The sequence below is a fragment of the Sediminibacillus halophilus genome (assembly GCF_900103695.1).
GTDB lineage: Bacteria > Bacillota > Bacilli > Bacillales > Amphibacillaceae > Sediminibacillus > Sediminibacillus halophilus.
Genome location: NZ_FNHF01000003.1, coordinates 230,687 through 288,357, shown reverse-complemented (window position 1 = coordinate 288,357; position 57,671 = coordinate 230,687). Strand labels below are relative to the sequence as shown.

50 protein-coding genes (2 of these 50 running past the window's edge) are annotated in these 57,671 nt (G+C 45.2%); 13 read left to right on the top strand and 37 right to left on the bottom strand.

The features are described 5' to 3' along the window. The 8 genes from BLR82_RS11920 to argC all read right to left on the bottom strand — a co-directional run. Nucleotides 1–967 carry the 5' portion of an NADPH:quinone oxidoreductase family protein gene (locus BLR82_RS11920; protein WP_074599623.1) on the bottom strand. The gene continues 32 nt to the left of window position 1, outside the view, so 967 of the gene's 999 nt are visible here — the first part of the coding sequence; it begins with the start codon at nucleotides 965–967; its stop codon lies off the left edge, out of view. 413 nt (nucleotides 968–1,380) lie between these two features. Further along, nucleotides 1,381–2,142, bottom strand: a complete 762-nt coding sequence (locus BLR82_RS11910; protein WP_083334832.1) for a C40 family peptidase — start codon at nucleotides 2,140–2,142, stop codon at nucleotides 1,381–1,383. A gap of 23 nt (nucleotides 2,143–2,165) precedes the next feature. Beyond that, on the bottom strand, nucleotides 2,166–2,837 hold the full coding sequence (locus BLR82_RS11905; RefSeq protein WP_245693795.1) for a hypothetical protein: 672 nt from the start codon (nucleotides 2,835–2,837) through the stop codon (nucleotides 2,166–2,168). Between the two features lie 184 nt (nucleotides 2,838–3,021). Beyond that, nucleotides 3,022–3,921, bottom strand: coding sequence for a formyltetrahydrofolate deformylase (gene purU / locus BLR82_RS11900; protein ID WP_074599619.1), 900 nt, complete (start codon nucleotides 3,919–3,921; stop codon nucleotides 3,022–3,024). 203 nt (nucleotides 3,922–4,124) lie between these two features. After that, the gene (locus BLR82_RS11895; RefSeq protein ID WP_074599617.1) at nucleotides 4,125–5,312 is read right to left on the bottom strand and encodes an acetylornithine transaminase; all 1,188 of its coding nucleotides are present in this window, start codon (nucleotides 5,310–5,312) and stop codon (nucleotides 4,125–4,127) included. Beyond that, complete coding sequence (gene argB / locus BLR82_RS11890; protein WP_074599615.1) at nucleotides 5,305–6,105, bottom strand: acetylglutamate kinase; 801 nt, start codon at nucleotides 6,103–6,105, stop codon at nucleotides 5,305–5,307. The genes BLR82_RS11895 and argB overlap by 8 nt, the downstream gene beginning before the upstream one ends. Before the next feature lie 13 nt (nucleotides 6,106–6,118). Further along, the gene (gene argJ, locus BLR82_RS11885) at nucleotides 6,119–7,357 is read right to left on the bottom strand and encodes a bifunctional glutamate N-acetyltransferase/amino-acid acetyltransferase ArgJ (protein ID WP_074599613.1); all 1,239 of its coding nucleotides are present in this window, start codon (nucleotides 7,355–7,357) and stop codon (nucleotides 6,119–6,121) included. 15 nt (nucleotides 7,358–7,372) lie between these two features. After that, nucleotides 7,373–8,410: an N-acetyl-gamma-glutamyl-phosphate reductase gene (gene argC, locus BLR82_RS11880; RefSeq protein ID WP_074599611.1), complete on the bottom strand. Its 1,038-nt coding sequence runs from the start codon at nucleotides 8,408–8,410 to the stop codon at nucleotides 7,373–7,375. Between the two features lie 210 nt (nucleotides 8,411–8,620). Between argC and BLR82_RS11875 the strand changes: the two genes are divergently transcribed. Beyond that, entirely contained in the window at nucleotides 8,621–9,628 is a 1,008-nt protein-coding gene (locus tag BLR82_RS11875) for an NADP-dependent oxidoreductase (RefSeq protein WP_074599609.1), read from the top strand. A gap of 573 nt (nucleotides 9,629–10,201) precedes the next feature. Further along, nucleotides 10,202–10,921 (top strand): C39 family peptidase, encoded by a 720-nt coding sequence (locus BLR82_RS11870; RefSeq protein WP_139186969.1) that lies wholly within the window; start codon nucleotides 10,202–10,204, stop codon nucleotides 10,919–10,921. A 223-nt stretch (nucleotides 10,922–11,144) separates the two neighbouring features. On the opposite strand, the gene BLR82_RS11865 is transcribed toward BLR82_RS11870, so the two are convergent. The 7 genes from BLR82_RS11865 to BLR82_RS11835 all read right to left on the bottom strand — a co-directional run bounded on the left by BLR82_RS11865 (nucleotide 11,145) and on the right by BLR82_RS11835 (nucleotide 19,148). Next, nucleotides 11,145–12,068 (bottom strand): fumarylacetoacetate hydrolase family protein, encoded by a 924-nt coding sequence (locus tag BLR82_RS11865; protein WP_074599607.1) that lies wholly within the window; start codon nucleotides 12,066–12,068, stop codon nucleotides 11,145–11,147. Between the two features lie 98 nt (nucleotides 12,069–12,166). Further along, complete coding sequence (locus tag BLR82_RS11860) at nucleotides 12,167–14,089, bottom strand: BglG family transcription antiterminator (RefSeq protein WP_074599605.1); 1,923 nt, start codon at nucleotides 14,087–14,089, stop codon at nucleotides 12,167–12,169. Nucleotides 14,090–14,222: 133 nt separating this feature from the next. Further along, entirely contained in the window at nucleotides 14,223–15,542 is a 1,320-nt protein-coding gene (locus BLR82_RS11855) for a 6-phospho-beta-glucosidase (RefSeq protein WP_074599602.1), read from the bottom strand. A 123-nt stretch (nucleotides 15,543–15,665) separates the two neighbouring features. Beyond that, the gene (locus BLR82_RS11850) at nucleotides 15,666–17,054 is read right to left on the bottom strand and encodes a glycoside hydrolase family 1 protein (RefSeq protein ID WP_074599600.1); all 1,389 of its coding nucleotides are present in this window, start codon (nucleotides 17,052–17,054) and stop codon (nucleotides 15,666–15,668) included. 15 nt (nucleotides 17,055–17,069) lie between these two features. Further along, nucleotides 17,070–17,375, bottom strand: coding sequence for a PTS sugar transporter subunit IIA (locus BLR82_RS11845; protein ID WP_026568767.1), 306 nt, complete (start codon nucleotides 17,373–17,375; stop codon nucleotides 17,070–17,072). A gap of 34 nt (nucleotides 17,376–17,409) precedes the next feature. Then, on the bottom strand, nucleotides 17,410–18,744 hold the full coding sequence (gene celB, locus BLR82_RS11840) for a PTS cellobiose transporter subunit IIC (protein ID WP_074599599.1): 1,335 nt from the start codon (nucleotides 18,742–18,744) through the stop codon (nucleotides 17,410–17,412). Between the two features lie 95 nt (nucleotides 18,745–18,839). Continuing rightward, nucleotides 18,840–19,148 carry a PTS sugar transporter subunit IIB gene (locus BLR82_RS11835; protein ID WP_026568769.1) on the bottom strand — a complete coding sequence of 103 codons (309 nt, stop codon included), beginning with the start codon at nucleotides 19,146–19,148 and terminating at the stop codon, nucleotides 18,840–18,842. A gap of 437 nt (nucleotides 19,149–19,585) precedes the next feature. Here BLR82_RS11835 and BLR82_RS11830 point away from each other — a divergent pair, with 437 nt between their 5' ends. Then, complete coding sequence (locus BLR82_RS11830; protein ID WP_074599596.1) at nucleotides 19,586–19,966, top strand: hypothetical protein; 381 nt, start codon at nucleotides 19,586–19,588, stop codon at nucleotides 19,964–19,966. A gap of 280 nt (nucleotides 19,967–20,246) precedes the next feature. On the opposite strand, the gene BLR82_RS11825 is transcribed toward BLR82_RS11830, so the two are convergent. From BLR82_RS11825 to BLR82_RS11805, 5 genes are all read right to left on the bottom strand, one after another. Further along, the gene (locus tag BLR82_RS11825; RefSeq protein WP_074599595.1) at nucleotides 20,247–21,143 is read right to left on the bottom strand and encodes an NAD(P)/FAD-dependent oxidoreductase; all 897 of its coding nucleotides are present in this window, start codon (nucleotides 21,141–21,143) and stop codon (nucleotides 20,247–20,249) included. 103 nt (nucleotides 21,144–21,246) lie between these two features. Next, nucleotides 21,247–22,149 carry an AEC family transporter gene (locus BLR82_RS11820; protein ID WP_074599592.1) on the bottom strand — a complete coding sequence of 301 codons (903 nt, stop codon included), beginning with the start codon at nucleotides 22,147–22,149 and terminating at the stop codon, nucleotides 21,247–21,249. 52 nt (nucleotides 22,150–22,201) lie between these two features. Beyond that, nucleotides 22,202–23,650: a glycoside hydrolase family 1 protein gene (locus BLR82_RS11815; RefSeq protein ID WP_074599590.1), complete on the bottom strand. Its 1,449-nt coding sequence runs from the start codon at nucleotides 23,648–23,650 to the stop codon at nucleotides 22,202–22,204. A 34-nt stretch (nucleotides 23,651–23,684) separates the two neighbouring features. Then, complete coding sequence (locus tag BLR82_RS11810) at nucleotides 23,685–24,125, bottom strand: threonine/serine exporter family protein (RefSeq protein WP_074599587.1); 441 nt, start codon at nucleotides 24,123–24,125, stop codon at nucleotides 23,685–23,687. An 18-nt stretch (nucleotides 24,126–24,143) separates the two neighbouring features. Next, a complete protein-coding gene (locus BLR82_RS11805) occupies nucleotides 24,144–24,896 on the bottom strand; it encodes a threonine/serine exporter family protein (RefSeq protein WP_074599585.1) in 753 nt (250 codons plus the stop codon). 495 nt (nucleotides 24,897–25,391) lie between these two features. Between BLR82_RS11805 and BLR82_RS11800 the strand changes: the two genes are divergently transcribed. Beyond that, nucleotides 25,392–26,135 (top strand): MerR family transcriptional regulator, encoded by a 744-nt coding sequence (locus BLR82_RS11800; protein ID WP_074599583.1) that lies wholly within the window; start codon nucleotides 25,392–25,394, stop codon nucleotides 26,133–26,135. A gap of 134 nt (nucleotides 26,136–26,269) precedes the next feature. Here the strand turns inward: BLR82_RS11800 and BLR82_RS11795 are convergent, their stop codons facing one another. Beyond that, nucleotides 26,270–26,887, bottom strand: coding sequence for a flavin reductase family protein (locus tag BLR82_RS11795; RefSeq protein ID WP_074599581.1), 618 nt, complete (start codon nucleotides 26,885–26,887; stop codon nucleotides 26,270–26,272). After that, the gene (locus BLR82_RS11790) at nucleotides 26,884–28,251 is read right to left on the bottom strand and encodes an MATE family efflux transporter (protein ID WP_074599579.1); all 1,368 of its coding nucleotides are present in this window, start codon (nucleotides 28,249–28,251) and stop codon (nucleotides 26,884–26,886) included. The genes BLR82_RS11795 and BLR82_RS11790 overlap by 4 nt, the downstream gene beginning before the upstream one ends. A 217-nt stretch (nucleotides 28,252–28,468) precedes the next feature. Between BLR82_RS11790 and BLR82_RS11785 the strand changes: the two genes are divergently transcribed. Further along, complete coding sequence (locus BLR82_RS11785) at nucleotides 28,469–28,684, top strand: Fur-regulated basic protein FbpA (RefSeq protein ID WP_074599578.1); 216 nt, start codon at nucleotides 28,469–28,471, stop codon at nucleotides 28,682–28,684. Beyond that, the gene (locus BLR82_RS21055) at nucleotides 28,677–28,814 is read left to right on the top strand and encodes a hypothetical protein (protein ID WP_175486799.1); all 138 of its coding nucleotides are present in this window, start codon (nucleotides 28,677–28,679) and stop codon (nucleotides 28,812–28,814) included. The genes BLR82_RS11785 and BLR82_RS21055 overlap by 8 nt, the downstream gene beginning before the upstream one ends. 321 nt (nucleotides 28,815–29,135) lie before the next feature. Here the strand turns inward: BLR82_RS21055 and BLR82_RS11780 are convergent, their stop codons facing one another. The 7 genes from BLR82_RS11780 to BLR82_RS11750 all read right to left on the bottom strand — a co-directional run bounded on the left by BLR82_RS11780 (nucleotide 29,136) and on the right by BLR82_RS11750 (nucleotide 38,195). Further along, entirely contained in the window at nucleotides 29,136–30,344 is a 1,209-nt protein-coding gene (locus BLR82_RS11780) for a M20 metallopeptidase family protein (RefSeq protein ID WP_074599576.1), read from the bottom strand. Between the two features lie 17 nt (nucleotides 30,345–30,361). Then, a complete protein-coding gene (locus BLR82_RS11775) occupies nucleotides 30,362–31,561 on the bottom strand; it encodes a cystathionine gamma-synthase family protein (protein WP_074599575.1) in 1,200 nt (399 codons plus the stop codon). 29 nt (nucleotides 31,562–31,590) lie between these two features. Further along, entirely contained in the window at nucleotides 31,591–32,799 is a 1,209-nt protein-coding gene (locus tag BLR82_RS11770; RefSeq protein ID WP_074599574.1) for a M24 family metallopeptidase, read from the bottom strand. Between the two features lie 295 nt (nucleotides 32,800–33,094). Continuing rightward, on the bottom strand, nucleotides 33,095–34,762 hold the full coding sequence (locus BLR82_RS11765; RefSeq protein WP_074599572.1) for a PucR family transcriptional regulator: 1,668 nt from the start codon (nucleotides 34,760–34,762) through the stop codon (nucleotides 33,095–33,097). Nucleotides 34,763–34,863: 101 nt separating this feature from the next. After that, a complete protein-coding gene (locus BLR82_RS11760; protein WP_074599570.1) occupies nucleotides 34,864–35,193 on the bottom strand; it encodes a MerR family transcriptional regulator in 330 nt (109 codons plus the stop codon). 526 nt (nucleotides 35,194–35,719) lie between these two features. Beyond that, on the bottom strand, nucleotides 35,720–37,426 hold the full coding sequence (locus BLR82_RS11755) for an ABC transporter ATP-binding protein (protein ID WP_074600067.1): 1,707 nt from the start codon (nucleotides 37,424–37,426) through the stop codon (nucleotides 35,720–35,722). A 154-nt stretch (nucleotides 37,427–37,580) separates the two neighbouring features. Continuing rightward, a complete protein-coding gene (locus BLR82_RS11750) occupies nucleotides 37,581–38,195 on the bottom strand; it encodes a hypothetical protein (RefSeq protein ID WP_074599568.1) in 615 nt (204 codons plus the stop codon). 296 nt (nucleotides 38,196–38,491) lie between these two features. Here BLR82_RS11750 and BLR82_RS11745 point away from each other — a divergent pair, with 296 nt between their 5' ends. After that, entirely contained in the window at nucleotides 38,492–40,849 is a 2,358-nt protein-coding gene (locus tag BLR82_RS11745; RefSeq protein WP_425440897.1) for an immune inhibitor A domain-containing protein, read from the top strand. Between the two features lie 120 nt (nucleotides 40,850–40,969). After that, nucleotides 40,970–41,281 (top strand): HesB/YadR/YfhF family protein, encoded by a 312-nt coding sequence (locus tag BLR82_RS11740; protein ID WP_074599566.1) that lies wholly within the window; start codon nucleotides 40,970–40,972, stop codon nucleotides 41,279–41,281. 815 nt (nucleotides 41,282–42,096) lie between these two features. On the opposite strand, the gene BLR82_RS11735 is transcribed toward BLR82_RS11740, so the two are convergent. Next, nucleotides 42,097–43,587, bottom strand: coding sequence for an amidase (locus tag BLR82_RS11735; protein WP_074599564.1), 1,491 nt, complete (start codon nucleotides 43,585–43,587; stop codon nucleotides 42,097–42,099). A 154-nt stretch (nucleotides 43,588–43,741) separates the two neighbouring features. On the opposite strand from BLR82_RS11735, the gene BLR82_RS11730 reads away from it, so the two are divergent. Further along, nucleotides 43,742–44,467: a DUF421 domain-containing protein gene (locus BLR82_RS11730; protein ID WP_074599562.1), complete on the top strand. Its 726-nt coding sequence runs from the start codon at nucleotides 43,742–43,744 to the stop codon at nucleotides 44,465–44,467. Here the strand turns inward: BLR82_RS11730 and BLR82_RS11725 are convergent. Then, nucleotides 44,457–45,365, bottom strand: a complete 909-nt coding sequence (locus tag BLR82_RS11725; protein ID WP_074600065.1) for a DMT family transporter — start codon at nucleotides 45,363–45,365, stop codon at nucleotides 44,457–44,459. The genes BLR82_RS11730 and BLR82_RS11725 overlap by 11 nt on opposite strands. Before the next feature lie 171 nt (nucleotides 45,366–45,536). Here BLR82_RS11725 and BLR82_RS20595 point away from each other — a divergent pair, with 171 nt between their 5' ends. From BLR82_RS20595 to BLR82_RS21050, 3 genes are all read left to right on the top strand, one after another. Further along, a complete protein-coding gene (locus BLR82_RS20595; RefSeq protein WP_175486798.1) occupies nucleotides 45,537–47,558 on the top strand; it encodes a methyl-accepting chemotaxis protein in 2,022 nt (673 codons plus the stop codon). A 460-nt stretch (nucleotides 47,559–48,018) separates the two neighbouring features. Further along, nucleotides 48,019–48,420: a hypothetical protein gene (locus BLR82_RS11710; protein ID WP_074599560.1), complete on the top strand. Its 402-nt coding sequence runs from the start codon at nucleotides 48,019–48,021 to the stop codon at nucleotides 48,418–48,420. An 82-nt stretch (nucleotides 48,421–48,502) separates the two neighbouring features. Beyond that, a complete protein-coding gene (locus BLR82_RS21050; RefSeq protein ID WP_175486797.1) occupies nucleotides 48,503–48,664 on the top strand; it encodes a hypothetical protein in 162 nt (53 codons plus the stop codon). Between the two features lie 79 nt (nucleotides 48,665–48,743). Here BLR82_RS21050 and BLR82_RS11705 read toward each other — a convergent pair whose 3' ends face one another. The 5 genes from BLR82_RS11705 to BLR82_RS11685 all read right to left on the bottom strand — a co-directional run bounded on the left by BLR82_RS11705 (nucleotide 48,744) and on the right by BLR82_RS11685 (nucleotide 55,498). Further along, complete coding sequence (locus tag BLR82_RS11705; protein ID WP_074599558.1) at nucleotides 48,744–50,735, bottom strand: PTS fructose transporter subunit IIABC; 1,992 nt, start codon at nucleotides 50,733–50,735, stop codon at nucleotides 48,744–48,746. 391 nt (nucleotides 50,736–51,126) lie between these two features. Next, nucleotides 51,127–53,085: a BglG family transcription antiterminator gene (locus BLR82_RS11700; RefSeq protein ID WP_074599556.1), complete on the bottom strand. Its 1,959-nt coding sequence runs from the start codon at nucleotides 53,083–53,085 to the stop codon at nucleotides 51,127–51,129. A gap of 46 nt (nucleotides 53,086–53,131) precedes the next feature. After that, on the bottom strand, nucleotides 53,132–53,680 hold the full coding sequence (locus BLR82_RS11695) for a 3-dehydroquinate synthase II domain-containing protein (RefSeq protein ID WP_074599554.1): 549 nt from the start codon (nucleotides 53,678–53,680) through the stop codon (nucleotides 53,132–53,134). A gap of 901 nt (nucleotides 53,681–54,581) precedes the next feature. After that, nucleotides 54,582–54,929: a hypothetical protein gene (locus BLR82_RS11690; protein WP_074599552.1), complete on the bottom strand. Its 348-nt coding sequence runs from the start codon at nucleotides 54,927–54,929 to the stop codon at nucleotides 54,582–54,584. Between the two features lie 14 nt (nucleotides 54,930–54,943). After that, complete coding sequence (locus tag BLR82_RS11685; protein ID WP_074599550.1) at nucleotides 54,944–55,498, bottom strand: hypothetical protein; 555 nt, start codon at nucleotides 55,496–55,498, stop codon at nucleotides 54,944–54,946. A gap of 840 nt (nucleotides 55,499–56,338) precedes the next feature. On the opposite strand from BLR82_RS11685, the gene BLR82_RS11680 reads away from it, so the two are divergent. Next, nucleotides 56,339–57,292 carry a DMT family transporter gene (locus tag BLR82_RS11680; RefSeq protein WP_074599548.1) on the top strand — a complete coding sequence of 318 codons (954 nt, stop codon included), beginning with the start codon at nucleotides 56,339–56,341 and terminating at the stop codon, nucleotides 57,290–57,292. Between the two features lie 41 nt (nucleotides 57,293–57,333). On the opposite strand, the gene BLR82_RS11675 is transcribed toward BLR82_RS11680, so the two are convergent. Then, nucleotides 57,334–57,671 carry the final stretch of a catalase gene (locus BLR82_RS11675; protein ID WP_074599546.1) on the bottom strand. 1,696 nt of this gene lie beyond the right edge of the window, so only the last 338 of its 2,034 coding nucleotides appear in the window; its start codon lies off the right edge, out of view — the gene reads right to left on this strand; its stop codon occupies nucleotides 57,334–57,336.

Here is a 57,671-nt window from a genome sequence, read left to right as displayed (position 1 = left end):
GCGCTTTTCCTTCTAAAATCGTACCCAAGGCGTCCGGTAAATCGTCGAGACTGATTTCTTTTTCAATGTATTCCGTCAATCCGGCAGGCTTCAAATCATCCGCCAGGCGTTCCCAAACTTTTTTGCGAATATCCATCGGGCAATTAACAGAGTCGACTCCCAACAACTGAATACTGCGGCTGATAAACGGAAATACCGCTGTAGGAACGGAGGTACCGCCGGTAAGTCCGCTTACAGCTGCCGCTCCACCATATTGCAACTTAGTCAACAAGGCTGCAAGCTGCTCGCCTCCGACCGGGTCGACAGCCCCCGCCCATTCCTGTTTATCGAGCGGACGAATTTTCCCATCATAAACTGCTTCGCGGGAAACAATTTCATCTGCTCCAATGTTGCGTAGATAATCATGGGCGCTTTCCTTGCCTGTACTTGCAACGACATGATACCCCCGTTTATCCAGCATAGCAATTGCAGTGCTACCTACGCCGCCAGTAGCGCCGGTAACCAGTACTTTCCCTTTATCAGGACTTAATCCTGCTGCCTCTAATTGTTGAATAGAGAGAGCAGCAGTGAAACCTGCTGTTCCAAAGATCATTGATTCTCTTAGTGACAAACCATCTGGAAGAGAAACGACCCACTCGGAAGGAATTCTGGCATATTCACTGTAACCACCATAATGTCCTGTTCCAATTTGATAGCTAGTCGCGATAACTTTATCACCAGGCTTAAACTGGTCATCATCCGATTCGACTACTTCGCCGGAAAGATCGATTCCTGGCACCATCGGATAGGCTTCTACAATTTTGTTATCTGGTGTGTTTGCCATTGCATCCTTAAAATTGACGCTGGAATAATGCACTTTTATCAGTACATCTCCCTTTGGCAGTTCCTCGCTTTTAAGGGTCTCAATGCCGGCTGAAAAACCCGACTCTGTCTGATTCACTTTGTATGCTCGAAATGATTGCTTCATAACCATGCTCCTTTCCTGTCTATCCTTCACCTATTTATTTCCACTTATGCTGGTAGAATAATCTTGCCGCTGTTCTTCTATTCTCTCAATATAGGGATGGAAGATTGTATCTACTGACACAAGTATATAAACTGCAGCAACTTTATATTCAATAAAAGAGGGCCAATACGCGCTACGGAATACTCGTGCGGCTGGCGAGCCTTCTCGGGCATTCGCCCTGTGGGTCTCACCGGCACCTTTCCCCGCTGGAGTCTTCAGGTACTTCCTCCATCCAAGGGGGCAAAGAAACGAATCATGTAGTATCTGGCTGAAGTGTTCCCCACGAAAGGCAAGTACTTTTCTGCAGCGCTGGACTGGCACTTTACTGATAAAGGATGCGACAAACCTCATAAAAAAACGCAACCGAATAACGGCTACGTGTTGAGAATGAACTTTACATCAGGGTGTTGGTAAACTGTTGTAAATTCACCGTTCTCCTTTAAATTATTATACAGGTCTTCCGGCGAGAACCAAAGAAAATCGTTTTCCAGCTTATAATCAGCTCCATAATAGTAGCTGAGCCAAATCAATTTCGAGCAGTATATATATTCCCAGGGATCGTCCAGAGAAGATGACAGGTTGAAAGAAAAAACAGGAGCCTGCTGTCCTTTTTCCTTGAATTCACTTAGGTAGCCTTCGGCGAACTTCGCTGCAGCTCTACCAGCCTCAGAAGATTTTGGCCGAAAGTGCCCGTGCACAGGATGCTTGGTTAAAAACTGTTGTATGGGAGCTTTGCGAATGGCCGGATGCAAGCCAGGCGATTCTATAACATTTTCTTTATCTACCACAAGCGCCGAATGACCGACATATCCGGTTTTTATCTCATCAAGATTGTCACTGGCAACCAGAATATCACCAGGTTGAAAATCCCGTGCTCTGGAGTCTTGCTGCCCTATTTGAAAATCCCAGGCAGCAGAAGCCACAGGTATTCCAGTTGGAAGTTCAAAAGAGATAATTTGTAACTGATGGGTTCCTTCCCGAAGCAGTGTTGTATCGATTGAAAAACGCCCACCTTGCACTTGTACCATATACAACAACTGATCAATATAAACACTATGGCCCACATTTGTCCTGGTTAAGCTTGGTTGGATCGTAATACGTTCCAATTCCTGATACACTTGAAAATCACTCGTCAATTTCATCACCGCCCATAGCTAACCTATTCAACGGCAATAAAATTGTGCCTAACTTGCCTGTTTTTGCTTTCTTTTTTGCATGATTTTTTGACGAGCGGTGCATGGTAAATGTAATCAAAAGCCGCGCTTATTACCAGTCCATGCAGAATCACCCCAACAACTGTCAGCAACACCACCGTCACCTGGCCAATTGCTGTAATCGGATCAAAATCCGCCTGTCCAAAAAAAGCGAGACTCATCAAGCCGCCGAGCAATGCATCCCAATAGCTCGTCAATTCTGGCTCAAAATAATACAACGGAATGATAGAAACAAATACCAAAACCATGGTAACGGAAAAAATGGCGCCAATGTGCTGCCGGCGTAAAACCTTCAGGAACGGCTTGGTATAGTATTTGGTGATCGTTTTCAAGCGCAGCAAGTGTAGAATCCTCGCTAAGCGGGCAAATTGAAAGACCGCATCTAAAGGAATCGCAGCAATCAAAAGGAACGGATTGCCTTTGATAAATTGCCACTTGTGCTTGCTGCGCAGAAAACGATAAACGAAGTCAACGAAAAATATTGCCCAAGTGATCCAGACGATATAGCTATCATATTTGGTGCTTTGCCAAATCGTTGCAACCGAACAGGCGGCGAGGATGATCATAAATATTTCATATACAAACTGTTTTTTTGATTTCGTTTGCATTATGGCCATCCGTTCACCTCCGCTCTCCGTTTCGATTAATGGTTGTTTTCAGTATACCGGAAAATAAGGAATTGTTAAAAGGGAAGAAGAGCACCCTCGGACTAGTATTACTTAAGGACTTCCCTTATTCGAAAAATCAAAAAAACCGAACGGATTCGCTCGGTTTTTATTGGGCAGCCATGCATTTACTTTTTTAAAATACAATCGTTTTATTTTGATGAACAATTATCCGGTCTTCCAGCTGCCATTTTACCGCCCGCGCAAGGACGCTTCGCTCAATAGATTGCCCGATTTTCTTCATTGCCTGACTGTTGTCCCGATGGTCAACGCGGCTGATATCCTGTTCAATGATCGGGCCTTCATCCAGTTCGTCGGTAACAAAATGAGAGGTTGCTCCTATTAACTTCACCCCGCGCTGATAGGCACGCTCGTATGGATTAGCACCGACAAAGGCTGGCAGGAAAGAATGGTGAATGTTAATGATTTTATTTCTGTTAGCTGCCACGAAATCTGGTGTTAGGATTTGCATATAGCGCGCCAGGACGATCACATCAATATCAAATTCCTTCAACAGCTCCAACTGTTTCGCTTCTACCTGTTTACGAATGTCCTTGTTTGCAGGAATGTGATAAAACGGAATCCCCAGTGACTCAACAATCTCCCTGGCATCTTCATGGTTACTGATAACAAGCGGGATATCTGCAATCAAGTCACCGCTCTGCCACTCCCACAACAATTCACGAAGACAGTGCAGCTCTTTGCTGACGAAAATCGCCATCCGCTTTATTTGATAAACATAGCTCAACCTCCAATCCATTTGAAAGGATTGAGCGATTGCTTGAAAATTCTTCTCCAGTTCTTCCTTGATTGCCGGCAGCTGTTCTGCTTCGAACACCAACCGCATAAAAAATTCCCCGCCGGCAGGGTCGGTCGTGTACTGATTAGATTCAATAATATTGGCGCCCTGTTGGTATAAAAATTCAGAAACAGCTGACACAATCCCGGGCTGGTCCGGACAATGAATTAATAATCTTGCTTTGTTCTTATGTTGTTCCCGGAAAGCACTCCGTTTGGTTTGTAATGTATCTGTCATGATAATCCCTCATTTACTAAGTATCTGCCTATATATTGTACTCGATAACGATAATATATTTAAGAAATGTGCAGGTCTCTGCCATCTTCAACGATTTATCATGACCAGATACCAGTCTTTCGTATTGGATGAACACCTTTTTTGCTTTAATCGATCTTCATCAATCTAATACCAGGCATCTGCGAAAAGTGCATTGAGCGATTTTAGGAAGCAAACACCCTTTCCATTACAGAAATGAATTGGTCAATCTCCGTTTTATTGGTCGTCAACGGTGGCAGAATGCGAATGACGTTTGGTCCGGCTACCAGTACTAACAGCTGGTGTTGCTCCCTCGCTTTTGTCACATAATCAATGGCATTGTCATCGACGACGATTCCCTGCAACATGCCCCTTCCCCTGATTTCCTTGATTGGAGAAAACTGCTGTTTTAGCCTTTGTAACTTTTCTTCTAAATAGGTACTCAATTCTGCAGCACGAGCAATCAATCCATTTTCGATAATGTGCGTAACAGTTGCGAGCCCGGCTGTCGCGGAAAACGGATTACCGCCGAACGTGCTACCGTGCGAACCAGGTGTAAACGCCTGGGCCGCTTTTTGATTGGCGATGACTGCACCAATTGGAATCCCGCTCCCCAATCCTTTGGCCAGACTGATAACATCCGGTTCGATTCCGTATTGTTGATAAGCGAATAGGGTTCCTGTTCTGCCGATGCCGGTTTGTATCTCATCGATCATCAATAGGATGTCGTTCTGCTTGCACAGTTCCGCCAGTTGTTTCACCCAATCTTCATCGGCCGGGACAACCCCTCCCTCTCCCTGTACGAGTTCAAGTAAAACGGCGCAGGTTTTGTCTGTAACCAACTGTTCCAGTGCCTGCTTGTCATTATAGGGCAAATAGCGAAATCCTTTAGCCAGAGGGGCAAATCCTTGTTGAATTTTTTCCTGTCCCGTAGCCGCCAATGCAGCGAGCGTCCTCCCATGAAACGATTGACTAAAGGTGACGACCTCGTATCCATCGTTTCCTTTGACTTCCTGTGCATATCGTCTCGCCAGTTTGATGGCTGCTTCATTTGCTTCCGCTCCACTGTTGCAGAAAAACACCTGGTCGCCAAAACTGTTCTCCACCAGTTTCTTTGCCAATTGTTCCTGAGCTGGTATATGGTATAAATTCGAACAGTGCCAAATTTTATCCAGCTGGATTTCCAGTTGATCTTTTACGCTGTCTGGGGTGTGCCCTAAGTTACAGGTGGCGATACCTGAAGTATAGTCGAGATATTTGCCGCCCTCGTCGTCCCATACCCAGCTTCCTTTTCCTTTGACTAATGTAAGAGGAAAGCGATTATAGGTGGGCATAAGCATGTGCGTTGCCGTGGGTATTGTTTGTTTAGACATATCCTACCTCCGAAGTTAAACTGATTTTTGTTCCGACTGCTGCTCCCTGGTAAAAAGAAAGCAAACTGTCCGGTTCCAAACCATTCAAAATCACGGTTTCCGGCACTTGGTTCTTCAGTGCCTGCAGGGCTGAACGGACCTTCGGAATCATCCCGCCGGTGATTGTGCCATCGGCGATAAGTTGTTCAATTTGGCTGCTGGTTGTTTCATGTAAAACCGTCTTTCTCCCGTTCTTTCTAACTAAAATGCCGGGAATATCACTGATGTAACACAATTTTGCCTGCAGCGCCTGCGCAACTGCAGCTGCAGCCACATCTGCGTTGATATTCAACTTCTTTCCTTTTTCATCGATGCCAATCGGAGAGATCACCGGGATGAATCCCTGGTCGATGAGATGGTGAAGAATCGAAACCTGGACGTTTTTCACCGTACCGACTAGACCAATTTCAGCATTGTCAGACTGGATTGCCTGCAGCAGTCCGCCATCCACTCCGCTTAAACCGAAACCTTTTCCGCCTTGTTGCTGCAAATTTAGAACTAGCTGTTTATTCATTGATCCGCTTAATACCATTTCCGCTACTTCCAATACTTCCTCCGTGGTCACTCGCAATCCGTCGACAAACTGTGTTTCCACCTGGAGCCGGGACAGGGTCCGGGAAATCAGTGGACCACCGCCGTGGACAAGCACCGGCTGGGCATCTCCCTTATTATGCAGTTGTACGATACTCCGGTAAAAAGCCGGCGACAGCTGGGAAAAGATACTGCCGCCGCACTTGATTACAACATATTCCAATCCAAGTCCTCCCTCAAGTCCGATAGGATGCGTTTATTCGTACATAATCATAAGACAAGTCGCAGCCCCATGCGGTAGCTTTGCCGGTTCCGCTGCCTAAATCGGTATGAATCGACACATTGTCCTGCAATAAATGGTCCTTTGCCGCTGCTTCATCAAACGGAACAGGCATCCCTTTGTTAACCACCAACACAGGTCCGAGTGAGATGCTGACTTTGTCGGGATCTACAGGCTGGTCGCTGTAACCGATTGCTGTTATGATCCGCCCCCAATTGGCGTCCGCTCCGTGAATAGCGGTCTTTATTAAATTGGAAGAAATAATGGCTTTGCTGACTGCACGTGCCGCCTGATCTGATTCAGCCCCTTCCACTTGGACCTCGACTAACTTGGTGGCTCCTTCTCCATCGCGGGCGATTTCTTTAGCCAGCGCTTCACAGACTATCGCAAGTCCTTGTTTGAAAAGAGACCAATCCGGGTGTCCTTCATGCAGCAGCTCGTTTCCCGCTTTCCCATTTGCCAGTACAAGCACCATATCATTCGTACTGGTATCTCCATCCACCGTTATCATGTTGAATGATGTATTGGTGATATCCTTCAAGGCTAATGATAAGGCCTCTGCCTCCACGGCAGCGTCTGTCGTTATAAAACTCAGCATCGTAGCCATATTCGGGTGGATCATTCCCGATCCTTTGGCTGCTCCGCCGATCGATATTTTCTGTCCATCGATTTCTATTTCAACCGCAATCGCCTTTTCCCGGGTGTCTGTTGTTAAAATCGCCTGTTCGAACCTATTCGAATGATGATTGCCCTGCATCTGGATTTGGTCGATTCCGTATTTGATTTTTTCCATCGGGAGGGGTTCTCCGATTAAACCGGTAGAGGCAATGGCGGTGAACTGCTCAGGCACACGGAAAGCTTCTGCTCCCCACTTTCGCATTTGATAGGCGTCAGCCAGCCCTTGCTCGCCTGTGCAGGCATTGGCGATGCCGGAATTGACTAAGAGCGCCTGAATTTTTTGTCCGCTACTGATGCTTTCCTGGGTCACTTTCAGCGGAGCTGCCTGAAAAATATTGGTCGTATAGACACCGGCAGTTGTCGCCGGAACATCAGAGTAAACCCAGCCAAAATCCAGCTTCGTTTTTCGGATGCCACAATGAACGCCGCCGGCAGTAAACCCCTGTGGAGTGGCTATGTTTCCTTCCGGCAGCAGGGTCACTTCCTGCTCGCCCACTTGTTTTACTTGTTCTGTCATGATTTTGCACCCTCCTTAAGGATAAATAGGTAAATAGTTTAAGCCGGTAGCGACATCCCAGCCTTTCAAAAGATTCATATTTTGAATGGCCTGACCTGAGGCTCCCTTGACCAAGTTGTCGATGACCGAAATGATGGTCAATTTCCCCGTCCTTTTATCTGCATGAAGGCCAATATCACAGTAGTTGCTTCCATGTACCTCTCTCGTTGCCGGCAGTTCCCCATTTCTGCGAATACGCACAAACGGCTGCTCTTGATAAAACGCTGTGTACATGTCGATCATTTCATCAGTGGAAACCGAATGTGCAATGTCAGCATAAATCGTACTCATGATTCCCCTTGTCATCGGGACAAGATGCGTGGAAAAAGTAATTTTCACAGGGTGGCCGGCCATTTTTCCAATCTCTTGTTCTATTTCCGGTATGTGTTTATGTTGGCCTAGTTTGTAAGCCTTCAAGTTTTCATTCATTTCCGGATAATGAGTGTTTAATGATGTTCCACGTCCTGCGCCCGAAACACCCGATTTAGCATCAATGATAATCGATTTTTCTTCTATCCAGCCGTTCTGAACAGCCGGCAACAGACCGAGCAATGTAGCAGTCGGATAGCAGCCAGGATTTGCTACCAGATTTGCCCCAGCGATTTCCTCTCCATAGATTTCGCTTAATCCATAAACCGCTGCTTCCAAATAGCTTTCATCTGCCGCAGGGGAACCGTACCATTCCTGATAGTCCATCGGGGACCTTAGGCGAAAATCTCCAGAGAGATCAATGCATTTTACGTTATGCTCAAGGAACTGCGGGGCAAGATCCTTGCTGACAGCTGGGGGTGTGGCGAAAAAGACGATTTCCACACGTTCAGCCAGATCCTTTACCACCAGCTCTTCCAAAGGTTTTTCCAGGACCCCAGACGTATGGGGATAAACTGTGCCAAGCGCCTGGCCGCTTTGCGAATGGGAGATAATCGCCTCAATTTCTGCATATGGATGATTATATAAAAATCGTATCAGTTCGATGGCACCGTAACCGGTCCCACCAATAATCGCTACCTTCACCGTGAATTCTCACTCCTGACCATTCCATTGATTGATAAATAATTATACTTTATTATGTATTTTTATACAACCGCGTTTTTTTATTTTTTTGTTTTCTTCCATTCATGCTTTTTTCTACTGGATACCAATAATCAAATCAGATGCCAGCTAAAATGGAGAGTGTTACCATTAAATGTATGATCTTTATTTTGAAATGAAAGGGAGAGAAGCATGACTCAAAATCAAGAAATCCAATTAGTGAAAAGACCAGAGGCAATGCCGACTGAAGAACATATTCGCATGACGAATACGGAGATGCCCGAGCCCGGAAAAAACGAAGTGCTGCTAAAGACGGTTTATGTGTCGGTCGATCCGTATATGAGGGGCCGGATGAGCAGCGCCAAGTCTTACGTAGAACCATTTGCTCTCAACAAAGCCATCAGCGGCGGAGTGATCGCCCAGGTAGTAGAGTCTAATGCAGAAAGTCTTCAGCCAGGGGATGTAGTCACGGGAACGTTGCCATGGGCAAAATATTCTACGGCGCCCGCAGAGACGCTCAGAAAAGTAAATCCTGAACTCGGACCAGTCACTACCTCTTTAGGTGTTTTAGGCATGCCTGGATTGACTGCATATTTCGGCCTTACCGATATCGGAAATCCGAAAGCAGGGGAGACGGTCGTCGTTTCAGCTGCAGCTGGTGCAGTAGGATCGATTGTCGTACAAATTGCGAAAATCTATGGTGCTCATGTAGTGGGAATCGCCGGCAGTGAAGAAAAAACCCGCTATCTGACCGAAGAATTAGGAGCGGACAAAGCCATTAATTATAAAACCGATAACCTGCCGGAAGCTTTGATTGAATCTTGTCCGGACGGGGTTGATGTTTACTTTGACAATGTAGGTGGAGAAGTGTCGGATGCTGTATATCCCCTGCTGAATGATCATGCAAGAATACCACAATGTGGATCCATTGCTACCTACAATGACCCGAACGCTCAAGGGCCACGGCTTCAAATGCACATCGTCAAATCCCGCGCATTGATCAAAGGGTTTATTGTGGGGGACTACCAGCCCCGGTTCAAGGAAGGCTTTACCAAGCTTGCAGAATGGGTCGGCAACGGGAAATTGACGTACAAAGAAACAATTAAGACCGGATTTGATCAAATCCCCGAGGCATTTTTCGGTCTGTTCACCGGAGAAAACATAGGCAAACAGCTAGTAAAAACAGCTGAAATAGAATAAATAGAAATGAATAAAGCCGATTTGTCGATAGAGCACGTACAAATCGGCTTTCCACTTTATCCAACTAAACAATTTACGACAAGTCCCGCTTAATTTAGAGCAGAAATGAGCAATCTTGGTGATTTTCTTTCTATGAAACTTGTACTATAATAAACAATAATTTAGTCAGACAGGAAGAAGTTGATCCTATTGAAAAAACTGCTTATTCTATTACCTCTTATATGCTTGGCATCTATCTTTTATTTATTCTTTAAAACTACTGTTTTGCCCGCAAAAGTGGAAACGAAAACAACTGCTGCGGACACATCTTTAAAACCGGCCCCCACCCCCGTTGTCGAATCAGACGCAGAGCTGAAGATTGGAGAAAATCAAGTCAGTAATCCAGTACTGCGTAAAGGGGATGAATACTACTTACCGGCCGGCCCGATATTGGCTTATCATCCCTCTACCGAGCTTGCTTATGATGCGATTTTGCAGGTAGCAACTGCAACAGTAGAGGACGAACGGTTTTATTTTCCGCAAACTCAGGACAACAACTACAAGGAACGCTTGCAGGCTTTAGAAACAGAATCAATTGAACAGGAACAAGTCATTCCCTATAAAAATAAGCTTTATGCTACTGCAGATTTCTTGAAGCAGCTCGATATTCCGATAGCAAAACAGGAGCAAGCCGATGATCCTTTATTTATACTGAATATCCCGGAAGAAAAAGCGAAATTGCCACTGGATGTGCCGCTAATCGAGCAGATGGCGGCACCCCGGCTTTACAATGGCTGCGAGGTGACAAGTCTTGCCATGATCTTGAATTATCACGGGATAGACGTAACGAAAAACGAACTTGCCGAAAACGTCAATGTCGTCCCACTTACCTATGAAAACGGCTTAAAGGGAGATCCGAATGAAGGGTTTGTCGGGAACATGGCGGACGGTCCCGGCCTCGGTGTTTACCATGGTCCAATGTTGGATTTGGCGAAGCAGTATGTCGATGACAGGGCAGTCGATTTAACCGGCAGCAGTCCCGATGCGATCTATCAATCATTGGATAAAGGCCTTCCTGTATGGATCATTACTACTTCCTCTTTTGCTCCTGTAGGCGGTTTCGAAACCTGGCAGACCCCGAATGGAGAAATAGAAGTGACATACAGCCTTCACAGCGTGGCTGTAACCGGATATGAGGACGAGTACGTGTATATCAATGACCCTTATGGAGGCAAAAACAAACAGGTGGATCGAGATAATTTTGAAAAAGCCTGGGAGCAAATGGGCAGCCAGGCTATCGTTATTGAAAAATAATCAAAGCCTTGAATAAAACGTCTGGGGTACAACGTAATTCCTCAATTTGTTGTTTGAGTTGGGGTTTCCAACCACTATGGCGAGACACACCATTCATTCGAAAAAAAGTCCGAAGGCTTTTACTTCCAGGATAAAATTGCAGCTTATATGAATCAAAAAACCGAACGAGTTCGAATCAACGTCCGGTTTTTTGATTTAGTCTCTATTCCTTTGCTCACGCTCTTTATGCATCCTGATCGATAACGTAGTTTTCCATCGTCCCGATTTTTTCGATTTCCATTGTCACGCGGTCTCCTGCTTGCAGGAATGTTGGCGGATCCATCGCAAAACCGACACCATGCGGGGTACCTGTCAAAATAATATCACCCGGTTGCAGTGTCATTAGTTCCGATAGAAAGGAAACGAGATACGGAACATCGAAAATCAGCTCGCTTGTATTGGAAGATTGACGCTTCTCGCCATTGATGTATGATTTCACTGCCAGATTACCTGGATCCTGGATCTCATCGGCTGTTACGATCCAAGGACCAATTGGTGTACTCCTGTCGAGTGTCTTACCCTGAAGCCATTGCGGTGTACGTTTTTGTAAATCACGAGCCGAGATGTCATTGCCGATTGTATATCCCGCAATGTATTGTTTAGCTTCCTCTCTGGCGACTTTCTTCGTACGCTTGCCAATTACCACTGCAAGCTCCACTTCGTAGTCTAGTTTTTCCGTGGCCGGCGATTTTTCAATACTGTCCTCCGGACCGATAAGAGCGTTGGCGAACTTGGCAAACAGTACCGGATATTCAGGAATGGTACTGTTCATTTCTTTTACATGATCTGCGTAATTCGTACCGATGCAAATGATTTTCTCCGGATTAGGAACCGGAAGCTCTAGCCTTACTCCAGATCGTTCCACTTCAGCGCTTGTCGCTTGGCGATCCACTGCATATGTAAATGCCGCCTGAGCCTGACGGATGCCCGTATGGCCGAGACGGTAGAAGGCATTTGGATTGGAGGGCAGTAAGAATACGTCTGTTTCTTGATTGCTCGACTGAAGGAATTGCCTGTGGGCTTCCTGGAGATCAATAATCCGGTCACCGTGGATTGCACCAATGCGTGTTTCTCCAACTTTTTTATATGTATAACTGACCAGCTTCATCTTCTCTCCCCGCTTTCGAAAAATTCGGTAATAATAGTTTTATTATAACGGATTCATGTAAAGAAAAAAGCATTCAAGCTTTCTGAATGCTTTTCGATTTATTTAGGGAGCACATCAATAAAAGCTTCATAGTCCCGTGCTTTCAACAGTCTTTGCACGATAGCCGGGTCATCGATTACTCTGCCTAGCAAGTCATACATCGACTGCAAATCGGCTGTGCTTTCCTTCTCCACACTGAGCAGGCAGACAAATTGCACACGCTTCCCGCTCCAGTCAATTGCTCGCTTCAATGTACAAAACGCCAGAAATGTCTGATTCGATTGCGGGGTGATGGGATGAGGAACGGCCACCAGATTCCCGAATGCTGTAGGCGCCACAGCTTCCCTCTCCTCCACTGCCGCAAGAAAAGTCTCGTCCACCAGTTTTTTTTCTGTCAAAGTATCAGCCAAAAACTCCAGAACCTCCTGTTTGGAAGCGAAGTCCTTCTGCAAAAAAATCAGGTCCTGCTTAAAGTAATCAGCGATACTTTGTTTCGGATCGGCTACATACGTCTCGATTTTCTTTAAATCGGCGTCCCCAAGTATGGTATTCACTTCGATGACAGGCACTGGCAGCTGCTCGGGAATCGGTATTGAACTTACAATAAAATCGATGTCCTTAAACGACGCCTGATTCAACCTGTAGTATTCTGTTGTCCCTACTACATCAAGTTTCTCTCCGAATTGTGATTTCAGCTTATAAAACAGTAATTGTGCACTACCCATCCCGGAAGCGCAAACTACCAGGCACCGCTTCGGCCCTGTTTTCAGCTTTTGCCTTTCGATGGCCGCTCCGATATGAAGTGCCAAGTAGCCAATTTCATTTTCATCAATTTTGGCATCAGTGTATTCTTCGAGCACAAGACCGGCGATAAGACCAGCTTCAAAAGCTAGCGGGTAATTGGTTTTGATATCCTCCAACATGGGATTCCGAATATTCATTCCATATTTATACCGATTGATGGCCGGCTTCAAATGGAGGCCAAGACTGATGATCAGCTCTTGGTCCTGCCTGATGCCAAGCGCCAATTTTTCCTCAATTCGCTCGAGGATGCTCATCACTACTTGATAGATATCATCCTCCATCACCTGATCGATTTCCATCCCGGTTTGGTATAGCATTTTGGTCCCCAGTAAATGGATGGCGATATAGGCAACCTCTGTCTGTGGGAAAGCGACTTGGAAGCTCTCCTCGACCCGTCCAACGATTTTTTTGGCAACCTGGTATTCCTTTTTGTCGAGAATGTCATCCATATCTTTATTGTACAAAGAGACGTGATAGCCATTTTTTATTCGTTGATAAGCGATTGCCAAATGAATAAATAAATTATTGATGGCGATGTCAGACAAGGTAAGCCCGTTTTCTTTGATTTGATTCATAATGATTTTCCAAATAACCGTCAAGTCTTCTTTTGCCAGAGAGGTCAGTTGGGCATTCAACAGGCTCTGTCCGGCCTCTTCACTGCGGTCAAAAATATACTCGGCCATACAAAAACGCAGCTTTAATTCACTGCCGGTAGCTCTCAAGCCATAATTAGGACGGCTTTCCAAATGGATATCATAGTTAGCCAATATTTTTTTCGCGTTCTTTAAATCATTTTGAATTGTCGATTTGCTGATATGCATTTCCTCTGCCAAATCATCCAGCTTCAAATAATCGTCTGTAAGCAGCAACCTCCTGATCAGGTAAGCTGTCCGTTCCTCTGGAAGATCAGGAACGAGTGGAGCTTCACCAGCTTCCTCTTCCAGAACTTCCTGAAGAAACTTGCGGAACTTTTGGTCATCCTTGATATGAAGCTTGTATCCTGTCCCGCGAATCGATTCGACTACTGCGCCATTATGGGAGAGGGTGACGTCGAGCTGCTTGACATCTTCCCTTGTCGTCCTTGATGTCACTTGATTGATGCTGGCCAAATAATCACTTGTCAAGGGGGAACGGGCTGCCATTAATTCACGCAGTATGGTAATGGTTCGGGAGTTCATCCAAACGCCTCCTTTCATCCATGCTTAGTTCGCTTCCTTCTCGCTGAAAAAAAGGTTCTGATGGCATCAGAACCTTTTCCAACTGATAGGTTTTCCGCCAATACACGATTGGCTGCGAGGTACTGTCCTTTTATTATACTACTGTTTGAAAAAATTGCGGTAGGTATGCTTTATGTGCTTCCAGCATTTCATCGAGTATCTGTTTGGCAACCGTGTCGGACGGAACTAACGGGTTGATGGCCAAGGCAAGCAGTGCTGTATTGTAATCACCAGTCACAGCGGCTTCAGCAGCTGTCCGCTCAAACGATTTGATTTGCTGGACAAGTCCCTGTACCGGGACCGGCAGTTCACCGACGTGTATTGGTTTCGGTCCATCCTTGGTGATCACGCAATTCACCTCGACTGCAGACTCTGCTGGAATGCCGGCAATTGCTCCATTGTTCCTCGTATTGACCGGCTGGATATCTCCTCGATTGTTGTAAATCGAGTCGATCAGGCTACAGGCGGCATCACTGTAATAGGCTCCTCCCCGCTCTTCCAGCTGCGGCGGTTTGATCGCCAGCTCAGGATCGCTGTACAATTCAAACAATTCCTTTTCCAGCTGCTGTACCACCTCTGCTCGCGAGCCAGCTTCGTTTGCTTCCTTTTTCTCCTGGGCAAGCATTTTATCCGTTTGATAATAATAACGGTGATACGGACAAGGAAGGATTTGCAATGCCTGGATGAATTCCGGCTCCCAGCCGAGGTCGACGATGTTTTTCATCGTCATGCTTTCCCCGCTTGTCAGTTTATCCAAGACCTGGCCGGTAACTTCTTCACCATCAAGGTAAACACGGAGTCCGAACACCATATGGTTTAATCCTGCAAAATCGATGTGTACTCTATCTGGCTCGACCTCCAGCATCTCTGCCACACTCATCCGCATTCCAATCGGCACGTTGCAAAGGCCGACCGTCTTTGTGATGTTGCTGTAGCGCAAGACAGCTTCTGTCACCATTCCCGCTGGATTGGAAAAGTTAATCAGCCAGGCGTTGGGACATAATGTCTCTATATCCTTACATATGTCCAGTATCACCGGAATCGTCCGCAAGCCCTTAAACAAGCCACCTGGACCATTGGTCTCCTGTCCGATTACGTCATAATTGAGTGGTATTTTTTCGTCTTTGGCACGAGCCTCCAACAGACCTACCCGAATTTGTGTCGTGACAAAGTCTGCCCCAGGCAGGGCCTCCTTCCGGTCATAGGAAAGCTTGACTTCCATCGGGACACCTGCCTTTTTCACCATCCGTTTGGCAAGTGCACCTACTGTTTCCAGCTTTTCTTTACCCTCTGGAATATCGACGAGCCACAGTTCCTTGATCGGAAGCTCGTTGTACCGCTTGATAAATCCCTCTACTAACTCAGGTGTGTAGCTTGATCCTCCACCGATAGTAACCACTTTTATACCACTCATTCTTTTCACGCCTCCCCAAGGTTATCTTCATTTCTTCTATCCCATTCCGCCATTAAAGATGGAAAAAGACGCAGTGGGATGATTAATCCCGCTGCGTCTCCCCCCTAGTCAGTCGCAGCAAGGTTAAAAGCCGTTATTTTCTGCAACTTGTTTTATCCACTCAGCACTTTTCTTCGGTGTTCTTTCTTTTGTTTCTATGTCTACGGAAAAGAATCCATATCTATTCTTATAAGCATTCATCCAGGACCAATTATCCATGAAGGACCATAAATGATAGCCTTTTGTATTGGCACCTTCTTCTATTGCTTTATGAAGCCATTCCAGATGACCTTTAATAAATTCAATCCGATAATCATCCTGGATCTGTCCGTTTTCGATAAAGCGTTCCTCGTCCTGGACACCCATTCCGTTTTCAGATATAAAAGATTCGATGTTGCCATAGTTTTCTTTCAGATTCATCATAATATCGTAAATGCCTTTTTCGTAAATCTCCCAGCCACGATACTTATTCATTTTCCGACCCGGCATTTCGTAATGATCAAAGAACCATTCCGGCATGAACGGACCGTAAGGATTAGGCAGGGTTTCTTTCGCCTTGACCCGACGAGGTTGGTAATAGTTTACCCCAAGCAGATCTACTGTGTTGTTTTTGATCAATTGTTTATCGCCCGGCTCTGTCACCGGCAGCTGGCCATGTTCCTCAAGGATATCGATCAATTCCTGCGGATATTCCCCTAAAACAGAGGGATCTAAGAAACTGCGGTTGAAGAACAAATCAGCAATCCGGGATGCCCTTAAGTCAGCCGGATTCTGGCTTCTCGGGTAAGAAGGTGTCAGATTCAAGATGATACCTATTTTTCCCTCTTTGATATCAAAGGTACGAAACGCCTCGACTGCCTTGGCGTGCGCCACCATCGTGTGGTAAGCAACCTGAGCAGCCCGCTTGGCATCGACTACGTTCGGGTAGTGGAAATCATACAGATATCCGCCCTCAACCGGAACGATTGGCTCGTTGAACGTAAACCACTTGCTTACCCTGTCGCCAAACAATCGGAAAGCATGCTTGGCATATTCGGCATAAGCCTCCACGACGTCCCTGCTTTCCCATCCACCTTCGTTTTGCAGCTCGAGGGGCATGTCGAAATGGTACAAATTCACAAACGGTTCAATGTCGTTGGCAATAAGCTCGTCAATGACATTGTTGTAAAACGTGACCGCTTCCTGATTTACTTCTCCACGCCCACCCGGGATCAGACGGGACCAGGAAATCGACAGACGAAATGTATTGTGGCCGATTTGCTTCATCAGCTGGACATCTTCCTTATAACGATGATAGAAGTCAGAAGTTGTCTGCGGACCTACTCCTTCAAAAAAACGGTTCGACTCTTGCTCATACCATTCGTCCCAAATGTTGCGGCCCTTGCCCCCTTCGTTGGCTGCTCCCTCGATTTGCGTGGCAGAAGTAGCGCTTCCCCACCAGAACCCTTCCGGAAATTTGTATTGAACAGACATAGCTATTACCTCCAGTTACTTGTGTCGATAGATTTCGATGATTTCCACGGCTAAATCTCTCACGGTCATTGAGGTCATCAGGTGGTCCTGTGAATGCACGAGTATCACATTCACAGAAGCCCCCTCCCCGCTTGCTTCTTCCTGAAGCAGCTTGGTTTGATAACCGTGCGCTTTGCCTAATTCCTCACCGGCTTCTTCGATGAGACGGTCGGCTTCAGCAAAGTTTCCCTCTTTTGCTTCCTGGATTGCTTCCATGGCGCTAGACTTGCCATTTCCGGCATACAGGATGATTTGAAACGCAATTTCTGTTAAGTTGTCCATCGGTTATTCCACCTTTGAGTCTCAAGTTAGTTAGTTACATGTTAACACTTTCATTTCTTTCTTCTTCAGCAGAATGTTCATTTTCGTAATATTGTTTATCCATGATTTTCAGGAACGGCCACCAGATTACAAATACGATTGCAATGTTGACCAATTGCAGTGCGCCACCCTGCCAGCTGTTGCCTGTCGCAAGGAAACCGCTCAGCACGGTTGGCGTTGTCCATGGAACAATGACCCCATTTGGATAGGGAACCATGCCCGATGCCATCGCAAAATAAGTGACGAACGTGACGATTACCGGTGCAATCAGCCAAGGGATGATCACCAACGGGTTCATGATGATCGGCAAACCGAATATTACTGGCTCGTTTACATTGAAGATACCTGCCGGAGCGCCTAATTTACCCAATTCTTTCAATTGGCGGCTTCGTCCAATCAGGAAGATACCGATAATAACTGCCAAAGTCATACCGGAACCACCGATTCCGACTATGAAGGTATCGATGAACTGCTTGGTGACAATGTTCGGAAGTTCCTGGCCGGCATTGAAGGCGTCTAGATTCTGGTTGTTCAAAGCATACCAAATTGGATCAAATACAGAGTTGACGATAATCTGTCCATGCAGCCCGAAGAACCAGAACAATTGAATCAACAAGACCGCAACCAGTGTGGCCGGCAGTCCGCTTCCAAGCGCTGTAAGCGGTTCTTGAATCAAGGTATAGATAAAGTTTTGTACTGTATCAAATGGTGTGTAGCTGAAAATGATCCGTACGATTAAAAAGGATGTCAAAGTTAACGTAATCGGAATTAGTGCACTAAACGAACGAGAAACTGCTTCCGGCACACCTGCCGGCATTTTAATTGTCCAATCCTTCTCTACGAAGAAACGGTACAATTCAGCTGCAATGAAAGCGGTGAAGATACCAAGGAACATTCCTTCCGCTCCCAAGCTTGCAGTCGGAATAACCCCGCCGACTTGCTCGACAGTTTTATTTGCCGTTTCGAAATCGATAACTTGCGGTGTAAGAATCAAGAATGAAGCCAGAGCAACGGCACCGCCATAAATTGACTCGCCTCCATAATGCTCCGTCAGCTTATAGCCAATACCAATAATAACGAATAACCCCATAATACTTAGAGTAGAGGCAGATGCAGGCCCTAAGGCTGCCTGGTATGCTTCATATGCACTTTCACTGATCCATTGATCCAGGAAAGGAAAATTGGCAATAACGACAAAAATGGAACCGAAGATGATGAAAGGCAATGCAACCATAAAGCCGTTACGCAATGCGGTCAAATAGCGGTTGTTGTTTAATTTATCCGCTATCGGCATCAGAATGTTTTCTAAAACCTCCATGAATTTGTTCACGTTTATTCTCCCCTTTTCTCTAAAACGGCCCGCTGGCAACCAACGTCCTGCGCCACTCGCCGATTCGAACGGGCCTGTTATATTCTGTTAAGCTATCATTCACCCATAAGTTCTAATGCTTTATTTAAAACAGCCGCTCCATCGACTCTGCCATAGGATACCGGGTCGATTACATCAAGGGGAATGCCTACTTCCTCTGCTGTTTTGGAAAACTTCTTTTTCATAAAGCGCATTTGCGGTCCGATCAACAGTACGTCGGCGCGCTCCATTTCTTTTGGTGCTTTATCCTGTGCAACAGCCCAAATTTCAGCTTCAATACCTTTCGCCTCGGCTGCCTCTTTCATTTTTGAAACTAGTAAGCTAGTGGACATTCCTGCTGAGCATGCGAGTAATATATGTTTCATCTATAATTCCTCCTAAGATGCTGTTATTTTGTATCTGCTTTCATTGTAGGTTACAACCGCTTTCATGAACACACATTGTTTTTCCGTTGCACAACGGAAATGATTATGCGCTTACATTTTGTTCCGTTGGCTTAGGAGGGTTGAGGCGGAAAGCGCGGGATAACTTCGGAGTTTCCGGAAGAATGGAAGAATTGGTACTACAGTGATTGAAAGGTAGGGACGACTAATTACCGAAACAATTATCCCGCCTGGTTTCAAGTATTAGAAAGCACTCATCAGATGCAAAATGCCGTCACCATGACCGATATGAAAAAAAGGGGATTTAATTCCAAATACGGAATGATACACTTGGGTTATCTAAGTTTTCTGTATAAGGTTTATTTCTTTATTCAGCTACGAAGCAGTAATGTGGAACAAGCATATTAGGAGGCGCAAATATGAAAGGTGAAGAATTATCAGAAGCAGTAGACTTTAAAAAACTTTCCATCGTAGAATTACAAATAAAATTTGAGCAACTAAAAAATAAATACCCTAAAAAAAAGAAGATTATCTTTGTTACCCAATCCGCAACCATCGAGGCAGATTTTCAGATGCAACTAGCGGAAAATTTAGAAGAGGAACCTATTTTGGGTCGTGCACTGCAAGAATACGAGCTTAGTCCAGAAATAGACATAACAGACAAAATAATATTAAATTCTTCTGCCTGTATTTACTTAAGGAATGTGAAGCTAACACCCTTAACAACTCCGAATTCACCTATTTATCTAGAAGAGTTTATATTGTTTACAGACCATTTATTAGGGCTAACAATTACTTGAGTTGTTCAACTTAGTTTAGAGTATTTTGGAGGAGCCTAGGTAGGTTCTATGGAGGATATATTACAACAAATTTTAACAGAGCTGAAAGACATAAATACAGACATCGGCGAACTAAAAACGGGTAAAGCAAGGTGAGAAGTAGAGCAGCAAAAGTTACAGCGAAAATTGGTGCTCCGTGTTTTATGGAGTTCCGTTTTTCTATAAATACCACAACTTGACTTTAACAGATTCTATAAAGCAGGCTGTCCCATTACGTTTTTCACTTGCGGGACAGCCTTTTTCATTGTTGTTGCTTTATTTTTTTATGGATCCAAATAGCCGCCTGCATGCCATCACCCATTGCGATAGTCACTTGTTCCGAGTGGGCGACGATATCTCCGGCAGCAAAGACGTTTTCGACATTCGTCATCTTGGTTCTGGGGTCTACAAGAATGTGCTTGTTTTTATATAATTCGACGCCCAGCTGCTCGGCGAGCTGGGATCGTACTTCATTACCGCCCATTGCTACAAAGGCATGATCTGCCTCCAGATTGCTTCCGTCCTCCAGCTTAACGCCCCTGAATTGGTCTCCTTCTGCCAGCACTTCATCGATTTCTCCGGCAATCGTGTTAATTTCATGGAATTTGAGCTTTTGATGCAGTTCTTCCTCAATCGGTTCTCGTCCATGGTTGACCAAGTGGATTTGGCTAGCCCAATTTGTCAGTGCTAGTGCCATTCCTGCCCCCGCTCTTCCAGATCCGATGACAATGACCTTTTTATCAAGTACTTCATAGCCATCACAATCCGGACATATATATACGCTGATCCCCAGGCAGGGAAGCAACTTATCGAACGCCGGCAAATGGTCCTTGATGCCGGTGGCAATTAAAATCGCCCTTGTCTCGTGGTTACGGTTAGTAGTAGAAACAGAAAATAACTGCTCCTGCTTGGCGACCTGCTCTACTGTCTCTTCAATAAAGTTTACTCCAAGTTCTTCCGCCTGCCGTCTGCCGGTCCTGCGCAAGGTGGCGCCGCTTATCCCTTCTGGCCAGCCAAGAATATTATGGTAACAGCGGCAAAGGTTTGACCGGCCATCCGCAGCATCGATAACTAGTACGTTGTCACAGTAACGGCCCAACTGAATAGCTGCCTGCAGCCCGGCGATTCCGCCGCCGATAATGATACAATCGTAAACCACTATTCCGCCTCCATTCAACACTAGTTGTTGTCATTAGTGTAAACAGAAGCTGTAGTTTCACGGCTGTTAGTTTTTAACAAAAAGAAACCTACCTATAGTGCAGTTAAAGAACAAGGAACATTAGCAATGGAATCGTGATGATACTCAACAATGTACTAAGCAGCGTAGCGCTTGATACGAATCCCGGTTTTGTCTGGAATTGCAAGGCATAAATCGTAGTATTTGCTGCTGTCGGAGTAGCTGCCGTCAATATCATGATTGCTTGGACCATATCGCCGACCGGTAAAAAGTATGCAATCACAAACGCAATCACCGGAGCAAGAAGCAGCTTGATCGACAGTGAAGCCCCCAACTTTCCATATTCCAATTGTTTCAACGAAATACTGGCGAGCTGCATGCCCAGGACGATCATTACAGTGGGAATCGTCGCATCGGCCACCATGCTGACTGCAGACATCACTTGGTCTCCGACTCCGATTTGCAGTCCATTCAGCAGCAAACCTAATATCGCACCATAGACAATCGGTACTTTGACCACTTCCCTCAAAGGGGAAAACGATTGTCCGCCTTGATCACTGCCCTTGGCAGCATAGTAAATGCCTGCCGTACACATAATCAACTGCTGCAGGACCATCAAGATTACCGCATAATGAAAACCTTCCTCCCCGAAAATAAGCAATACCAAGGGCGCTCCGTAATTCCCGTTATTCATAAACGCAGAGGCAAGGATAAACCCGCTGGTCGTATTTTTATCCCAACGATTGATCCAGGCAAGAAGATAGCAAACCACAATGGATACTACACACAACACGACTAAATAAATGCTTAAATAAACATAATCCAGCGTGATTTCATTCTGGTAAAACGTCCGGAAAGCCAAAAAAGGTGACATTAGATAAATGGCAATAGTCGAAATAGGCTTCAACTCGAATTTCCACACTTTTTGTCCGATAAAGCCAAGTGCAAATACACCAAAAATCGGGATAAGAACACCAATGAACGCCATGATTCTCCCCCCTCATAAGAAAAGGGATCTTTTCCAGATCCCTATACATGGTTCATTCCTTATTCAGTGTGCTTCCGTTTTCGGAAATCACCTGCTGGTACCAGAAAAAGCTGTTTTTCCTGATACGGCGTAAATCTTTTTCCCCTTCTTCGTCGCGGTTGACGTAGACAAATCCGTATCGTTTCTGGTAACCATTCAACCAGCTCAGCAAGTCGGTGAATGACCAGACGCAGTAACCGAGCAAATCCACCCCATCTGTTATTGCCTGCTGACACTGCCGCAAATGACTTTTTATATAGTCAATTCGGTAGTCATCCTTGACTACGTCATTAACCTCTAGTTGATCAAACTCACCCAGTCCGTTTTCGCTTATCAAAATTGGAAGTCCGTAACGGCTTGTAATCCGGCGCATTCCAATCCTCAGGCCGACTGGATCGATCTCCCAATCCCAGTTGGTCGCTTCCAGGTTCGGGTTTTTCTTGGTTTTGTAGAATCCAGGAATACCTGTTTCCGGCGTCGTGCCTTTTTTCCCTGATGTGTTCATGCCGCCGGAACCTACGCCCCCTTCCAGGGGATTATATTCATACGTGGTCGTCCGGTAATAATTGACCCCCATAAAGTCTGGCTTTCCCTGTGCCAGCAGGGCTAGGTCGCCGTCTTCCAGTTCAGGTGCCAATCCGTTTCGTTCTAAATAATCCCATGCCGCCTTAGGGTATTTCCCCCAAGCATACACATCCATCCACCAGTGGCTTAAGAACTCCTCAGCATTCTCAGCTGCCAGCACATCTTCCGGATTGGAAGAATAGGCATAGGCAGGGCTGTACGCGAAACTCGGGCCGATCTTGCCGTTCGGCACATATTTATGAAAATCGGCAATCACCTTGGCATTGGCAAGACTGGCATGATGGTTTGCCTGATACATCCGCTTCCGGTCTTGGACACCGGGGGGATGCAAAGCAAGCTGATAGCCTAAACTGATGAAAACATTTTGCTCATTGAGACTGACCCAATATTTCACACGATCACCGAGCCGTTTGAACAATGTGATACTATACCGATAAAAATCATCAATCACCTGGCGTGATTCCCATCCGCCGTATTGATCCTGAAGCGCCTGCGGCAAATCCCAGTGATACAGCGTCACAATCGGCTCGATGCCGTGTTTTAACAATTCATCGACCAGCTGACCATAAAAATCGAGACCCTGCTCGTTTACTTCCCCATTTCCGTCCTTTATAACGCGCGGCCAGGAAACGGAAAAACGGTAAGCCTTCAAGCCCATCTCAGCCATTAATTGGACATCTTCCTGCCAGCGATGGTAATGGTCCACTGCCACATCACCATTGGTACCCTTATACGTCTTGCCTGGTATCCGGACAAATTCGTCCCATATCGATGGCGATTTGCCAGCCTCGTTCCATGCCCCTTCAATTTGATAGGCTGCCGAAGCAGCTCCCCATAAAAATCCATCTGGAAATGCTTGTAACTGCTTATGTAACATTTCATTTCCTCCTCTGTGGAATTATATCTTCCTTTTACTTTACGATCCGTTTCCGACCCGCTTTCTTAATCACCTGATTGATTACTTCAGAAAACACGAGACCAATGGCAATCGCTCCTGAAATCAATCCTGCTTTTGCAGCCAGCTGGACCGCAGCATTATAATCATTCTCCACAAAATTGCGCATGGCGTCATAAGCCAGCCCGCCAGGTACCAAAGGGATGATACCGGAAACATTGAAGATGATTACAGGTGTTTTATAGTATTTTGCACATACTTGGCTTAACCCCCCGACTAAAAATGCACCCGCGAGCGTTGCCGGCACTGCATCGGTTCCCTCGGCTGCCAATCCATAATACAACACCCAGCCCAGCATCCCGACCAATCCGCATTGAATCAATGCATTGCGCGGCGCATTGAAAAGCACGCCAAAGCCGGCGGCTGCTATAAAGCTGGTGATCAGCTGTTCTCCCATACCATCCAAACCTTTCTATCAAACAAATGAAATTCCGACAGCGATCCCCGCCCCGATGGCACATGCCGTCAGCAGCGCCTCTGCACCTTTGGATAGGCCGGCAACGAGATGCCCTGCCATCAAATCGCGGACTGCGTTGGTGATCAATAAACCTGGTACCAGCGGCATGACTGCCCCAATAATTATTTTATCCATTTCAGCGCCAAGCTGGAGGTGAATAAACAGAAGGGACAACAGACCGATAATGACGGATGCCAAAAACTCAGCAAAAAATCGAAGTTCGACCCAATCGTGGAACCTTTCCATTGCCAGATAGCCGGCAGCGCCGGCCAACATCGCCGGGATGAAATCAAGCCAGCTGCCATCGAACATGATTGCAAAGCAGCCGCTAACCAGTGCCGCTGCAATAACTTGAAAGAAGAGCGAAAAGCTATAACTGTCCAAATCGGTTTGCTTCAACTGCTCATTGGCTTCCGTCATGGAAAGCTCGCCGTTTGTAACCTGCCGCGATATACTGTTGACAATGGCTATCTTATGCAAGTCCGTCGAGCGTTCAGATATTCGCATAAAATTGGTCGGGTCCGTTCCGTCTATGGAAAAAATAATGCCTGTAGGTGTTACATAGCTTTGAGAAGCAGTCTTTCCGAATGAAGCCGCAATCCGCTGCATGGTATCCTCGACGCGGTGTGTTTCTGCCCCGCTCTGCAGCATGATTTTTCCTGCCAGCAGGCAGACACTCGTGATACTTGGCGGTGTTGATTTTACATTCATATCCATCTTCTCCGTAATCAGCTTATATTGGTATTATAAGAGCAAACCCTGACGAAAAACAATGACAACGGACTGCACTCATCCTTGCATCAGAACTATCGAAAAATAGACTACCGTTTTCGCGTGCTTTTTAGGTGGGTACTCTTTCGACGCTACGGAAACACATTCGCTCTCCGGGGTCTCACCGAGGCCTTTCCTCCCGCTGGAGTCTCCATGTGTTTCCTTCGCTGTTCATCAGGTTAGGTTTTGCTAACCATCAAAATCCTTATCAGAGGAAGAAATAACCTTGGTTCCTCCATTTCAAGTCGAGTTTCAGACTATTATAAAGCTGAAAGAACGCTTACGCTGGACACATGCAACTAATGAGGATCAAAGAACAACTTTAAAGGGCTGCTATTTTATATAACGCCAATCAGCTAAAAAACAATAAAAAAACCGGTTGACTCTCACGTTACGTGATAGCTTATCGTTACAAAGGAAGGGAGGTTCTCAGCCGTGGGAATGACAGTAAAACAAGTTGCCGATCTAGTCGGAATCAGTGTGCGCACACTCCATCATTATGATGAAATCGGATTGCTGACCCCAGCTGATATATCGTCCGGAGGATACCGACTCTATTCGGACGAGGATTTGGAGCAGCTTCAACAAATTCTCTTTTACAAAGAACTTGGATTTCCATTGAAACGAATCGGCGAAATGATGCATGCACCTTCCTTCGATCGCCAGGAAGCCTTGGAACTGCAGTACAGCATGCTGCTGGAAAAAAGACGCAGGCTCGATAACATGATTGCATTGGTCGAACAGACGATTCAATCAGCAAAAGGAGAGATTGAAATGACGAATGAAGAAAAATTTGCCGGGTTTGATTTCAGCCGAAACCCTTATGAGCAAGAAGCACGGGATCGATGGGGAGATAAAGCCGTCGATGACTCGAACCAAAAGATCGGAAACATGACGAAGGAAGAGCAGCAGGCTCTCGGGGAGGATATGAATAAGATTTACCGAAGCCTTGCTGGTTTACGCCATCAGGACCCTGCATCGGATGAAGCACAGGCTGCTATTGGGGAATGGTTCCGTTTGTTGAACAAAATGGGCAACTATTCGCTAGACGCATTCAAAGGGCTTGGTCAAATGTATGTCGACGATGAGCGATTCACGAAAAACATCGACCAATTTGGATCCGGCCTGGCAAAGTTCATGCGGAATGCCATGGCAGTGTTTGCCGACAACCGCCAATAATGAGTACTAAAATCCCAGGTGCCGTAAAGGCCACCTGGGATTCTTTTTTCTGTTTGTCTCGTTTAGGTTTCCGTCTTTCTTCTCTTGATTCTCCCGTCTAATAGTAAAAAAAAATATATCAAAACGGTACTTATTCATTTTGTTTCGTGTGAATTACTAAAGGTTCCTTCCTGGCCTGGAAGTTCAAAGAAATCATCGATGTGTGTGTAATCACCTGCCATGCGGCCAATTACCTGTAATGCTTCCGGGTCTACTTTGTCCGTTTCCATATATACTTCGTCTTGGATATGATAACAAACCAGCCTGCCCAGTACGAGACTATTGCTGCCGATATCGATGATACGGTCAAGCTCGCATTCCATTTGGACAGGAGCAGCCGCTACGCGGGGGGAGCTTACCTTCTCGCCCGGAACTGATGTAAGACCGGCTTGCAAGAATTCGTCCGTATCAGGAGGATAAGCTTTGCTTGTTTCGTACATTTGATTTGCAAGCTGTTCATTGACAATGTTGACGACAAACGCTTTTGTAGCCCGGACATTTTCCAGCGTATCCTTTACTCTTCCTGATCCACCGACAGAAAAACAAAGGGTGATTGGCTCCATGGAAGCGACGGTAAAAAAGCTGAAAGGTGCCAGATTGGGGATACCTTCTTCATTTATCGTTGACACCCAGGCAATCGGACGCGGAACTACTGCGCCCTTAATCAGTTTACTCATGTCTCGTTCTGCGAATTGCGATGGCTCAATTTTCATTCGGATTCCCCCTTTTTACTGTCCAACTTATTCTGGAATAGTTTTTTCTCTCGCCATTTTCCATAACGGTAATAAAGAAAAGCGAACAAGCTGCTAATAACAAAGCTGATACCCATTCCGACGGCAATTCCGGTTTCCCCCAGCAATTGCGAGCATACATAAGTCAGCGGGTAACGCAAAACCCAGAAGGAGATAATATTCAGGATAAGCACCTGATACATTGCCCCTGCCGCACGTACCGTTCCATTCAAGATAAAATTGATACCCAAAAATGGATAAAAGAAGGCGATAATCCGCAAATAATGACTGCCAAATTGGACTGGCTCCGGCTCCTGAATAAATAATTTGATCGCAACTTCGGCCAAGAGCACTAGTAACAGAGCTAATAAAAGCATAATTCCCAGGTTGTAAAGCAGCCCGTATTTCGTAATTTTACTAACCCGGTCCCACTTACGTACACCAATGTTTTGTCCGGCCATGCTGTTGACTGCCGTTCCCAATGCCTGGGCAGGAAGCATGATTACACTGTCCAGCCGCTGTGCGGCACTGAAGCCCGCAACCACCGCTTCTCCATGAGACGTCACCACACTCATGATCGCCGCCACTCCGGCAGAAATGACCGACATTTGCAAACCGGATGGTACGCCAAGATTCAATATCAACAGTACCTCTTCCCGTCTTGGCAGTTTGGGGACAGAGAATGGCACGAGTTGATGCTTCAGCACATAATAAATGCCATATAAAAAAGCGCTACCCTGGGACAGAATGGTTGCATAGGCAGCCCCGTCCACCCCTAATCCAAACCCGCTGATCAACAGTGGATCTAAAAAGATATTGAGAACGACCGCAATCATCACAAACCGAAGTGGTGTCCGACTGTCTCCAACTGCGCGCAGCACGGTACCAATGAAGTTATAACCCAATAGGAAAAGGATGCCGAGCGCGTTTATCCGCAGGTATGTGACTGCTTCTCCTATCATGGCTTCCGGGGTTCCGAGCAAACCCAATATCGTCTCTGCGAAAAGGAAACCAACTATGCCCAGGACAACCGCCATGGCTGTCAGCACTACAACAAAAGCATTGAGATAACGTTTCATTCCCTCTTCATTGTCTTTTCCTTTTTGCTGCGACAGAATCGTCAAGGTGGCATTATTTATTCCGATAATAAAAGATAAGATAGTAAAGATGACCGTACTGGAAACGGCAACCGCACCGAGTGCATTTCCACCCAGCAGATTTCCCACCCACAGGCTGTCCGTGAACTGATAGGAAACCTGCAGCAGATTAGTGAAAATAATCGGTGCCGAAAACACCAACATCTGTTTTACTATGTTACCTTCCGTAAAGTCTTGTTGTCTGCTCAATGATAAGACTCCCTTATTTCCTATTTCTCCTCATCTTATCACGGAGATAACAGAAAATCATGAGGCATGGCTTGGTACCTTTTCTTATCATTAATGGGAAAGTCTCACACAAACATACCAAAAATCAGAAACCGTGTAAGATTTTCTCACCGAACTACTGTCAATTCGATAAGCATCTTTTAGAATAGGGATAAATTCACGACGAAGGAGCGCTGGAATGGCTTTTTTGAGAGAAGCAGTCGACAAGCAGAAGCAGGCAGTGATCCATCAGTTGGTAGTTGAAGGGGTCATCAGTATCGACGACCGGGAGATCTATCAAAAAACAATCAGTGAACTGGCGGATGAGTATGCGGACGTTGCAGTTGTTTCCCAAATAATCCGAAGAGCCTCAAATAAACATACCATACGAAAAGGAGTATCGGCCCATGATTAATCAGGAGGCAGTGGACTTGGCAAAAAAAATCGTCGAGCTTGATTTGAAAAGAGATGAAACATGGGAGAACCTGGCTGCACTTGCCGGAGATAAAGCACATGAATTATTGCGTAGAGTCCAAAACAGCTAACTGTTGAAAATGGCTGTGAGAAAACCACTGTGACTAAAACAGAAAAGCCGAACGATGATTCGAAATCGTCCGGTTTTTCTTCTGTGAAATAACTTGGAAATCATAAACCGCAGGCAGCAGTATTTTGCTCTCCTGTGAACCACAAGTATTGGCTTACAATTAGCTGAAAACAGGACACAGACCTTCTGCGGGAAGGAGGATATCGATAAGACCCTATAGAGCGAAAGCTCGTGGAGGCTCACCAGCCACCCGATAAGCGTAGTGTATTTCCGTAGCGAGGATAAGTGTTTTTACAAATAAAATGATAGGATGTCCCTATCTTCACCTTTCTTGCCGTTGTAAGAGCCTGTGGGCTGCCGCGGTGAATAATGCGACACCATATGGGAGCACCTCTTCATTCAAGGTGAAGCAAGGGCTGTGAAGCGGGGGGTTTTCCTTGTCCTTCCATCCACACCCCAAGAACGCCATGGCACTAGGCAGCTTTCTCGCAATGTGACTGAAATCTTCCCCTCCCATTCCATAAGGAGCCTCATGAATTTTTTGATCAGGGAAAAGGGTTCGAGCAGTATCCTTCCATAATTCCACCAGCTTCCCATCATTACACAAAGCAGGCTCTCCCTTTTCGATATGAAGCTGATGGCTGCCCCCAAATAGCCGCGCACTGGCAGCTACAGCTTCCAGCTCCTCGATTAGCTGGCGTCTTACCTTATCTGTATAGGCTCTTACTGTTCCTTTGATCGTCACCTGATCGGGAATGACATTAAAAGCAGCACCCCCATGGATACTCCCAACACTTAACGCAGCAACGCCCAGCGGATCTATCTTTCTGCTAACCAAACCGTATAACCCTTGCAAAGTGTGAGCAGCAATCCATACCGGGTCGATTGTCTGGTGAGGGTAGCCGGCATGGCCGCCCTCTCCTTTTATCGTCAGTTCAAAGTTATCGATACTGGCCATGCTCGGTCCGGTATTTACCTGCAAGTCTCCTGTTTGTCGCCAAGGACACATATGCAAAGCAAGAGCAGCCTCCACATCATCCAATACACCAGCTTCCAAAAAATATGGAGCCCCGGTCAGGCCATGAACATCGGTATCTTCTTCTGCAGGCTGGAATAAAAATTTTATCGTCCCCCGGGGCAGTGAACCGGCTTGAAAATCCTCAGCCAGCAGTTGGGCAGCGCCCAATAAAGTCGCCGTATGGGCGTCATGGCCGCACGCATGCATCACACCATCATGAGTCGAAGCGAAGGAAAGTCCGGTTGTTTCCTGAATCGGTAAAGCGTCCATGTCAGCACGTAAAGCGATGACCGGACCGTCGTCATTCTTCAATACGGCTACAATCCCGTGACCGGCAATTCCCCTTTGAATCTCGATTCCTTGCAGTTTTTCCAGACAAGCAGCCACAAATGCACTCGTCTTTTCTTCCTGGAAGCTGAGTTCAGGAAATTGGTGAAGGTAACGCCGCCAGTCAATGAGATCCTGCTTTATGGCCTCCGCTCGTTCTTTAAGTTTCTTCTCATAATCAAGCAAACCTGCCCACCTCTCCCTCAACTTTTCACCAATACCTCTTCGGGTAAAGAACGGAAAGCTTGCTCTAAGTCTTCGAGTAAATCTTCTATATCCTCAATTCCGGCAGAATAACGGATCAATCCTTCCGGTATTCCCATGGCTGCTCGTTCTTCCGGGGTGCACTCGACATGACTCGTCGTCCGGGAAGGACCTACAATCGTTTCCACCGAGCCCAGATTGGCCGCCCGATTGGCATATTTTAATTTTGGCAGCAAGTGCCGTACGGTTTCCACGCCGCCCTTTACGGAGAAACTAAGCATTCCTCCATATCGCTCCATTTGCCGTGATGCAACCTCGTGTCCTGGATGATCATCGAGACCAGGATAATAAACAGACTCGACGATATCCTTTGTTTGCAGATACCTAGCGACAGCCATGGCATTTTCACACTGCCGGTCGACACGTAATTTTAACGTTTTCATCCCGCGAAGCAACAGATAGGCTGCCATCGGGTCGAGCGTTGCTCCGTTGATTTCCCGATAGTGGTACACTTGCTCGACAAGTTTTTTGCTGCCGCAAAGTGCACCGCCGAGTGCATCGGCATGACCACCAAGAAATTTTGTCGCACTGTGGATGACCAAATCAGCACCAAGCGCCAGCGGCTGTTGGTTGATCGGCGTGGCAAACGTATTATCGACGATGACCAGCGCTCCGACACGCTTTCCCGCCACTGCCATTCTTTCAATATCGGTTATTTTCACCGTCGGATTGGTCGGCGTTTCCAAGTAAAGCACCTTGCAGCCATTCGCTAATTCCTTTTCAATGGCTTCATGGTCCCCCGTTTCACAAAGGGTTATCTCTACTTGCTGGCGGGGAAGGAATTCGGTAAAAATTTTATTGGTGCCGCCATAGGTATCTTTGATAGAGACGACTCTGTCACCAGGGCTGAGAAAGGTTCCCAACGTGTTACTGATCGCTGCCATGCCGGTAGAAAAACTAGTGGCAGCCTCAGCATTTTCCAAACACCGTATTTTTTCCTCAAAGGCCTGAACGGTCGGATTCGTATTCCTCCCATAAATATGCCCCGCCTTATTGCCAACTGCCACCTCGTACCATTCATCCATATCATCGTAACCAAACGATACACTATGCACAACAGGCACTTGCGTTGCACCAAAGGCTAACGATTCCTTCTCCCCTGCCCAGATTGCCTGCGTTCCTTTTCTGATTTCTGCCATCACGACTCCTCCTTTTTTGTTTTAAAATTCTAACTGATTTTTCCGTCTGAAGGATTGAGAAACACGGAATCCCGGATAATTACCTCCCGAGGATAGTTGGTAAATGTCTCACAGCCGGTTTCTGTCACCCGGATTGTTTCACTTATTTCGATTCCATAATGATTCAACCATAGAGCAGGTATCAGATGAAACGTCATATTAGGCTGTAAGACCGTCTTATCACCGTTGCGAAGACTAACAGTATGCTCGCCCCAGTCCGGAGGGTAGTTTAGCCCGACCGAATAACCGAGCCTTGCTTCTTTGATGATGCCATGCCGCTGAATCGATTGTTTCCACGTATCGTTTACTTCTTCACACGTCATGCCTGGAGTTATTTTTTGCAGGACTTCATTCAACCCTTCCGTCACATAGGAGGCAGTGGTCAGGATTTTTTCGTCTGGCTTGCCAATAGAAACCGTCCGAGCTAACGGAACATGATATCGTTTATAGCAACCAGCTATTTCAATACTTACGGTTTCGCCTTCTTGAAAAGAATCGTCTGACCAGGTCAAATGAGGGACAACCGTATTCTCACCTGTCGGAAGAAATGGCACGATTGCTGGATAATCACCGCCATATTGGTCAGTCCCGGCTAACATATGGTAATAGAGCTCGGCGGCGGTGTCGCACTGTCTGCCCCCAGGTTTGACAGTTGCGATTCCTTTGGTCATCGCCTGTTCGGCAATTTTCCCTGCCCGTCTCATATATTCGATTTCCACGTCGGATTTAATTAAACGGACGTGATTGACCAATAAATCAGCATCTTGAAAGACTGCATCCGGTAAATGTTTGACAAGTTGGGCAAACGCCTTGGCTGTGAAGTAATAGTTATCCATCTCTACGCCGATGCGACGGTTGCCCTGCCCGATTTGTTTCAGTATATCCGCAATGAAGGCCATCGGATGATGTGTCTGGGAATGAACGTAATAATCCGGGTAATCAATGACATTTTCATCGTATAGCCATGTCCCTGATTTGGCCCCGGCTGCGTCCATATGTCTTCCAATCCATAACGGCTGGGGCTGGTCCAAAATGATCACAAGCATTTGGTGAACGTAAAATGACCAGGCATCGTAACCAGATAAGTAATTCATATTTGCCGGATCAGTGATGAGCAGTACCTCGATACCCTGCACTTCCATTTGCTGCTTCGTTTCCGTCAATCGGTTCTGGTACTCCAAAATATCAAAGGGAAGCAATTCTACCCCTCCTTCGAATGTTATTTTTCTTACTATTATGATAATTCAAAGGAAAGGTCGGTTGCGATGTGCAGAATGTATGATGTTGAGAAGCACGTTATTATACAACATTTCAAGGAAGAGCCCGATCCATAAGACCTACCAACAACTACTGGACCAGACTCCCACTGAAGGGCTTTTCTTTCTGTTTCTCCGGCTCACTTTGATCTACTCCACCACGATGCTGAGCTGATGCTTGGGACACCCTTTCTTATCCATATAAAACAAAAAACCTTCCATACCGGAAGGCAACACGTCACTCTATTTTTTGCATCATCCAAAGCCGTACACTAAGCTCCAGCAAAAACAAATCATCCGGATCGACAAGGGATAGCTGGGTCAAAGACTCGATTGTACGCAGGCGGTGCAGCAAGGATTGTCTGTGTAAATTCAAGGAACGGGCGGTCTGACTGACATTGCCCTTATGCTGGTTGTAAGCGAGAAAAGTCCGAATTAAATCGGTCTTTCTTTTATTATCATATGCGATTAACGGAGAGACAGTTTGGCTGACTATTTGCACGATTGCCTCATCGCTTGCGAAATTCATTAACAAACGGTTTATTCTCGTATCTTCAAAAAAAGTCCTGCCACCTGAGCCATGTTGCTTCCTCCCGATTTCCAGCGCCGTTTTCGCCTCCTCGTAGCTCTCCTTAAAACAATCAATCCCTTCTTCATGTTTACCTGCTCCCCAAGAAATATCGAGTATTGGCAAAAAAGCATACAATCTTCTTTCCACAATATCGAGAAATTGGTTGGCTGCTTTGTAATACAGCTCTTCACTGTCCTCCAGGAAAATTATCACTTCCCCATCCTCAAAAGTGGCCATCGTTCTTCTGTTCAATACAGCCCCCGCATTAGTAATTTCCTTTTGCAGATTGAAATTGAGACTTTGCAGCGAGGAATTGGCTGGATTGTCGTTGCGGAAATCAACCTGATTTTTATAGGAGATTTTCCCAACCAGACAAGTGTACGGAAGAGATAAGTCGTATCCAAGCAGTCCCGCTTTTGCAGACTGAGTTCCGGTTGGTTGGTCGCTTTTGACCAAGTCCAGAACATAGGTATCTTTTAAACGGATCTCCGCCATTTCCACAGCATTTTCTTTGGCAAAATGAAGAGCAAAGGCAGTTAATGCATGTTCCAGAACATTCAGCATAAACCAAGTCAACGGCTGGCCGATTTCGGGCTGAAACAAAAGATACCCTTGGATTTTATGGTTATTTTGGATGGCAAGCCGGTAACAGGGACGTTTTTTAAGAAACCCCAGTTCCATATGGTGATAAAGAGGATGGTCATCACCAATACCGATTGATGCAGGAAAACGGCTTTGCTGATTGGAAGCACTGCTCTCAAACAAGGCAGACTCCGCCTCGTCGAAACAGGAGTGACAGCGAATATTACCGCCCTCACTTTGGACTGCAACCGGCATTTCGATCTGTCGATAAACAAGAGCCGTCATTTCAGCCAGCCCTTTGTCGTGCAGGACACTACTTATCAGCTGCTTACGAACCTCTTCCGCCTGGTTTCTTTGTCCCTGTTTCTCCTTGTTGATTTCTTGCAATACACTTTGCAGTACATCGCCGAATCGAACCTCCCATGGCATTTCCACGATAATAAACTGGTGTTGCGCAGCAAGGGATATGATCCTGTCTGGAATATTGAACACATAACGTCCAGTGGCAATTCCTAATAGAGAAGCGCCGGATTTGATCACGTCGAGCACAAATTGTTCAAGCTTTTCTGGATGTTCCTCACACCCCATGCCGGTGCTTAAAACAAATTCATTTTTACGGACAAAATTTTCAACCGGACCTTCGATCACCGAAACCCATTCGACTTGCTTCCCATCAAGTAAACCTTTCCCTGTTTTTACTGCCGAGGTTTCCATTACCGGCAATTGGACAATATCATTCGCTGTCAACCCCATCGAATCACCCCGCATTAAAGAATCACTTAACAAAAAAGCCTATTGTTAAAATATTCTGTTAACAATGATTCTATTATGCCGGTTTGATTCTGGCAATTCCCTCAGCTATCTTTTTGGACGCCAAAACGGGCATTGATTTGACCACGCATCAGTTCCTTGCGGATTTTTTTGTCCTCCTCCTTACGTTTTTCCTTTAACATCTCCTGTCTGATCTCGAAGGTTTGGACCCCTTCTTCCCGCTTGTTTGCAATATCAATCAATAGCTCCACATCAGCAAAAGAATACTTACGATTCCCCCTGTGGGAGCGCTCTGGAAATATCAGCTTACGCTCTTCATAATAGCGAATCTGCCTTTCGGACAAACCGGTCAATTCGCTGACAACGCCTATGGTGATTACTTTTCTTTCCTTGTAAGATGTATCCTGTTCCATTTACTCACCGCCGCTAATTAGATTCGTCAACATCTTACTCCTGATTATACATCGCTAGCAAAAGCATTCCTACGTTCATGTAAGATAATCTGACAAAGGAAAGTGGATATGTGAATAAACTTAACATGAATGCTGGATTTTCCTTAGCTTTTATGATTGAGCCATCATTTAATTACACTTGGAAAATTGTCTTTCTTGCTGTTGTTTTAATAGACTTAATGTAAAAAAAACCAGACCTTCGCAATAATAGGAACCGAGTTTTTAACAGTTAATAAAAACATATGTATGATTTCCTATTTCATTAAAAACCATATCATTAAAAGTACAACAGCTACGACCACCCAAATAATGGTTTGCTTCATGGTATAACTCCTTTCAGCTTAGTCTACACCCAATTATAAAAAGTTGAAGAATAAAATAAATAATCTTTATTATAGAACCTCTGTTTTACAAGTGGGATTGCTCTTTCTTGCTGCCACAGAACAGAAAAGGCCTGGACTTCTCCAGGCCTCCACTATCAATCTAGTTAACCATGCTTGTTCAGGCTGGCAAAAACGCCGCCTCTTTCCATTAACTCTTGATGGCTTCCTTCTTCCTCGATCCCATTTTCCGTAACGACGACAATCCGGTCAGCATTGCGAATGGTGGCCAGACGATGGGCGATGATTAGCGTCGTTCTATCTTCTGCTAGTTCATTCAATGCCTGCTGAATGATCAGCTCTGTTTCGGTATCCAAAGCTGATGTTGCCTCATCCAGTATTAAGATTGGAGGGTTTTTTAAAAACATCCTGGCAATCGCAATCCGTTGCTTCTGCCCTCCGGAAAGCTTAAGCCCTCTTTCTCCCACAGGTGTTTCGTATCCTAATGGCAATGATTCGATAAAAGCCTGCAAATGGGCTTTGCGTGCCGCCTCTTCAATTTCCTCGTCGGTGGCATCCAACTTGCCGTAAGCGATATTTTCCTTTAAGGTGCCCGTGAATAAAAACACATCCTGTTGTACGATGCCTATTTGGTCACGCAGCGATTGTTTTCGTAGTTCCCGGATATCCATATCATCCACGGTGATCCTGCCTTCATCCACATCATAGAATCGTGGAATCAACGAGCATATCGTTGTTTTCCCTGCTCCGGAAGGGCCGACAAAAGCAACCGTTTCACCTGCTGGAATCGACAGGTCGATGTGACTTAATACTTGTTTAGAATGCTCATAGCTGAAAGAGACATCCTCAAACCGTATATTTCCTTTCAGTCCGCTAATTTTTTTCGCATCCGGTTTGTCCTGCACTTCAGATATGGTATCGATTAAATCGATAAACCGTTTAAAGCCGGCCATTCCTTTTGGATATAATTCCATCAGTGCACTCACTTTATCAATCGGTTTGAACAGTACATTGACGTAAAGTACGAATCCTACCAACTGACCGTATGAGAGTTCCCCGGTAAAACTGAGCCATGCGCCAACGACGAGAACAATCAATGTTATGAATCTGGTCATCATATAAATCCCTGACGTACCGTAGGACATCACTTTATAGGAACGCAGCTTCGCTTTTCGGAAGTTTTGGTTATCTTTTTGAAAACGGCTGATTTCGTATTCCTCATTGGTGAAAGATTGGACAACTCTTACGCCGGAAACACTGTCCTCAACCCTGGCATTGACTTCCGCAATTTCCCTGTACATCTTTCTCCAGGCCTCATTCATTTTAAGGTTACAGTAGGAAATCAGCCAGACCAGAAATGGAACGATGATCAAAATGATGACGGCTAGCTTCATATTGACCATAAACATGATAATAAAGGCACCTGCAAATGTCATAATCGAGATAAACAAATCCTCTGGACCATGATGTGCCAGTTCTCCAATATCAAATAAATCATTAGTGACACGACTCATGATATGGCCAGTTTTCGTATTGTCAAAAAAACGGAACGATTGTTTTTGAACATGCTGAAAAAGCTGGCGGCGCATATCGGTTTCGATATTGATGCCCAACTTGTGTCCCCAGTAGTTGACAATATATTGTAAAAAGGTACTTAAAATATATAATGCAAACAACCCGATGCTGACCCAGGCAATGGCATTCCAATTATGAGTCGGAAGCAGTTTATCGACAAATCTTTGTACTGCCAGCGGAAAGGCAAGCTCCAGCAAAGCGACAATCACTGCGCAGGAAAAGTCGATAGTAAACAATTTTCGGTGTGGTAGATAATAAGCGAAAAAACGCGAAATCACGTATAGCACTTCCTTTAATTCTGACAAGTCTATACGGATTATATGCTTTTGCAGGTCATTAGGCAAGGAGGAATCGTAGCGGAATGGGGCAAAATATCTTCTTTCAGAGAAGCTGCTATAGAAAAAGGCAGGGATACGATCCTTGCCTTCATTATTATGGTAATACCGTTTTATTGTGATTGTCCCAAGCATTGTGTTTCCTATCTAACTTATAGAAGATGGCATCAAGCGCTTGGAGGGCTTTCTCTTTCTCTACTTCGTCTCTGCTTTCCGTGTATCTATCAAGAAGCTGCAATGCTTCGGTCATATCATCTTCCGCATATCCATATCCTCTGATGGTATGTATTTCTTTACTGATGATAGACGTTACAAACCCTTCTTCTGCTGTCCCATCAGACAAACCTTTCACCCTAATATTTCCATTACGAAAATTGTCAATGGATTGGTGAGCATTATGTATCGCCAGTCCTGGTTCGTTATGAATGGAAACATAATTGTTTTCTATGTCGACCTTTTTGTCCTCTGTGCTTCGTCCAAAATGATTTTCTTTTGTCAGTTCTTCCTTTTCCGACTGTGTTTTTTCAGCTAGTTCCTCAGCGGACTTCTCGTGATTGCCCTGGATTTCTGCAGGGGAAGCATAAGAATTTTCCACTACGGGGGTTGGTGTATATTTTATATAATCGAATATTTCTAAACTCATTATACTCAATATACCAAATCCACCAGTAATAAGCGCCGCGCAGGCCCACTTCATCATTCTGTTCAGCATACAATCCCCTTTCAAAAAACTCTATAAAGAAAGCTTACCGAAATAATTTTCATACCTCAACCATTTCATGAAAATTTTTATCCTTCTCCCCAGTAATAGAGCCGTCATTCTCCCATTTCTTTAGAATTTGCAAAATTCATTTGAAAAACACACTACTATTTACCCACCCAGACCACACAAACCCGGGTAAATATTACCATTTTATAGAAACTTACGTGTTATTTATAGTAATCTACTAGGATTTTATGGTATTTTATAGATTGTAAATATTCAGAAAATTGCGAGGGGGAGTTTTTTTGAACAAACGAAAAATTGCTTCAACTGCTATGGCGATGGCTTTAGGGTTGAGTACCTTGACTGTAGGTGCTCTATCACCGGTTCAAAAAGCACAAGCAGAATCGTTAAGTCCTAAGGTTCCTACGGCTCAAGTCGGTTCACCGGTTGATCTGGGAATCGCCAATGATGAGAAGCTGATCGAGATGTTGAAAGAAGAGGGGAAAATTGCTGCGGATGCCACAGCGGAGGAGGCTCAAGAAGCATTAAACCGTTTTTTGAAGGCAAAAGCAAAAGGTGCTCCTAAAGAGGAAACGCCTGACTCAGAAGTAAACAAAAAAGATGTCTTAAATGATAACAAAAGCAATAATTCGTTGACTAATGGGAAAGGAAACAAGCTTGGCATAGCCAAGAAAAATAAAGTCGGCAGTGTCGAGGAAGAATCGTATGACGGCTCTGTGCGGGAAGACAAAGTGTTGGTTCTTGCCATCGACTTCCCAGATTATGAAAAAAGTTCGATCACGGAAGATGAAACCGATATGTTCTATGAAAATTATACCCATGATCACTTTCAAGACATGATTTTTGGAGAAAATGGCTATGAAGGACCAAATGGAGAGAATCTTGTCTCTATGAAACAATACTATGAGCAGCAGTCCGGTGGAAGTTATACAGTGGACGGAACGGTAGCCGGCTGGTACACAGCCGATCATGAGGCGGCTTACTATGGCGGAAATTACCCTACACCAGATGGCAGCGATGCCCGTCCACGTGAATTAGTCTATGAAGCATTGAGCAAGGCTGCGCAAGACCCGAACGTCAATTTGTCAGAATACGACCAATGGGACCGCGATGACTATGACGGTGACGGCGTCTACCATGAGCCGGATGGAATTATCGACCATTTGATGGTCATCCACGCGGGTGTTGGTGAAGAAGCTGGCGGAGGCAACCTGGGAGCAGATGCAATCTGGTCGCACCGCTGGAATCTTGGCAACCTGGTCGCTGTTCCTGGTGCAAGCTCAGACAGCCCTCGTTTTGGTGGACAGTTGGCAGCCTATGACTATACCATCGAGCCAGAAGATGGAGCTGCCGGCGTATTCGCACATGAATACGGCCATGACCTTGGCCTGCCGGATGAATATGATACCCAATACACTGGAGCGGGTGAGCCAGTTTCTTACTGGTCGATCATGTCAAGCGGCAGCTGGGCAGGAGACGTACCAGGCACAGAACCTAGTGGTTTCAGTCCATATGCAAAAGAATACTTACAGGCAGAGCATGGTGGCAACTGGCTAAGCGGAACGACCTTGAACGCGGATGAAATTACCAGTGATGGTACGAGCATCCTGCTCGATGAAGGGGTCACAAAAGGGACAAACAACGATGCCGTTAGAATTGACCTTCCGGATAAAGCAACTGAAGTAAACAAGCCTGCCAGCGGTCAATACGAGTACTTTAGCGGCAGCGGCAACAATCTGGATAACTCCATGACGTTGAGTGTCGACTTAACCGGAGCATCCAGTGCAGAATTAAACTTTAAAACCTGGTATAACATTGAATCAGATTGGGATTATGCTTCCGTAAAAGTAAACGGTGAATCAATCGAAGGAAACATCACTACCACAGAGGATCCAAATGGGCAGAATCCTGGATACGGGATTACGGGCAATTCCGATGGATGGGTTGATGCCAGCTTCGACTTGTCCAGCTATGCCGGCCAAGAGGTGGAAGTAGAATTAAATTACTGGACAGACGTCGCTGTGGCGCTGCCTGGCTTCTATGTGGATGACATCACGGTCGCTGCAGACGGAACTGCAGTGGTAGAAGACGATGCGGAGGGTGACTCTCCGTTTACACTGGATGGATTTGTAAAGGATGAAGGAAAGTTCTATTCAGAAAATTATTACCTGCTTGAGTGGAGAACCCATAATGGCGTGGATGAAGGACTGGCTCACATTCGCAGAGGTGCAAGCCTGATGAGTTTTGACGAAGGGCTCATGGTCTGGTATGTCGATAACTCCTATAGTGAAAACTGGACTGGCGTACACCCTGGTGAAGGATTCCTGGGCGTAGTTGATGCCGACCAGCATACAAACTACTGGAGTGACGGTTCGGTGGCGGATACCCGCTATCAGCTGAACGACGCCGCATTCAGCCTGCACAAGTCCAGTAAAATGTTCCTTGATTATACCGAGACACTCGGTGTAACATTGACAGATAACCATACGAAACGTCGTCCACTGTTCGATGACAGTGCCGATTACAGCAATCCAGGATTGCCAGATGCAGGACGTAATGTTCCTACAGAGGGATTGAAGTTCCGTATTATTGGAGAAAGTACGGATGGAACTGTAGGAAACGTATTGATCTATAAGTAATCAACGAGAAAAGCCGGCTCTATCGCCGGCTTTTTTGTGTCTATTTTTTGTCGCTCTGTTGCGGAAATAGTGAAGAGAGGGGTTTTTTTGATATAGTAAAAGGGACAAGGAGGAACAAACATGATTTCCATAACTCAACCTGCAGCAAAATGGTACATAAAGGAACTGGATTTATCGGATGGAGATGCCGTTCGATTTTATGCGAGATACGGCGGCCATGGCGGCTTGCACAGGGGATTTTCTCTTGCCCTGGCAATCGAGCAGCCAAAGGATCCCGTTTTTCACACCGAATCATTAGGCATTACTTTCTTTGTGGAAGAGTCGGATGCCTGGTATTTTGAAGGATATAATCTCCATATTAAATATAAACGGAAACACGAGGAAGTCGAGTTTTCGTTTGAACCAACAGAGAACGCCAATTCAAATGATTAGTGAACAGTTAATAAGTGCCGCACCTACTAGTGAACATCCATTTCCAATAAGTAGTTTTTCCGGTCGACTTTTCATATTTATTTCTAGCGAAACAGCTGCGGAAAAACATCGCCAGACAAAGAGGTCGGGACAAAAGCATGGTAACTCTTTTGTCTGATGCGTGCTTCGTATCTTCCATTCGCGTGGTCTGATTTCCACATAATAAAGACAAGATGAAGTGAACTGTATTTTTCTATTGGCTGATAGGTATCTAAATAGTTACGAAGACGAGAAATAGCATGGGGTGCTCCTTTATTCTTCTGAAATTGGATGGTGCGAACTGGTTTCCATGCGGCTTAACTTTCTCCCCGTAACGGCTATCGACAACACGAAATCACGCCAGATGAGAAACTATCTCCATTCAAAGGAGGCAAGATACGCAGACTCCAGCCGGATGATCGCGAGCTGAAGATCCACTTGGGAAAGCAGCATTCTTTGCCAAGTTAGCTGAAGCCGTGCCCGCGGAAAGCGAAGTGCCTTGCTGAAGTGGATAGTTACTGTTCATAAGAGAAGGGTAGAACGGTATCCTTTTTTCCAATCAAAAAAACCGAACGAATCGTTCGGTTTTTGTTTTGGTCACGATGCTTTTGTCCCAGTCTCTTCAGATTGTCTCCCACTACTATCGGCCGGCATTGCGGCGGTTGTTCCTGAACTTTCGAATGAGTGGGTAAACCATCGGTCCCCACTTAATCAACCTTTTAATCCATTTTCCCATACACGGATCCTCCTTTGTTGTTGGTAATTTTCCTTTTTTCCGTGGATCCTAAACAAAAATATCATTTTCGGTTGATTGCAGCTGCTTCGGTATCCAGCCAAAAATCCGTTTTCTCCAGTTGACCGGCTAACTGCAGTAATAGAACTTCCCATCCTTTTGGAGCAATGAACTGGACTCCCATCGGCAGGCCGCTGTCAGACAAGTGCACAGGCACTGTCATCGCCGGCTGCCCGGTCAAATTGGCCAGCTGCGTATGTGGTGTATATGTCAAACTCGGTTCAAACATTTCATAAACCATCTCCTGCTGCCTTCGTTTGCTGACACTGTCCACCATCAGCAATTGCTCGATTTCTTCCACAGTATGAGTAAGTTCCCCATTCTCCGGTGCCGGATGAGCATTGGCCGGAGTGATATAGAAATCGTATCGTTTATGAAAATCAGCCATAGCCGCTGCGGCAGCGTCCCATTCAGCCAGACTGCGGGAATATTCAGCTGCCGTCACGTTCTGACCCGCCCGGTATAAGACCCAGGAGACAATCTCCATGTCATCAAATGTCACCGGGCTGTCCAACGCTCTCTCCATACTAGCCATCATCGCAGAAATTTCTCCACTGTTCATGATATAGTAGTTTTCCATCAGCCTGATACCGTCTATGGGAGCTTCCATCTCTTCTACCTCATGACCTTGTTCCTCCAGCCAGCTCACCACTTTATGTACAGCAGTCTCAGCCTCTTTACTTACAGGAGTTCCTACCGGCGAAGCCGTCGTATAAGCAATCCGGTATTTCTTCCTTAAAGGTTTTTGCATATCCTTTAAGTAACTGCCTTCATATAGCGGGATATGGAATGCAGCTTCCTGTTGAAAGGTCTGGAGCAAATCAAGCAGCGCAGCACTGTCCCGAACGGAACGGGACAACGCAAAGTCGATTGAAGCTCCTTGCCACTGCCGCCCATTCCCCGGGCCGACCGGCGTTCTTCCTCTTGTCGGTTTTAATCCGAATAACCCGGTAAAGGAGGCCGGAATTCGAATGGATCCCCCGCCATCACTCGCACCAGCAACGGGTACGATACCGGATGCAACAGCGGCTGCCGAACCACCGCTTGATCCGCCCGATGAATGGTTCACTTTCCACGGATTCTTTGTCGCTCCATATATTTCTGGCTCAGATATATTTTTCAGTCCAAATTCGGGTGTGTTGGTTTGTCCAACAAATAAAAAACCAGCATTGCGAAGGCGCGCCACTAAATTGGAGTCCCTTTTTGCAATGTTGTTACGCAATAAACGAGAGCCGGCCGTCAAAGGTTCTCCCTCCATTGCCTGGGAAATATCTTTCAATGCCATCGGCACTCCGGCAAAGCACTGAGAGTCAATATCAACCTGTTCCGCTTCTTTGAAGACCTTGTCTTTACGAGAGCGAATCACGGCGTTTAATGCAGGATTCACTTCCTCCAACCGTTGAAAGGCAGCCTCCAGAAGTTCCTGCGGCTTCACTTGCTTTTGTTTTACCAATTCAGCCAACCCGACTGCATCATATTGATTATATGTATCCATGCTATCCCCTCCTGCTTCTGATTATCTTTCTATTTTGCAATATCTGGCTTGATAGATAAAGCCAATTCTATCCTGCTTCTGTATAAAGAATGAATAAGCAAGCCAATTTAAGTAAGAGTGTAACTTAATTTTACCGAAAAGGTGTGAACGATTCATGGCCGATTTTTTCAAGGATGCCTTGCTCGTCCTGTTTCGAATAGCCACTATCCTGCCTTTATTATTGATCATTACCTTATTCATGGGAAAACGCGCCATCGGAGAACTGCCTGTATTCGACTTTTTAATCGTCCTTACGATAGGAGCGGTTGTCGGAGCAGATATCGCTGATCCCGGTATCGAGCATCTGCCAACCGTTGTCGCCATACTGGGAATTGCAGTACTGCAGCGCCTTGTAGCCAAGTGGAAGCTATCAAGTCGAAAGTTCGGCAAACTGGTAACCTTTGAACCGACAATCGTCATACAGGACGGGAAGCTGCTGAGAGGAAATATGAAAAAAATCCATTATTCCATCGACAATGTCCTGCAGATGCTCCGGGAAAAAAATGTTTTTGATATATCGGAAGTGGAGACAGCTGTCATCGAGGCAAACGGTTCCCTCAGTGTATTGAAACAATCACAAAAAAACACGGTCACACGGGAAGACATGGGCTTTTCCCGGCAAATAGCCAGTATTGCTTATCCAGTCGTCATGGAAGGAAAGATTTATCATTCCGTTCTGGAAAAATTCCAGGTCGATCAGGACTGGCTGCTGAATCAGTTAGCAGCGCAAAATATTCCCGGACCGGAGTCAGTCTTTCTTGCCACCATTAATCATCAATTACAGCTGCACATTTCGCTGAAAGAAGAAGAGACCAGCAAATTGCAACCAATCATTCACTAGAATGCAGGAGGATTTCTTTCTCACTGCTTTTTTCCATTTGGGTCCCCACGGTTAATACAACCATCCCACTCAAAAGGACGATCATGCCGAACCAGGAAATAGCAGTTAGGGTTTCCCCGACCAAAAACACACCCAATACAGCTGCGGTAAGCGGCTCTGCCAATGATAACGTGACCGCTGTGGAAGAATGTATCCCCCGTAAACCGAGTGAAAACAGAAGATAAGCCGCACTGGTTGCAGCGATTCCGAGATGCAAACTCACAGCCATTCCTTGCCAATGCATTATCCATGTCATATCAAATAAAAACAGCAGCGGAGCAAGGAGCAACGCACTCCCAGTAAAAATAACAGCGGTTACCGACAGTGCGGAACGGTTTTCCATTAGCTGTTTACTCGTCAATGAATAGACAGCAAAGGATAAGCCGGCACCAACTGCGAGCAGTACTCCGAGCGGCCGGACTGTCACTGTGCCAGTGTTCACAAATAATAATATACATCCTGAAACTGCCAACAAGGTAGCGATTCCCCAACGGATAGTCTGTTTTTTTCGATAAACAACCACTTCCAAAATTCCCGCCAAAATAGGGGCACTTCCTATCGCCGTTACTGTCCCGACTGCCACACCCGTCATTGTCACCGCGGAAAAAAACAGCGGTTGATAACAAGCCATACTAATCACTGCAGGTAGCGTCTGCTTTGAAGAAAATCCTCGCAAGGAACTGCCCTTTCTATCAAACACCAACAATAACAGAAGAAGTGTAATGCCCCCTACAGCAAGCCGGATAGCCCCCACCGCCACAGGGTGTGCCGTTTCCGGCGCAAATGTCTGCGCTGTCCCGGTCGTACCCCAAAGCATTGCTCCACCTATGACAAGCAGGAACGGTATCTTGTCTTTCATCTTCATCAGGCAACCCTTCTATCTAGGATATTGAAAATTTCTTTTCTATAAGTATAAATAATTATGAATATTTTGACGATAGAAAAAGTAGAACTCCTGATTTATACCACAGAGATGGAGCCAATTTTTGAAAGGGACGGAGCGGACACTAACTACGATGGGGGTATACACATGACAACAGACAGAAAAAGAGAAAAAAACAAGGGTGGCTTTTTCTCCAAAAGCTTACAGCGGCAGATCCTGATTCCGCTGATCACCTTGATATTGGCCGCCGGGGGGGCAATAGGCTATATCAGCTATACTTTTAGCGCATCATTGACAACAGATGAATTGACCAACAGTATCGAAAGCCAGACAAATGTACTGAACGAATCCTTTGAAACCTTTTTTCAGGGCCAGGAACAAGTCATCAACCATTATGTCGAACAAAATGAATTGACGCATTTCGACGAACAACGAAGTGACTTGATGGAAACCTTGACGAATATTTCTTCTTCCGATGAAGCGATACAGACTGCTTACCTCGGTACCGAAAAAGAAGGGGAAATGTTGACTGCCCCTGAATTGGATTTGCCGGATGATTATGATCCGAGAACAAGGCCATGGTACCAGGAAGCAACGGAAAATATCGGCGAGGTTATCTGGACAGAGCCATATATCGATGCCGACACCGGAGAGCTGGTCGTCAGTGCCGCCAAAACGGTGGAAGCCGAAACAGGGACAGTAGGCGTTTTATCGCTTGATATCAATATGCAGGCGATACTAGATATGATCAATACTGTGGAAATCGGCGATTCCGGCTACGCGGCCATCATGGATCAATCCGGCAAGTTTGTCGTCCATCCGGATGAGTCCTATATCGGCGAGGACATGTCCGGTGAATCCTTTTACCAGCAAATAAGTGAGCAAGACAAGCGTTCTGGAGCGGTTGATTTTTCCTGGGAGGAAGCCGAGAAGACAGCCGGGTACACGCTGAATGAACGCTTGAACTGGATCATTCTCGGCACGGTGGACAAAGCGGAATTAGCGAAAAAATCACAGCCGATTCTCATACCGATTGCCATCAGTATTCTTGTCGTCCTGCTATTGTCTGCTCTGTTAACCTGGTTGATAGCAGGCCGGATAACACGCCCGATCAAGACCCTTCGGGAAAAAATGAAAACAGTCGAAGAAGGGGATTTATCAGTAGATTTAAGACACGACAGCACAAATGAAATCGGACAACTTTCTCAATCAGTCAATGAAATGAAAGAGAGCCTTCGTTCGATTATACGTAACGTAACCGAAGCAACCACTGCGGTTTCCGGTCAAAGCTCCCAGTTGACCAGATCGGCAGATGAGGTGAAGGAAGGAAGCCAGCAGATTGCTTCCACGATGCAGGAATTAACCTCAGGAGCTGAAACACAGGCCAACAGTTCTACCGAGTTATCGGAAATGATGTCGGATTTCATGACCAAAATCAACCAAGCGCATGAAAATGGCGAGCAAATTGCTGGCACCTCTGATGATGTCCTAGATATGACAAAGAATGGAAGCTCTATGATGGAAAAATCGGTTAGTCAGATGAAAAACATCGAAGGTATCGTCAAGGAGGCGGTATCAAAAGTACAAGGACTGGACGCCCAGTCCCAGCAAATCTCCAAGCTGATCAATGTGATCAATGATATAGCAGAACAAACCAACTTGTTGTCACTGAATGCCGCTATCGAAGCAGCCCGTGCCGGGGAGCACGGCAAAGGATTTGCCGTTGTAGCCAATGAAGTGCGAAAGCTGGCCGAACAAGTCTCTAACTCTGTTGGGGATATTACGGATATAGTCGGCAACATCCAGCATGAATCCAGCAGCGTTGCAGCCTCATTGGAATCGGGGTATAAGGAAGTCGAAGAAGGATCACGTCAAATCGGGGCTACTGGAGAAACGTTTGGCGATATCGATCAATCTGTCCGAAATATGGTGGAAAGAATCCAGGATATTTCCGCAAACCTTCGGGACATTGCCGAAAACAGCAACAGCATGAATGAATCGATTCAAGAAATCGCAGCAGTGTCGGAAGAATCGGCTGCAGGCATTGAACAGGTTTCCGCTTCTGCCCAGCAGTCCACCAGTGCTATGGAAGAGGTTTCCGCAAACGCCGGTGAACTTTCTCGCCTGGCAGAGGAATTGGAGGAGCAAACTGCAAAGTATAAGGCATGAAGAAGTAATGGCCATAGTAGACCTGGAATAGAGGCTGGGGAAAACAGCGTGATACCAAAAGCAACCGAGCGTATTCGTAATACTAATCATTCGAATTCGTTCGGTTTTTTGATTTCCGTATACCGGCAAGCTCCTTATACTAGACCACCATTATGCTTTTGTGGAATGAGCTTCGCATTGCTCCGACAAGACACTGCACTTTCCACATGCCTGCAGAAAACGCAACGGAGGGGGATATTTGCTATATGGGCTAAAGGACATTTGTAATTTTATGTTAATATTAAACAAAGAACGAATTCTCTTAATGAATGGAGGAAATTAATAGTGTCTATCTGACGCACAGGAAGCAGCCTCTTCTTAATTAGCAGACTGATTGGTTGAAGAATGAGAGGCATTTTCTCATGCTCTTAAGGTTTTTTGTAAGTAAGGGAACATTATTTACTAGAAGTGAGGTATATAAGTGAAAAAGAAGCCGATGCTCATCCTTTTCTTCTTCTTGTTTTTCATCAGTTTAGTCTTAAATCTCTACTTAGGCATTTCTAGTTATATGAAAAGCACCTATACTCCGGATTCAGACGACCTACAGATTTTAGCGGAAATGACCAAAATGGTACTGGAAAGTGATCAATATCAAGATATAGCCTCTAAAGAAAAAGTTTATGCAATTGAACAAGGAGTTAGTCGATTCAATGTGGCTGACCCATCTTCTATGTTTCATTATGAGATTTATGTTCAAACCGAGAAAGAATCTTACATATTCACTTGTACTGATGAGAAGTGTACAGATGTATCAAATGAAGGGTGGAACTACTCCAGGTATAGTGAAGAAGATCCGATACTACCTATGAAAAAGAGCAACTAAAGTTGTCACCTTTATTTTAGAAATGGGGAAGAAAAGAAGTTAGACATTTTTTAATGATTTTCATGCTAAAGGGAGGGTAGAGATGGATAATCAATATGTTGTAGGCTGGGGAACACTAGCATTGATAAATGCCGGACTTGCCCAAGGGAAGAACAGGACAGGGCTAAATTGGTTTTTACTTTCTCTTCTATTGGGTCCACTGGCCACACTGATTTTGTTATTTGTCGAGAAGCGAGAACGTTAGCAATAAAATCACATAAAAACAACACGCCTGGCTATATTTCCAAGCGTGTTGTTGAGATGCCTTTAATATTTACTTAACCCTATTGCACCTGCTGTAGCAACTTGTAAGCTTCTTCTTTCGTCTGAACTTGCAGCAGCTGCTCGCGATAGTTTTCATCCATCAGTTTGCGGGACAGCATCTGCAGGATTTTCAAATGGGCATTCCCTTCTGCCTGTTCCGGTACGGCAATTAGGAAAATCAGTTTGGCAGTCGTACCATCCATACTGTTCCAATCGACACCGTCCGGTTTCATCCCGAAAACAACACTTGGTCGTTTAACGGCATTGGATTTTCCGTGCGGAATAGCGATGTTCATGCCAATTCCGGTTGTACTTTCTTGTTCCCGTTCGATGATTTTCTGCTTGAGTTCTTGCGCTGAAGTCAATAACCCATTGGCATCCAATTTCCCGATCAGCTCATCCATCACTTCATCTTGCGTGTTTCCCTGCAAATCGATATCGATCAACTCGGGACTCGTGATATCGGTCAGTTTGTTGATTTCATCCAGCGATTTAGCTTCAGGCTGTTCTGTTTCTGTATCAGCCGTTTCTGCATTCGTTTGTTGATTGTCCATCGCTAATTGTTCAGCCGCATCTTCTGCATAAACATCTTCTTCACCGCCAGCTGGTGTCAGCTGGTCTGTTACATCTTTTTTAACCAGCTTGATCATCAGTGCTGTCACTATGGCCCCGACAATGATTGCCACGAAAAACATGATGACATTGTCCACTGCGCCAAGGACGCCGACGATCGGCCCGCCATGGGCAACCCTGTCCCCTACATTGCCAAGCATCGCGATGACGGAACCAGCCATGGAACCGACCATGATGCTCGGGATGACCCTTAGCGGATCTTGAGCGGCAAATGGTATCGCACCTTCGGTAATACCGAACAATCCCATCGTAAAGGAAGCCTTTCCTGTTTCAATTTCAGTTTTTTGGAACTTCTGTTTGAACAGGAAGGTAGCCAGGCCAAGTCCGATTGGCGGGATGGCGATTGCTGCGGCGATCGGCCCCATGATTTCATAGTTTCCTTCCCCAATCATAGCTGAACCGAACAAGAATGCTACCTTATTTACCGGTCCGCCCATATCAAACGAAATCATCGCCCCTAAAATCAATGCCAACAGGATGGAACTGGTTCCTTGCATGCCTGCCAGCCAGGAGGTCAGTGATTCAAATACTTGTGCCACCGGTCCGCCAATAATGTATACAAAAGCCAAACCTACAATAATTGCTGAAAAGACTGGAATAATGATAATCGGCATGATTGGCTGGACTGCTTTTGGAACTTTCAGCTTTTTAATCCATAACGCAACATATCCTGCCAGGAAGCCGGCAATGATACCGCCGAGAAAACCGGCACCCGCTTCACTATTGTAAAAACTGCCATTAGCTGCAATATAACCACCGATAATACCAGGTGCAAGTCCGGGACGATCAGCTATACTGAACGCAATGAAACCGGCCAAAATCGGTACCATGAATGTAAACGAGGCGCCTCCGATGCTTTCAATTGTTTTCCAGAACGATCCTTCCGGTATCTGGATGCCCTCCGGCGTCTGCTGTCCGCCTAACGACAGGGCAATTGCAATCAACAGACCACCGACCACGATAAACGGAATCATATAGGAAACACCGTTCATCAAATGGCGGTAAATCGGATTTTCCTTGTCCTTCTTTTTCTGTGGATTTTCCCTTTGAGTATCGGCTTGTCCCTGATACACCGGCACATCTCCGCTAATGACCTTGTTGATTAACTGCTTCGGCTGGCGTATTCCTTCCTGCACGCCTACCACCAGCAATTTTTTTCCGGAGAACCGATCTTTTTCTACTGTCTTATCTGCGGCGATGATGATGCCATCCGCCTCCACTATGTCCTGTTCACTAAATTCATTTTCCACTCCAATGGAACCTTGTGTTTCCACTTTGATGTCTACGCCCAATTCATCAGCAGCTTTTTGCAGATTTTCCGCCGCCATGTACGTATGGGCTATGCCATTTGGGCAAGAAGTAATCGCTAACAATTTCATCCTGATTCCTCCTAATTTCGTAATCGCTTACATATACTATACCCCTTCAGACCCAGGTCAAAAGTTTTGTTTTTTTCCATCGCTCCGGAAAAATGGATATTTTTTGCGCTTCATTTTCTGCCCACGCTAGCAACTACAATTTTTCACTTCAAAAAAACAGGTATTTCTCCTTAATGGGAATACATGGAAAAGGCGGGCGACAAGCAACTGGAATCTTAAGGGTAGCATGAACATACGCCAAGCGAATCTTGTTAAAAAGCAGGATGCAATTAATCGGTGAAGATAAGATACGGAGACCACAGGTGGTTCCAGGCGCGGTACTGCCTTTCACCTTTACAGGACGGAAGTAAACTGGATAACAGCAAAAGCAACCACGTTCAGGTAATTGCTTTTACAAAAAGCTAATAAATTGCTGCTCATCGATTTGCCCTAATAACCGTTCCACTCTCCCAGGCTGTTCGGTAAGATCGGACAACTCTTTGAAAATTTCCCGGACGGCTGGATGATCATTGGGTACTGCCAGCATAAACACGAGTGAAACCCTGCCTCCTCCCCAGTCCAGCGGATCTTTTAACGTTGCAGCAGCAATCGCCGGGGTTTTAATCAAGTCTGGACTGCCATGCGGAATGGCAATGCCTGCCCCGATATTCGTATCGGATAGTTGTTCGCGGTTGATGGCCCTGTGCGCATACTTCTTATCGACACAGCCTTGTTCGAACAACCGATTGGCTAGCAGCTCGATGACTTCGTAGCGGTGTTCCCTTTCCACATGCAGAAACACAAGGGATGGATCCATCAATTCGGCAAGATGAGAGCCCGGTGCCGTCACGGCCTGCCTGGTTCCTGATCCGGACTGCAGCTTTCCGATAAAGGAAGCTAGCTTGTCTATTTCCTGCTCTTCCATCAATGGAGAAATTTGAATCGCCGGAATACCGGGTTTCTCGACTGGTACAGTGGATACGATAAAGTCGACTGGATGGTCGGCAAGGTATTGTTTTACATTATATTTCGCGACACTATCGACAACTTCGATCTCCGGAAACTTTCCTTCCAGCTTCGTCCGCAACAACTGGGATACTCCCACCCCCATATGGCAAACCACAATTGCTTGAAGTTTTTCCACGCGCTGATTACGCAGCCGTTCAATCGATGTTTGAAAGTGAATCGTCAAATAGGCGGCTTCCTCTTCCGGTAAAGAAAAATCAAAGTGGTCATTGATATCTTCCACGATATAAATCACCATATCAAACATATATGGGTACATCTGTTTAATATCCTGGAGCATCGGGTTTTTGACAGGCAGTCCATACGTAATCCGGTTGACGGTGGATGAGAGATGCAGGATGAGATCTTCTTTCAGTTGATCATCCTCGGCAAAATCGATCATCGTCACTTCTGACATCCGTGCTACCAGCTTTTCGACCAGCTCATTTACCATTGGAACCTGGCTTGTCCATGGAGTTTCCGCATGGCTACCGGGTACCGTTTGATAACGGAGCTTTGCCCCAAGGATATGAAAAGCGAGATAATACACTTCATCTTCCGGAAACCGGACGGCAAAAACCGCTGCCATTTTCTTAAGAAATTCAGCTGCCCATTCAAGCTCTTCTTTCCCTTGCAGCATCTGTTTTTCTTTCGTTGAGACGGAAATCGGCTGTCTGGTTTTCACTCGTTTAATCATGACCAGAACGTGGATGGTCAGCCGATCGAACGTCTCATCCGTGAAGGACAGCTTATGTCTTATTTGTAAGTCATCGAGTTCCTTTTTTATCAGCCGGATATCGGCACCGGCGAACATCGTTTCCATAAACGCCGCAATCGGCATTGCTTCCTGGCTGCCGAGCCTTGACAGTTCTGAGAGGGCAAGCCGGATATTTTTCTCCTCCCCATGGACGGAATGCCCCACTTTCTGCTTAGAGATGACAGAGACATTCATTTTCTTCAACCAATCACGAATTTTATCCAAGTCTTGGCGAATGGTTCCTTTATTTAAAAAATACTTATCTGCAAGCTCTCCGGTGGTCAGCGGCTTGGCTTTTATCAATAACTCGTACGCAATTTCCATCCTGCGGTCCCGATCCGTTTTTCGCTCAAGTATTGGCTGCATCGATTGTAACTGATCGAACAGACGTGATTTATCCGGCTCCTCCATCTTCACCAACACCCCCAGGCCAGGCTTTTTTTCTAAATGCCCATGGGAATGCTCGAACAGAAATTGCTCCAATTGCTTTAAGTCATTGCGAATCGTTTTCTCGGAGCAATGGAAGTGCTGGGCCAGTGTATTTACTTGAATATAATTATTTTCCCGGGTAAGAAGGAACCGCAATAGCCCGGTTTGTCGATCATTCATTTTGCTCACCCTATCACATATAATGACGTTTTTTTCATGAACGGTTTTATCTTTCCTCAATGAATTCGTCGATTTTCTTTCCGAGGTGCCTGCCTGGCTTATCCATTCTCCCGGCAATTCTGTCTCCTTTTTTTAAATCCAGAACAGAAACAGCACCTTTTTCCGCCTCCTGTACATATACGCTCGTAGAAGACTGTAAAGTTGCCGATACGATCCCTTCATCACCTTGACAAGAGACGCGAATGAACGGACGTCTTTCTATTTTCACACGGCCGACCGAGATCGACCTGTCCCCCTGGGGACTGCTCACGGTAAGGGATTCTCCTGGTTTGATTTCCTGCAAGTATTGGCTTTCCTTTTCCTGATACAAATATTGATGAAATCCTCCACAATTTATCCGGAATGGACGTGGCGGGTACCCATCCGATTGCCTGTTTTCTGACAAGACTTTGAGATAACCATGCCCGGTATTTCCGATGTAAAGTCCTTCCTCTTCTTGCAGGCTATCGACAAAATCGATACAGACCCGCATACCCTCCCCAACCTGTTTGGTTTCTATGACTTCTACATAGGTGGTCTTTACGCATTCCTCCACTCTATCACCCTTCCTGTTCAAATTATAACAGAATTTAATAATGACGATTTTTTTTAAGCAGAGTTCGTTATGATAACTCATAAAGAAGAAATTTCAGTTATTAACTTTAATTTGAGTGATTTAGGTGATTTTCAACAAGAAGATTTATTATATAGAGACGAGACAGGCCAAGATTATATATATTTGGGTATTATTGAAAGCAGTTAACTCCCTTATCCAAGGAGATTTCATCTGAACAAATCTATACCTGGATCTCTGTGTAGCTAAACATATAAACCCTCAATCTATCCAAGGGCTAGTGTTGAGTGTTAAGTTCAATTCCTATCTCTTAACAATTAAAGAACTAAATCATCACTCATTATCTTCCACATTACTCTCGTTTATAACTACATCAAAAAATTATCTGACACCTTTGAGACCAAAACCGTGAGTGATATTCTTTAATGTGTTTACCCTTGGGTGTTCAGATTGTCCTTATGGTTTTCTTAAACTCTTTAAAAAATAAGATACTTTTAGCATAACAAAGAGAAGTGATTCCCCAGGAGACACTTGTCAAATTCATTTTTTTAATTTGAATATCTGATAATCCCAATTTGCTATACACATGAACATGTTCATACCATTAATTTGGCTTTTCCTGCATTACCATCTATATTGAAATAGTATCTGGACCCTTCTGCGTAAGTGTTTAGCACCTTGTCATCAAAACTGGTGCCAAAAGTGTGTGCAAATTTTCATAACGGAATAAGTTAAATGAATGCAAAGGAGTTCCGGGAACAATATGATAGAAGATGTTAAGGAAATACTAATTTTGAGGCAGATAGTGTCCATTCAAGCTTACAAAAGGTCATAAAAAAGGAGCATTCCCAAACGAGAATGCTCTCCTGAAATAATACGCGATTTATTTGTTCTCATAATTTTCTAAAATTCCATTAACCTCACTGACAAACATATTAGTATTAACAAACGATTTTATGATAAATATCAAATTATCGACTGTAAAAACAGGATTAATAATTAAAGCTTTTTGTTCAAAAGCAAAATTATTACCGTCATAGTTTTTGATAAGTGTTTTAAGCTCTCTTAAATCTTTTTTTGATAAGTCGTAAAGAACAGTAGCTTCATAAATTGTAGTTTTTTCCATCTTATCCTCGTTTAAAACACCAATTAAAGTCATGAGACTTCTATTATGGAATTTAACTTTATCTATTTCTCTTTGTAATTTCTGATATTCATTATCTTCAGTCAAACTTTATACGCCCCTTATAAGAGAAATGCATCAATAGCCCAAGCTATATTTCTTGCATAAAATGTAGGAACACCTGCAGATAGTAGAGCTTGGTAAATTTCCCCATGAATCATAGCTGATGCATCGTCAATAGCATCTGCTATTTTCCCTGAATTTTTTCTTATGTAAGTAGCTGTAGAGTCAGAGACAACATCTAATACAGTACTTAATGCTTTTCCGCCATAACGGAACCCATTTACTATAGCCCACTTTTTCAATCCAAATGTTTGAAACTGACTGCCAATTCTATAAAAGGATTCATTAGTGTCAGGATTAGTAATCAAAGTTGTTGTATACCCCTCTGGAACTTTAATTATACCTTCTTTATATGGCAGGACTAAATCAAATTGGCTCGAAGATTCATTTAGCAATTCTTGAATATACTCTTGACTGTAAGCGATCTCACTACCTGACTTTTCAATTGAAACCTTTGCAGAATTTGCATCTTCCTTTGCGGCAAGTGCTGGTGTAGCTGCAAAACTACTAAAAATCAGACTGGCACATACTCCGGAGATCAAGACTTTCCTCATGTAAATCCCTCCTAATCTAGAATATTTTTACACAGTCACAAAGTAACATAGACATCTAATTCTTTCAATTTATTAACAAAATTTTAACAATTTTCCGCATTTCTAGACTTAAAGTATTTTTACCACTAAATGAACTTTTCCTAAAGGTACTAAAACTGATGAATGGGATTTGTACATTATCAAAAACGTCGGTGGTCATACCTTACGGGGCTACTTCATTGTACCTTTTCAGTTTAACAACCTTGCTTAATCGAGGAAAACTCAATCTATCAGTGGTGTAAATGCTGAAAAATTGATGATGAATACTTCAGGGGTTGTAAGAGTAAGAAGTACAGAGTCAGTGGACTGCCGAATACTTTGTACAAGGTAAGACTTATACCAGAAAGAAGCAAAGTGAAAATGAAACGGTTGTTTGGTATGGAGTAAGTGACCATGGTATAAAGTGGACTCACTCAGCATATTGAACATTTGGAGGTTCACAAGCTACTTTATCCTATCAAGTGGATAAGAAAAAGTGTCCAGATGGTTCAACAGTTTATGTCAATCAAGATTGTAAAGCTGATGTCATATTAGTTCATGTAGATGGTACACGCGGAAAAGTATTAAGGACAGATAACATAAAGGCTACTGTTGGCAATATTTACCAATTTTCTTTTCAGTGTACATAATTGGTTGGATAAAAGAAAACCCGTTGATTGGCGATGAAAAAGACTACTACTCCTCCTGCCAAAATAGTATCCAATTTTTCGTCCGGAAGGAAAGTCACAGGAACTCCCCCATTCCGCTGGAAGTTGTAGTAAAATAGTTCGCATACCTGAAAATTCACTGGAGGTTAAATAGATGCGAGTGATTGCGGTCGGACTCTTAGCGGCATTGTTTTTCTCTGTTACCTTTATCCTGAACCGATCTATGGAGCTGGAGGGCGGAAGCTGGGTATGGAGCGCTTCTTTACGATTCTTCTTTATGCTCCCTATGTTAATTGCAATCGTCGGTCTCCAAGGAAAAATCAAGCCGGTCTTGATCCACCTTAAAAACCATTCAACAGCCTGGATTGTCTGGAGCTCCGTCGGGTTCGGATTATTCTATGCTCCGATTGCTTTTGCCACCGTGTATGGTCCAGGCTGGCTGGTCGCGGCAACCTTTCAGCTGACGATCATTGCCGGTTCCCTGCTCGTCCCATTTCTTGAAAAAGGGACGGAAGTAAAGCAATCCATTCCGGTAAAAAGTGTGCTCATTTCCGCCATTATTCTGGGCGGCGTTATCCTGATGCAGATCGAACACGCTTCAGCAGTACCTCTGACAAGTGTCTGGTTATGTACGATTCCGTTAATTCTTTCCGCTTTCAGTTATCCTTTAGGAAACCGGAAGATGATGCAAGTCGTCGGCAACGAGCTCAACACGTTTCAACGGATACTCGGTATGACCATCGCCAGTATGCCCTTTTGGCTGGTCCTTTCCGTATACGGCGCTATAGCGCACGGTCCTCCTTCTTCCAACCAGCTTGTCCAGACACTTATCGTTGCTGTCTCGTCCGGTATCATCGCTACTGGGTTATTTTTCTATGCTACCAATCTTGTTAAACACGACAATCAAAAATTGGCCGGCGTCGAGGCCACTCAGTCTGGGGAGGTTGTGTTTGCCTTAATCGGGGAAATCATCTTCCTTCATGCAGCAATGCCCAGCCTGCTTTCTTTTGCAGGTGTGTTTCTCGTTATTGGCGGAATGGTGCTGCACAGCCTTAACAGCGGGATCCCGGCGAAAGAAACAATCGCTGAGATTTCCAAGGCAAAATAGTAACCCAGAGGGTGTGAAACCCCCTGGGTTATGGCTGTGTTCTATAAAACTTCCCTGTCCCAATGGCGATGCTCGGCAATCGCCTTGCTGAACTGTTCGGCGAAGCTTTCCGTATCTTTACTTGAAACTACACCGGGGCTGTCTTTCATCTCGTCTGCTTCCAGAAGCTTTCTGCCTTCATGCGTAGCGCCAATCGGTTTATAGTGCGAAAATGCTTCCATTACGAAATAGGCAGCCTCTTTATAAAATGCTTTGTTTTCCTCTCCGCCTGCTGCGTATACCGCATCAAACAATACGGAGTCCGCTGTCAGGAAGGTATGGTCGACGTCCAGCTCGGTACCATCTTCCCCGGTCACCTTGCCCTGGCTGTCACTGATGA

Coding starts and splice junctions, on each gene's coding strand:
- BLR82_RS11815 (WP_074599590.1), bottom strand. CDS start 23,650: ATGTTACATAAGCAGTTACAAGCATTTCCAGATGGATTTTTATGGGGA.
- BLR82_RS11805 (WP_074599585.1), bottom strand. CDS start 24,896: ATGAATGTAAAATCAACACCGCCAAGTATCACGAGTGTCTGCCTGCTG.
- BLR82_RS21055 (WP_175486799.1), top strand. CDS start 28,677: ATGATTAATCAGGAGGCAGTGGACTTGGCAAAAAAAATCGTCGAGCTT.
- BLR82_RS11820 (WP_074599592.1), bottom strand. CDS start 22,149: ATGGCGTTCATTGGTGTTCTTATCCCGATTTTTGGTGTATTTGCACTT.
- BLR82_RS11835 (WP_026568769.1), bottom strand. CDS start 19,148: ATGAAACATATATTACTCGCATGCTCAGCAGGAATGTCCACTAGCTTA.
- BLR82_RS11680 (WP_074599548.1), top strand. CDS start 56,339: ATGCGAGTGATTGCGGTCGGACTCTTAGCGGCATTGTTTTTCTCTGTT.
- argJ (WP_074599613.1), bottom strand. CDS start 7,357: ATGACAGAACAAGTAAAACAAGTGGGCGAGCAGGAAGTGACCCTGCTG.
- BLR82_RS11705 (WP_074599558.1), bottom strand. CDS start 50,735: ATGAAATTGTTAGCGATTACTTCTTGCCCAAATGGCATAGCCCATACG.
- BLR82_RS11785 (WP_074599578.1), top strand. CDS start 28,469: ATGGCTTTTTTGAGAGAAGCAGTCGACAAGCAGAAGCAGGCAGTGATC.
- BLR82_RS11830 (WP_074599596.1), top strand. CDS start 19,586: ATGAAAGGTGAAGAATTATCAGAAGCAGTAGACTTTAAAAAACTTTCC.
- BLR82_RS11865 (WP_074599607.1), bottom strand. CDS start 12,068: ATGAAGCTGGTCAGTTATACATATAAAAAAGTTGGAGAAACACGCATT.
- BLR82_RS21050 (WP_175486797.1), top strand. CDS start 48,503: ATGGATAATCAATATGTTGTAGGCTGGGGAACACTAGCATTGATAAAT.
- BLR82_RS11735 (WP_074599564.1), bottom strand. CDS start 43,587: ATGGATACATATAATCAATATGATGCAGTCGGGTTGGCTGAATTGGTA.
- BLR82_RS11850 (WP_074599600.1), bottom strand. CDS start 17,054: ATGTCTGTTCAATACAAATTTCCGGAAGGGTTCTGGTGGGGAAGCGCT.
- BLR82_RS11730 (WP_074599562.1), top strand. CDS start 43,742: ATGGCCGATTTTTTCAAGGATGCCTTGCTCGTCCTGTTTCGAATAGCC.
- BLR82_RS11750 (WP_074599568.1), bottom strand. CDS start 38,195: ATGCTGAACAGAATGATGAAGTGGGCCTGCGCGGCGCTTATTACTGGT.
- BLR82_RS11875 (WP_074599609.1), top strand. CDS start 8,621: ATGACTCAAAATCAAGAAATCCAATTAGTGAAAAGACCAGAGGCAATG.
- BLR82_RS11810 (WP_074599587.1), bottom strand. CDS start 24,125: ATGGGAGAACAGCTGATCACCAGCTTTATAGCAGCCGCCGGCTTTGGC.
- BLR82_RS11775 (WP_074599575.1), bottom strand. CDS start 31,561: ATGGCAGAAATCAGAAAAGGAACGCAGGCAATCTGGGCAGGGGAGAAG.
- BLR82_RS20595 (WP_175486798.1), top strand. CDS start 45,537: ATGACAACAGACAGAAAAAGAGAAAAAAACAAGGGTGGCTTTTTCTCC.
- BLR82_RS11740 (WP_074599566.1), top strand. CDS start 40,970: ATGATTTCCATAACTCAACCTGCAGCAAAATGGTACATAAAGGAACTG.
- purU (WP_074599619.1), bottom strand. CDS start 3,921: ATGACAGATACATTACAAACCAAACGGAGTGCTTTCCGGGAACAACAT.
- BLR82_RS11855 (WP_074599602.1), bottom strand. CDS start 15,542: ATGAGTGGTATAAAAGTGGTTACTATCGGTGGAGGATCAAGCTACACA.
- BLR82_RS11795 (WP_074599581.1), bottom strand. CDS start 26,887: ATGAAAATTGAGCCATCGCAATTCGCAGAACGAGACATGAGTAAACTG.
- BLR82_RS11895 (WP_074599617.1), bottom strand. CDS start 5,312: ATGTCTAAACAAACAATACCCACGGCAACGCACATGCTTATGCCCACC.
- BLR82_RS11860 (WP_074599605.1), bottom strand. CDS start 14,089: ATGAACTCCCGAACCATTACCATACTGCGTGAATTAATGGCAGCCCGT.
- BLR82_RS11700 (WP_074599556.1), bottom strand. CDS start 53,085: ATGAATGATCGACAAACCGGGCTATTGCGGTTCCTTCTTACCCGGGAA.
- BLR82_RS11765 (WP_074599572.1), bottom strand. CDS start 34,762: ATGGGGTTGACAGCGAATGATATTGTCCAATTGCCGGTAATGGAAACC.
- BLR82_RS11845 (WP_026568767.1), bottom strand. CDS start 17,375: ATGGACAACTTAACAGAAATTGCGTTTCAAATCATCCTGTATGCCGGA.
- BLR82_RS11685 (WP_074599550.1), bottom strand. CDS start 55,498: ATGAGGAAAGTCTTGATCTCCGGAGTATGTGCCAGTCTGATTTTTAGT.
- BLR82_RS11725 (WP_074600065.1), bottom strand. CDS start 45,365: ATGAAAGACAAGATACCGTTCCTGCTTGTCATAGGTGGAGCAATGCTT.
- BLR82_RS11760 (WP_074599570.1), bottom strand. CDS start 35,193: ATGGAACAGGATACATCTTACAAGGAAAGAAAAGTAATCACCATAGGC.
- BLR82_RS11905 (WP_245693795.1), bottom strand. CDS start 2,837: ATGGCCATAATGCAAACGAAATCAAAAAAACAGTTTGTATATGAAATA.